This is a genomic window from Pseudomonas sp. NPDC089428, assembly GCF_044749325.1.
GTDB lineage: Bacteria > Pseudomonadota > Gammaproteobacteria > Pseudomonadales > Pseudomonadaceae > Aquipseudomonas.
In genome coordinates this window covers 260,463-315,316 of record NZ_JBIVHT010000006.1, presented here as the reverse complement: position 1 = coordinate 315,316, position 54,854 = coordinate 260,463, and the positions used below count along the sequence as shown (strand labels likewise).

Genomic DNA, 54,854 nt, shown 5'->3' with positions numbered 1-54,854 from the left:
TGATACAACTTCTGTGGCTTCCCCGGAAACACAGCGGTTGCCGATTACCAAGCAGTTTTTTGCTGGGCTGATTCTGGAAATGACGAGCGAGCTCCATGCCGGGGATACCCCTGGTCTGTACAGACGCGGCAGTTTTTCGAGATGCACTGTGATTGACGCAGGTGATCGGGGGCTTCGGCCTTCCTTCGCTTTCTCCGGCGGCGCTGGCCGCCTTAACGCAGACTTCTAGGGTTTTTCATGACGCGCTACATATTCGTCACGGGCGGTGTTGTTTCTTCATTGGGGAAAGGCATTGCCTCGGCTTCCCTGGCGGCCATCCTGGAAGCGCGGGGCCTGAAGGTCACCATGCTCAAGCTGGATCCGTACATCAACGTCGATCCGGGCACCATGAGCCCGTTCCAGCATGGTGAAGTGTTCGTCACCCACGATGGCGCCGAAACCGACCTCGACCTGGGCCACTACGAGCGGTTCATCCGCACCACCATGACCCAGAACAACAACTTCACCACCGGCCGTATCTACGAGCACGTGCTGCGTAAGGAACGCCGTGGTGACTACCTGGGTGCGACCATCCAGGTCATCCCGCACATCACCGACGAGATCAAGCGTCGCATCATCAAGGGCGCTGGCGATGCCGACGTGGCCCTGGTGGAAATCGGCGGTACCGTGGGTGACATCGAGTCGCAGCCGTTCCTCGAGGCCATCCGCCAGCTGCGCGTCGAAGTCGGCTCCAAGCGCGCCATGCTGATGCACCTGACTCTGGTGCCGTACATCGCTACCGCTGGCGAGACCAAGACCAAGCCGACCCAGCACTCGGTCAAGGAGCTGCGCTCCATCGGCCTGCAGCCTGACGTGCTGATCTGCCGTTCCGACCACCCGGTCGACGCCTCGTCGCGCCGCAAGATCGCGCTGTTCACCAACGTCGAAGAGCGTGCGGTGATTTCGCTGGAAGACGTCGACACCATCTACAAGATCCCAGGCGTGCTGCACGCCCAGGGCCTGGACGACTTCGTCGTCGAGCGCTTCGGCCTGCAGTGCAACAGCGCTGACCTGTCCGAGTGGGACAAGGTGGTCGATGCCAAGCTCAACCCTGAGCAGGAAGTGACCATCGCCATGGTCGGCAAGTACATGGAACTGCTGGACGCGTACAAGTCGCTGATCGAAGCGATGAGCCACGCCGGCATCACCAACCGTACCAAGGTCAACCTGCGTTACATCGATTCCGAAGACATCGAGAACCAGGGCACCAGCCTGCTCGAAGGCGCCGACGCCATTCTGGTGCCGGGCGGTTTCGGCCTGCGTGGCGTGGAAGGCAAGATCACTGCGGTGCAGTACGCCCGTGAGAACAAGGTCCCGTACCTGGGCATCTGCCTGGGGATGCAAGTGGCCGTGATCGAGTTCGCTCGTAACGTGATGGGCTGGAAAGACGCCAACTCCACCGAGTTCGACCGCAACAGCGGCCACCCGGTAGTCGGCCTGATCACCGAGTGGGCAGATGCCACCGGTGCCGTCGAGACCCGTACCGAAGCGTCCGACCTGGGTGGCACCATGCGCCTGGGCGCGCAGGACTGCCAGCTGGCTGCTGGTTCCAAGGTGCACGACTGCTACGGCAAGGACGTGATCACCGAGCGTCACCGTCACCGTTACGAAGTCAACAACAACCTGCTGCCGCAGCTGGTTGAAGCTGGCCTGGTGGTTTCCGGTCGTTCCGAAGACGGCGCGCTGGTCGAAGTCGTCGAGTCCAAGGACCACCCATGGTTCGTGGCCTGCCAGTTCCACCCGGAGTTCACCTCCACCCCGCGTGACGGTCACCCGCTGTTCAGCGGCTTCGTCAAGGCGGCCCTGGCCCAGAAGAACAAGGCCTGATTTTTTCAGGTCTTTGATGAGTTTTCCGACGGTTAAAGCCGCGCAAGGCTCATTTCTCGGGTAAAGTACGCCCCGATCTACCCCTGACCGCTCGGTCAGGGGTTGCTTCTGCCAGGCCTGCCTGCTGCGTCCCCGCCTGGTGCAAGGCAAGAATTCCCTAAAGTTGCGTTGTTTTCGTCAATTCTGGAGTGCTTACAACAATGGCAAAAATCGTCGACATCAAAGGTCGTGAAGTTCTCGATTCGCGTGGCAACCCCACCGTAGAAGCCGATGTACTGCTCGACAACGGCATCATCGGCAGCGCTTGCGCGCCGTCCGGTGCTTCCACCGGCTCGCGCGAAGCGCTGGAGCTGCGTGATGGCGACAAGAGCCGTTACCTGGGCAAGGGCGTGCTGAAGGCCGTCGCCAACATCAACGGCCCGATCCGTGACCTGCTGCTGGGCAAGGATCCTTCTGACCAGAAGGCCCTGGACCGCGCCATGATCGAACTGGACGGTACCGAGAACAAGGCCAAGCTGGGCGCCAACGCCATCCTGGCCGTGTCGCTGGCTGCCGCCAAGGCCGCCGCACAGGATCAGGACCTGCCGCTGTACGCGCACATCGCCAACCTGAACGGCACCCCAGGCCAGTACTCGATGCCGGTTCCGATGATGAACATCATCAACGGTGGCGAGCACGCCGACAACAACGTCGACATCCAGGAGTTCATGGTTCAGCCGGTTGGCGCCAAGACCTTCTCCGACGGCCTGCGCATGGGCACCGAGATCTTCCACCACCTCAAAGCCGTGCTGAAGGCCCGTGGCCTGAACACTGCCGTGGGTGACGAAGGTGGTTTCGCCCCGAACCTGGCTTCCAACGAAGACGCTCTGGGCGCTATCGCCGAAGCGGTCGAAAAAGCCGGCTACAAGCTGGGCACCGACGTGACCCTGGCCCTGGATTGCGCGGCTTCCGAATTCTACGAAGACGGCAAGTACAACCTGTCCGGTGAAGGCAAGTCGTTCGACGCCGAAGGTTTCGCCGAGTACCTCAAAGGCCTGACCGAGCGCTTCCCGATCATCTCGATCGAAGATGGCCTGGACGAGTCCGACTGGGCTGGCTGGAAGATCCTGACCGACAAGATCGGTGCCAAGGTACAGCTGGTCGGCGACGACCTGTTCGTGACCAACACCAAGATCCTCAAGGAAGGCATCGAGAAGGGCATCGGTAACTCGATCCTGATCAAGTTCAACCAGATCGGCTCGCTGACCGAGACCCTGGAAGCCATCCAGATGGCCAAGGCCGCCGGCTACACCGCGGTGATCTCGCACCGTTCCGGTGAAACCGAAGACTCGACCATCGCCGACCTGGCCGTGGGTACCGCTGCTGGCCAGATCAAGACTGGCTCGCTGTGCCGCTCCGACCGCGTCTCGAAGTACAACCAGCTGCTGCGCATCGAAGAGCAACTGGGCGCCAAAGCGGTTTACCGTGGTCGTGCCGAGTTTCGCGGCTAAGCAAGAGATGGTAAAAAGACAGCAGCCGAGGCTGTCGGAAGTTTCATACTGAAATTTCTGACGCTTCATGCGGGTTTCTGTCAACGAAGCCTGGCCTCGGCCAGGCTTCGTGCTATATGACGCCCGTGTGCGGCGGTCTTTAACCTGGATACCTTGATGCGCAGTCCCTATTGGTTGTTCCTTGTCCTGCTCCTGCTGCTTGGTGGCCTGCAGTACCGCCTTTGGGTGGGTAACGGCAGCCTGGCGCAAGTGGCCGAGCTCAAGCAGCAGATCGACGAACAGCATGCCGAGAACGAGCGGCTGCTGGAGCGTAACCGCGTGCTCGATGCCGAGGTGCTGGAGTTGAAGAAAGGTATGGAGACCGTCGAAGAACGGGCTCGTCATGAACTGGGAATGGTCAAAGAGGGCGAAACCCTCTTCCAGCTGCCGCAAAAATGATTGAACCACTACCGGCCTTCTGGGCCGTGATTCCTGCTGCGGGCGTCGGTGCCCGCATGGCTGCCGACCGCCCCAAGCAATACCTGGAGCTGGCCGGGCAGACCATCCTCGAGCACAGCCTCGACTGTTTTCTCGATCACCCCGCGCTCAAGGGCGTGGTGGTCAGTATTGCCGAAGACGATCCGTACTGGCCGGTCTTGCGCTGCGCCAGTGATGCGCGCATCCAGCGCGCGGCCGGTGGGCGCGAGCGTGCCGACTCGGTGCTCAATGCCTTGTTGCTGCTGCATGCCCAAGGGGCTGCGGACGACGACTGGGTGCTGGTGCACGATGCCGCGCGGCCGAACCTGGCGCGTAGTGACCTGGACAAGCTGCTGTCGGAGCTGGCTGAAGATCCGGTCGGCGGGCTGCTGGCGGTGCCGGCACGTGACACCCTCAAGCGGGCCGATGCCAATGGCCGGGTGAGTGCGACGGTGGACCGCAGCACCATCTGGCAGGCCTATACGCCGCAGATGTTCCGCCTGGGCGCGCTGCATCGGGCCCTGGCCGAGAGCCTGGTTTCCGATGTGGTGGTGACCGATGAGGCGTCGGCCATCGAATGGTCGGGGCAGGCGCCGCGGCTGGTCGAAGGGCGCAGCGACAACATCAAGGTGACCCGGCCGGAAGACCTGGAGTGGCTGCGCCAGCGTTGGGCCGGCAGGCGCTGATCGTCTTACTCCTGCTCCGGCCTCTTCGCGGGACAAGCCCGCTCCCACAGGAATGGCACCGGCTTCAGGTGCGATGACTATCCTGTGGGAGCGGCGGTTCGGCGCCCCGACTTGCCCCGCGAAGAGGCCAGTAAGGCCAATGCATCAGCTCTGCCGATACTCCGGCAGACCGGCCAACCCTTCCTTCAAGTAATCCACCAGCCGCCTTACCTTCGGCGACAGGTGCCGTTGCTGCGGATACAACGCCCACACCGCCGTATTCGGCGGCTGATGCCCCTCCAGCAATGACACCAGCGCGCCACTGTTCAAGTGTTCGAGCACGTAATAGTCCGGCAACTGGCACAATCCCATCCCCAGCAACGCCGCATCCAGCACCGCCTGGCCGCTGTTGCAGCGCCAGTTGCCCTGCACCCGCTGGCTGATCTCGCGGCCATCCTGCTGCAACGCCCACAGGTCCGAGCTGCCGATCAGGCAATTGTGCCGGGCCAGTTCCGACAGGCTGTGGGGCCGCCCGTAGCGCTCAAGGTATGCAGGTGAGGCGCACAGGTACATGCGCCGCGGCGCCAGCCGCGTGGCCACAAGCCGCGAGTCGGCCAGCCGGCCCAGGCGGATCGCCAGGTCCATGCCTTCGTGCAGCAGGTCGAGGGTACGGTTGCTCAGTTCCACCTCGACCCGCAATTGCGGATACAGCGCCATGAAGCGCGTCACCAGCGGCACGATGAAGCGCTCGCCATAGGCCACCGCACAGGTCATGCGCAGCAGGCCTTTGGGCTCGCTGGCCAGGTCACCCATGGCGCGCAGTGCTTCCTCGCGGCCGTCCTGCAAGCGCTGGCAGTGCTGCAGGAAGGTCTGCCCGGCTTCACTCAAGGTTACCCGGCGGGTGCTGCGGTACAGCAAGCGGGTCTGCAGGCGTTCTTCCAGGCGGGCGATCTGCCGGCTGATGTGTGAAGAAGATACGCCCAGGCGCTCGGCCGCAGCCGTGAACTGGCCAGACTCGGCCACGGCGACGAATTCGTCGATGCCTTCCCAGCGGCTGCTCATGGATTATCCCTGTATGGCAATAATGTTTTGGCTTTGGCCGGATTATTCCTCAAAAGCAACTGGATTACACTGTTGGACTGAATCGATCCACTGTCTGGAGACCCTGTGATGATCAAGTCCCGTGCTGCCGTTGCCTTCGAGGCCAAGAAACCCCTGGAAATCGTCGAAGTCGACGTGGCCATGCCCAAGGCTGGCGAGGTGCTGCTGCGGGTGGTCGCCAGCGGCGTCTGCCACACCGACGCCTACACCCTGTCCGGCGCCGACCCGGAAGGCATCTTCCCGTCGATCCTCGGCCATGAAGGTGGTGCGATCGTCGAAGCCGTGGGCGAGGGCGTGACCTCGGTGGCGGTGGGCGATCACGTGATCCCGCTGTATACCCCCGAATGCGGCAAGTGCAAGTTCTGCCTCTCGGGCAAGACCAACCTGTGCCAGGCCATCCGCGCCACCCAGGGCAAGGGCCTGATGCCCGACGGCACCACCCGCTTCTCGTACAAGGGCCAGCAGCTGTTCCACTACATGGGCACTTCGACGTTCTCGGAGTACACCGTGTTGCCGGAAATCTCTGTGGCCAAGATCCAGAAGGAAGCACCGCTGGAGAAGGTCTGCCTGCTCGGTTGCGGCGTCACCACCGGTATCGGCGCGGTGCTCAACACCGCCAAGGTCAAGTCGGGTGACACCGTGGCCATCTTCGGCCTCGGCGGCATCGGCCTGTCGGCAGTCATCGGTGCAGTCAAGGCCAAGGCCTCGCGCATCATTGCCATCGACATCAACCCGGCCAAGTTCGAGATCGCCCGCCAACTGGGCGCCACCGACTGCATCAACCCGAAAGACTACGACCGCCCGATCCAGGAAGTGATCGTCGACCTCACCGACGGTGGCGTGGACTTCTCCTTCGAGTGCATCGGCAACGTGCAACTGATGCGCGCGGCCCTGGAATGCTGCCACAAAGGTTGGGGCGAGTCGGTGATCATCGGTGTCGCCGGTGCCGGCCAGGAAATCGCCACCCGCCCGTTCCAGCTGGTAACCGGCCGCGTCTGGCGCGGTTCGGCGTTCGGCGGCGTGCGTGGCCGCAGCGAGCTGCCAAGCTACGTGGACATGGCCGAGAAGGGCGAGATCCCGCTGGATACCTTCATCACCCACACCATGGGCCTGGAGGACATCAACAAGGCCTTCGATCTGATGCACGAAGGCAAGAGCATTCGCAGCGTGATCCACTTCTGAGGTCAGCCATGAGCCTGGATAACATCTCCTGCCAGAAGAGCTTCGGCGGCTGGCACAAGCGTTACCGGCATCACTCGAAGGTGCTGGGCTGCGACATGGTGTTTGCTGTCTACCTGCCACCGCAGGCCGAGCAGGGTGAGAAGCTGCCAGTGCTGTACTGGCTCAGCGGCCTCACCTGCACCGACGAGAACTTCATGCAGAAGGCAGGCGCCCAGCGCCTGGCCGCCGAGCTTGGGCTGATCATTGTCGCCCCCGACACCAGCCCGCGTGGCGAGCAGGTGCCGGGCGACCCTGACGGCGCCTGGGACTTCGGCCTTGGCGCCGGGTTCTACCTCAACGCCACCCAGCAGCCTTGGGCGCAGCACTACCGTATGCACGACTATGTGGTGCACGAGCTGCCGGCACTGATCGAGGCGCACTTCCCGGCGTCCGGCCAGCGCAGCATCAGCGGCCACTCCATGGGCGGGCACGGCGCGCTGGTGTGCGCCTTGCGCAACCCGGGGCGCTACCGCTCGGTGTCGGCGTTCTCGCCGATCAGCAACCCGATGGATTGCCCGTGGGGTGAGAAGGCCTTCAGCCGCTACCTGGGTGAGGACCGCGCGCGCTGGCGCGAATGGGATGCCAGTGTGCTGCTGGCGGAAACGCCAGCAGGCGAGTGCCCGCCGCTGCTGGTGGATCAGGGCGATCGTGATGACTTCCTCGAGAAGCAGCTCAAGCCTGAAGCACTGGAACAGGCCGCACGCAAAGGCGGGCATCAACTGACCCTGCGCCTGCAGCCCGGCTATGACCACAGCTACTACTTCATCGCCAGCTTCATCGACGAGCACCTGCGCCATCATGCGATGGCATTGGGGCGGGTGTAACAGCCTGGTCCAAAAGCCGCCCAACCTCCTGCAAAGCAGGTAGAATCACGCCCTGACTCAATCAGGGCGTTTTTCTATGCGTATTGGCCACGGCTACGATGTGCACCGTTTCTGCGACGGTGATTTCATTACCCTGGGTGGGGTGCGTATCCCCCACAAATACGGCCTCCTGGCCCATTCCGACGGTGACGTGCTGCTGCACGCCCTGAGCGATGCCTTGCTCGGCGCTGCGGCGCTGGGGGACATCGGCAAGCATTTCCCCGACACCGACCCGCAGTTCAAGGGCGCCGACAGCCGCGTGCTGCTGCGTCATGTGGTCGCTATCGTCAAGGCCAAGGGCTGGCAGGTCGGCAATGTCGACGCCACTATCGTTGCCCAGGCCCCGAAAATGGCCCCGCATATCGAAACCATGCGCCAACTGATTGCCCAAGACCTGCAGGTCGAACTCGACCAGGTCAACGTCAAGGCCACCACCACCGAGAAGCTCGGCTTCACAGGCCGCGAGGAGGGCATTGCCGTGCATGCGGTTGCCCTGCTGCTGCCAGCATGACCGAACTGGACCTGCTGGGCCCGCGCGCGTCGGGTGAGTCGTTGGGCAGCGCAGTGCTCAAGGCCGTGGCTGAAGACTTCCAGGTCGACGAGGTGCTGGACATTCCGTTGTCCGGCCAGGGCGAGCACCTGTGGCTGTGGGTCGAGAAGCGTGACCTCAACACCGAAGAAGCCGCCCGCCGCCTGGCCCGTGCTGCGGGTGTGCCGGTGCGCGCCATCAGCTACGCCGGCCTCAAGGATCGCCAGGCCCTGACCCGCCAGTGGTTCAGCCTGCACTTGCCGGGCAAGGCCGACCCTGACCTGTCGCGTGCCGAAGACGGCACCCTGCGCGTGCTGAAGCAGGTGCGCCACCAGCGCAAGCTGCAACGCGGCGCCCATTCGGCGAACGGCTTCACCCTGCGCCTGACCGCCCTCGCGGCCGACCGCCAAGCCCTAGATGCGCGCCTGGAGCAGCTCAAGCAGCAGGGCGTGCCGAACTATTTCGGTAGCCAGCGGTTCGGCCACGGCGGTGGCAACGTCCACGACGCTCAGGACTGGGCCGCGCGCAAGGCCCTGCCGGAACAGCGCAACGTACGTTCGCGCCTGCTTTCGGCGGCGCGCAGCTATGTGTTCAACCAGGTGCTGGCGGCGCGTGTCGCCGATGGCAGCTGGCAGCGCGCCCAGGTCGGGGATCTGCTGGCGTTCACCGACAGCCGTAGTTTCTTTCCAGCGGGCGAGCAGGAATGTTCTGATCCTCGCCTGGGAATTCTTGACCTGCATCCGACCGGCCCGATGTGGGGAGAAGGCCCTTCTCCCGCGGCCGGCGCTACCTTCGAACTGGAGACGGCGGTCGGCGAGCGGCACCTGGCACTTTGCCAATGGCTCGCGTATGCGGGCATGAGTCACGAACGGCGCATCCTGCGGCTCCCTATTGGCGGCCTGACGTGGCATTATCCCGAGCCTGATATCCTGCAACTGGAATTCGTCCTTCCGGCCGGATGCTTCGCCACCGTGGTGGTGCGCGAACTCGTCGATCTGGTGCCGGCAGGGCAGACGGACAGCCCATGCGTATTCTGATTTCGAATGACGACGGTGTTACGGCACCGGGCCTCGCCGCGCTACACGGTGCGCTGGCGGATTATGCCGAGTGCGTGGTGATCGCCCCGGACCAAGACAAGAGCGGCGCCGGCAGTTCGCTGACGCTGGACCGGCCGCTGCACCCGCAAACCCTGGCCAACGGCTTCATCAGCCTCAACGGCACGCCTACCGATTGCGTGCACCTGGGGCTCAACGGCCTGTTGCCAGAGCCTGTGGATCTGGTCGTCTCGGGCATCAACCTGGGGGCTAACCTGGGTGATGACGTGATCTATTCCGGCACGGTCGCCGCTGCGCTGGAGGGCCGCTTCCTGGGCGGCACCTCGCTGGCGTTTTCGCTGTTGTCGCGGATGCCCGACAACCTGCCGACCGCCGCCCACATCGCACGCCGTCTGGTGGAGGCGCTGCCGCGCCTGCAACTGCCACCGCGGACCGTGCTCAACGTCAATATCCCCAACCTGCCGCTGGAGCACATCCGTGGCATCCAGCTCACCCGCCTCGGTCACCGGGCGCGGGCGGCGGCGCCAACCAAGGTGGTCAACCCGCGCGGCAAGGAAGGCTACTGGATCGCCGTAGCCGGCGATGCCGAGGATGGCGGGCCGGGCACCGACTTCCATGCCGTCATGCAAGGCTACGTGTCGATCACCCCGTTGCAGCTGGACCGTACGTTCAACGATGCCTTCGAACAGCTCGACGGCTGGCTGGAGGGCCTGCTCTGATGCGTGAACAGGACGATCTGCAGCGCCGGGGCGGTATCGGCATGACTTCGCAGCGGACCCGCGAGCGGCTGATCCAGCGTCTCTATGAGGAAGGCGTGTCGAACGCCAAGGTGCTTGACGTGATTCGCCGTACCCCGCGCCACCTGTTCGTCGATGAGGCGCTGGCGCACCGGGCATACGAAGACACGGCACTGCCGATCGGGCACAACCAGACCATCTCCCAGCCGTTCATGGTGGCGCACATGAGCGAGCTGCTGCTGGAGGCGGGGCCGCTGGACAAGGTACTGGAGATCGGCACCGGTTCCGGCTACCAGACCGCGATCCTGGCACAGCTGGTCGAGCGGGTGTTTTCGGTGGAACGGATCAAGGTGCTGCAGGATCGGGCCAAGGAGCGCCTGGTCGAGCTCAACCTGCGCAATGTAGTGTTCCGCTGGGGCGACGGCTGTGACGGCTGGCAGGCGCTGGCGCCCTACAACGGCATCATCGTCACCGCGGTGGCCCCTGAAGTGCCGCAAGCGCTGCTCGACCAGCTGGCACCGGGAGGGCGGATGGTGATACCGGTGGGCCCGGCCGGCGAGGTGCAACAGCTGATGCTGATCGTGCGCGAAGAGCACGGCTTCTCTCGTCGGGTACTGGGGGCAGTGCGTTTCGTGCCGCTGCTCAACGGTCCGCTGGCCTGAGCAGCCAGGAATATTTGCAGCAGCAACGAATTCTTGCGGCACGGCCCTGTCTATCTGGCGGGGCCTGGGCTCTGCCAATGCCGTCTGGCTTGGTTATAATTGCAACAATATTGCATTTCATATCGTATTATCGTTTTTCGGCACCATGAGGGGAGCGCGGGTGGGGCACACAGTCATTCGGCAGCGCAAGGATCGGTCGGGTTTCAAGCTTCTGGTGATTGCACTGGCCATGGGCACCCTGCTGACAGGTTGCTCCAGCACAGGCTCCAGCGGTGCGCGCGTGGTCGACCGCAACACGGCTGCGCCCAAGCGACCTGCAGTGACCTCCGGGCAGTACGTCGTCAAGCCTGGCGATACGCTCTTCTCCATCGCATTCCGCTACGGTTGGGACTACAAGGAACTGGCCGCGCGTAACGGCATTGCCGCCCCGTACACCATCCGCCCGGGCCAGGCGATCCGTTTCAACAGCGGGTCCAGCAGCAGCACCACGGTGGTCTCCAGCCCTTCTTCCTCGAGCAGGACAACGGTCATTCGTCGCCCTGCTGGAACGCCTATAACCCCGCCTCAAAATGGCGGAAAATCGACGCCAACAACGCCCGCAACGCCTGCCACGGTGGTTACCACGGTGCCCGCTGCAGAGCGGGCGGTGGGCGGCTGGACGTGGCCAGCCAATGGCGTGCTGATTGGTAAATTTGCTTCAAACGGTAGTTTGAATAAAGGCATTGATATCGCCGGTGATTTGGGACAGCCTGTTTTTGCTGCGTCTGATGGTGCGGTGGTCTACGCCGGGAGTGGCTTGAGGGGCTACGGCGAACTGATCATCATCAAGCACAGCGACACCTACGTCAGTGCCTACGGTCACAACCGCAGGCTGTTGGTTCGGGAGGGGCAGCAGGTCAAGGCAGGGCAGTCGATTGCTGAAATGGGGTCCACGGGCACTGATCGGGTGAAGCTGCATTTCGAGATTCGCCGCCAGGGCAAACCCGTCGATCCGCTCCAGTTCCTGCCACGTCGTTGATCGTTGTACCCGGCCTGTTCCTGTGATGTAGAGGGGACAGGCTCCTGCGTTGCCAAGGAGACAGGCGCCGCACGAGTCTGAGTTCGAACTCAGCAAAGGACTATAACAATGGCTCTCAGTAAAGAAGCGCCGGAGTTTGACATCGACGATGACGTCCTCCTCATGGAGACGGGCATCGTTTTGGAAACGGATGTGGTGTCAGACGAACCTGCTGTACCTTCGGTTCGGACCAGGGCCAAATCAGGCTCTTCGCTCAAGCAGCACAAGTACATCGATTACAGCCGGGCGCTCGATGCTACCCAGCTGTATCTCAACGAGATCGGATTCTCGCCTCTGCTTTCGCCGGAAGAGGAAGTCCATTTTGCGCGCCTGTCGCAAAAGGGTGATCCTGCCGGCCGCAAACGCATGATCGAAAGCAACCTGCGCCTGGTTGTGAAAATTGCCCGTCGTTACGTCAACCGTGGCCTTTCGCTGCTCGACCTGATCGAGGAGGGCAACCTGGGGTTGATCCGCGCGGTGGAAAAATTCGACCCGGAGCGCGGTTTCCGCTTCTCTACTTACGCGACCTGGTGGATCCGCCAGACCATCGAGCGGGCGATCATGAATCAGACCCGCACCATTCGCCTGCCGATCCACGTGGTCAAGGAGCTCAACGTCTACCTGCGGGCTGCGCGGGAACTGACCCAGAAGCTCGACCACGAACCGTCGCCGGAGGAAATCGCCACGCTGCTGGAAAAACCGGTCGCCGAGGTCAAGCGCATGCTGGGCCTGAACGAGCGTGTATCTTCGGTGGACGTGTCGCTCGGCCCGGATTCGGACAAGACCCTGCTCGACACGCTGACCGATGATCGCCCGACCGATCCGTGCGAACTGCTGCAGGATGACGACCTCTCGCAGAGCATCGACCAGTGGCTGGGTGAACTGACCGACAAGCAGCGCGAGGTGGTGGTGCGCCGCTTTGGCCTGCGCGGGCACGAAAGCAGCACGCTGGAAGATGTTGGCCTGGAGATCGGCCTGACCCGTGAACGCGTGCGGCAGATCCAGGTGGAGGGCCTCAAGCGCCTGCGCGAAATCCTCGAGAAGAACGGGCTTTCCAGCGAGTCGCTGTTCCAGTAAACCTTGCTTCACGGTATCCAAAGCGCCCCGATGACCTCGGGGCGTTTTTGTTTCCAGGATTTCGGTGAACGGGCCTCTTCGCGGGCAAGCCCGCTCCCACAAGGGAAGTGCAAGACTTAAAACTGTCCAGACCCTGGGGGAGTGGGCTTGCCCGCGAAGAGGCCGGTACAGGTGGTTGGAAATCAGAAGTCGACAACTGTGTAAGGCGCTACCCCTGATGCATGACGTGTAAGCCTTTGCTTACTCTTTATGTAAGCCATCTGTGTAGCTACCAGTAAATCAAAGCCGTTTTCAGATCTGGTTTATTCGTAAGCATCTGAAATGTATGTATTTTTTGGCTGTGTGGAAATGTGTCCCCAGTAACATTCTGAGAGATCTCGCAGTTGCCTGGCTCAGGGAACTCGCTAGTATTCGAACTGTGCACACGGACATGCACAGGCTTTCAGGGAGAAGGCCAAGGACATCGCAAGAAGCGATTTCATCAGGACGATGTTTGGGACAAGCAGGGACTACGGAAAAAATGTGGGCGGGTCATACCGCCCCTTTTTTTTGCCCGTAGAAAATGAAAAAGGCCCGTTGCGGGCCTTTTTCGTGTCTGGGCGCTTAGCGCTCCAGGTCGGCGATCTTGCCGGTCTTGCCGTCCCACTCTTCAGCGTCGGGCAGGGCGTCTTTACGCTCGGTGATGTTCGGCCAGATTTCCGCCAGCTCGGCGTTGAGCTCGATGAAGTTTTCCATGCCTGCGGGGATCTCGTCTTCCGAGAAGATCGCCTGGGCCGGGCACTCAGGCTCGCACAGTGCACAGTCGATGCACTCGTCCGGGTGAATCACCAGGAAGTTCGGGCCTTCGTAGAAGCAGTCCACCGGACAGACTTCCACGCAGTCGGTGTATTTGCATTTGATGCAGTTGTCGGTGACGACGAAGGTCATTTCTAGTTCTCTCCTCAGGCGACGGCGGCGGCCCTTCCTCTCAGGGCCGCGCGGTTTACGGGCATGTGGCTGCAGGCCAGGCTAATAACCTGCAGCACCAGCAAACCGCGGCGGATTCTACCAGCTTGTAGTGGGCGCCGTTATAACAGGTTCTTTAGTTGATATAGCGTTTCGATAGCTTGACGCGGGGTCATCTCATCCAGGTCCAGCTTGCCCAGCTTCTCGATGGCCGGGTGTGGCAGGCTGGCGAACAGGTCGCTCTGGTGCGGGACGTGTGGCTCGTCCTTGGCCTTCTTCGTGACCGGTGTTTCATGGGGCAGGCTGGTGGTTTCCAGCCGGCCCAGGTGCTCGCGCGCGCGCAGGATCACTGGCGCCGGCACGCCCGCCAGTTGCGCCACGGCCAGGCCGTAGCTCTGGCTGGCCGGGCCTGGCAGCACATGGTGCAGGAAGACAATACGCTCGTTGTGCTCGGTAGCGTTCAGGTGCACGTTGGCCACCAGCGGTTCACTCTCCGGCAGCACGGTCAGCTCGAAGTAGTGGGTGGCGAACAGGGTGTAGGCTCGTAGCTGGGCCAGGCGCTCGGCGGCGGCCCAGGCCAGCGACAGGCCGTCGAAGGTGCTGGTGCCGCGGCCAACTTCGTCCATCAGCACCAGGCTGCGGTCGGTGGCGTTGTGCAGGATATTGGCGGTTTCGCTCATCTCGACCATGAAGGTCGAGCGCCCGCCGGCCAGGTCGTCGCTGGAGCCGATACGGGTGAAGATGCGGTCGACCAGCGACAGCTCGCAACTGGCTGCCGGAACGAAGCTGCCGATGTGTGCCATCAGCACGATCAGGGCGGTCTGGCGCATGTAGGTGGACTTACCGCCCATGTTCGGGCCGGTGATGATCAGCATGCGCGTGCTGTTGTCCAGGCCCAGGTCGTTGGCCACGAACGGCGTGGTCAGTACCTGCTCGACCACCGGGTGGCGGCCTTGCTCGATGCGCAGGCATGGCTCGTCAGTGAAGCGCGGGCAGTTCAGGTCGAGGTTCAGCGCACGCTCGGCAAGGTTGCTCAGCACGTCGATCTCGGCCAGCGCGGCGGCGCTGTCCTGCAGCGGTGCCAGGTGGCTGATGAGGGTTTCCAGCAGTGCGTCGTAGAGCATCTTCTCGCGTGCCAGGGCGCGGCTCTTGGCCGACAGCGCCTTGTCCTCGAAGGCCTTGAGCTCGGGCGTGATGAAACGCTCGGCGCCCTTGAGGGTCTGGCGGCGGATGTAGTCGCCCGGCGCCTGCTCGGCCTGCTTGGTTGGCAACTCGATGAAGTAGCCATGCACACGGTTGTAGCCGACCTTGAGGTTGGCAAGGCCCGTGCGGGCCTTTTCGCGGGTTTCGAGGTCGATCAGGAACTGGCCGGCGTTCTCGCTGATTGCCAGCAGCTCGTCCAGCTCGCTGTCGTAGCCGGCCTTGAGCACACCGCCATCTCGAATCACCGCTGGCGGGTTGTCGATGATTGCACGCTCCAGCAGGCTGGCCAGCTCCGGGTAGGTCCCGGTGATGGCAGCCAGGCGCGCCAGGTGCGGAGCCTCCAGCTCGCTCATGGCGTTCTGCAGCTCGGGCAGGGCGCCGAGGGCATCGCGCAGGCGCGCCAGGTCGCGCGGGCGGGCATTGCGCAGGCCGATACGGGCGAGTATCCGCTCGATATCACCGATTTCCTTGAGTTGTGGCTGCAGCTTTTCGAAGCGGTAGCCGTCCAGCAGGCAGCGGATCGAATCCTGGCGCGCCTGCAGCACCTTCAGGTCGCGCAGCGGGCGGTTCAGCCAGCGGGTCAGCAGGCGGCTGGCCATCGCGGTCTGACAGCGGTCGATCACCGATTGCAGGGTGTTGTCGCGCCCGCCGGCCAGGTTGACGTCCAGTTCCAGGTTGCGGCGGCTGGCGCCATCCAGAATGACCGTGTCGTCGAGGCGCTCGTGGCGCAGGCTGCGCAGGTGCGGCAGGGCCGTGCGCTGGGTTTCCTTGGCGTAGGTCAGCAGGCAGCCGGCGGCGCCGATGGCCAGGGTCAGCTTGTCACAGCCAAAGCCTTTCAGGTCTTTGGTCGCGAATTGCTGGCACAGGGCCTTGCGCGCCGAATCGCGGTCAAAGTCCCACGGCGCGCGGCGACGGGCGCCCGGGCGCTTTTCGGCGGGCAGGTCGCGTGGCCAGTCGTCGGGGATCAGCAGCTCTACCGGGTTCAGGCGTTCGAGTTCGGCCAGCAGGTTTTCCCAGCCCTTGATTTCCTGCACGCTGAAGTTGCCGCTGGTGATGTCCAGCACCGCCAGGCCGAACAGGCGTTCGTCACCGAGCAGGGCGGCGATCAGGTTGTCGCGGCGCTCGTCGAGCAGGGCCTCGTCACTGACCGTGCCGGGGGTGATGATGCGCACCACCTGGCGTTCCACCGGGCCCTTGCTGGTGGCCGGGTCGCCGATCTGCTCGCAGATCACCACCGATTCGCCAAGCTTGACCAGCTTGGCCAGGTAGCCCTCCAGCGAATGGAACGGAATCCCGCACATGGGGATCGACTGGCCGGCCGACTGACCGCGCGCGGTCAGAGTGATGTCCAGCAGTTTCGCGGCTTTCTTCGCATCTTCGTAGAAGATTTCGTAGAAGTCGCCCATGCGGTAGAACATCAGCTGGTCCGGGTGCTGGTTTTTCAGCTTCCAGTACTGCTGCATCATTGGTGTGTGTGCGGAAAGATCAGACATTCAGGGCCTTACAGCGGGTGATCTGGTTGGCGATTGTGAAACCGGCAATGGTACAGGCTTTTTCAAGCAGATGCAGGCGCGGGCCATGGGGCATGCGCGCGCACCAAGGTGCATTGCATTTGCCGGCGCATGCCTGCATTATGCACGCTATGCAAAAACGCAACGTAGCCACCGTACTCAGAGAACTGCTCGACCGCCACGGCCTGTCCCCGACGGAGCTGTACCGGCGCACGGGCGTCCCTCAATCCACCTTGTCGCGAATTCTCGGCGGCAAGATCGTCGATCCTTCCGACAAGCACGTGTCGAAAATCGCCGACTACTTCGGCGTGAGCACCGAGCAGTTGCGCGGCCGCGCCGAGCTCGGCGAGCCGCGCGAAACTGCGCTGCCGGCCCACGGCCATGCGGACCTCAGCGACATCAGCCTGTGGGACGATGAAACCCCCGTCGAGGATGACGAGGTGTCGGTACCTTTCCTTCGCGAGGTCGAATTGGCAGCAGGATCAGGAAGATTCGTCATCGAAGAGAGCGAGCGTGCGCGGCTGCGTTTCGGCAAGCGCAGCCTGCGGCACAACGGTGTGCAGTTCGACCAGGCCAAGTGCGTGACCGTGCGTGGCAACAGCATGCTGCCGGTATTGCGCGATGGCGCGACGGTTGGCGTGAACACCGGCAAATGCTCGATCGGCGATATCATCGATGGCGACCTCTACGCCATCAACCATAACGGCCAGCTGCGGGTGAAGCAGGTCTACCGCCTGCCTACCGGCATCCGCCTGCGCAGCTTCAACCGTGACGAACACCCCGACGAGGACTACAGCTTCCAGCAGATGCAGGACGAGCAGATCAGCCTGCTCGGGCATGTGTTCTGGTGGGGTATGTACGCGCGCTGACGGCCCCGCTTCCAAGAAACCCGCTTCGGCGGGTTTTTTTTCGCCTGCAGAAAATCCCTACACGCCAGGCCGTGCATGGCCTGCATGCACATCAGCAAAATTTAGTGCATGGAAATGTGAAGAAATGCATTGACTGCATATGCACGAATGCATAGCCTGTATCTCAAGCCGGACGGAAACCGGTTGTTACACAGGCAGCGATGGACAGGCCTCAACTGTCCAGAGGGTTGGCAACTGGCCCGGGTGTGCAGCGTAAAGCACCACGAACAGTTATCCGGCGGGCAGGTGGCCGCGGTCGGAGTCACCAATTTGTAGCGGAACCGTGCGGCGTCACCAGTCGTGGTCGGCGGTTCGCCAACGCATTACTGAAAAGCCCGGCGAGCCGGGCTTTTTGGAATGCCGAGGTTTTTGAAATACGCAGAGTACCCACAACCCGCCTGTTGGCTCCCGTCGACAGGCATTACACAGGAGACAGGACAGTGACGAACGAGCAACAAGCGTTACTGGAGATGCCGCTCTGGCTGGTAATCGTCCTGGCATTGCTGGGCGGCCTGAGCGGCGAAATGTGGCGGGCCGACAAGGCCGGTGCCACCGGCTGGTCACTGCTGCGACGGCTGGCGCTGCGCTCTGGGGCCTGCATGGTCTGCGGCGTGTCGACGGTAATGCTGCTGTATGCCGGCGGCCTGTCGATCTGGGCGGCCAGTGCATTTGGCTGCATGACCGCGGTCGGCGGCGCCGATGTCGCCATGCGGCTGTATGAACGCTGGGCGATCCGGCGCCTGGGCCTGCGCGACAGCACGCAAGCCGACGAGCGATAAGGAGAATATGCATGAGTGAACTGGCCACTTTGCACGCGGCAGTGACCGCAACCATTCGAGAGGCGATGCCGGAGTTGGCGTCGGTCGATGCCTATACCTCTGTAGGAAATGCCCCTGAGCGACCGGCGCTACGCCACGGCATCGTGCAAATGACGGCAGATGCAGCACCGCGTGATGGCCGCTCGGTGCTGATCGCCACCTTCGAGGCGGACATCACCGCCGACAGCGCCAACCCCGAAGCGCGGCTGCAGGGCAGCTTGTTGGCCGCACAGTTGATGGATCTGCTGCGCCAGCAGCATTGGGCACTGGACTTCGTCGAGGCCAGCCGCAACGTGCAGGCGCAGTTCGAGGGCAGCGCCTGGACCGTGCGCTGGGACCAGCCGGTATTGCTTGGCGAAGCACGCTGGAGCTGGCCAGACCAGCCTCCCGGCAGCCTGCTGCTGGGTTTTGCGCCAGATATCGGTTTGGCCAACGAGGCGCATTACAGCGCGCCAGAGGACCTGTCATGAGTTACGTCAGCGCCATGCATGACCGCATGCTGGCGTGCATGGTCATTCCTTGCCGGGTGGTCGCGGTGGACCTTGCTGCCGCTCGGGTGCGGGTGTCCGACGGCAGTGGCTGGACCAGCGCCTGGCTGCGCTGGCACGCCCAGGCAGCCGGCCAGGCCCGGCATTGGCGGGCGCCGAGCCTGGGCGAGCAAGGTGTACTGCTCAGCCCTAGCGGCGAGCCGGCCCAAGGCACGTTCCTGCCCGGCCTTTATGGCAATGCCGGCAGTGCGGCGGATAACCGCGCGCATGCCGAGGTCTGGCGTTTCGCCGATGGTGGTTCACTCAGCTACGACTGGCAGGCCAGCCACTACGACATCCAGTTGCCTGGCGGCAGCGTGACCATCCAGGTCGGCGCCAGCACCGTGCAAGTCAACGACGGGGCGATCAGCCTTCAGGCGCCAGCGATCAACCTCTCTGGCACTGTCACCGTCAACGGCGCGCTGCAGGTCAGCGGCGATATCAAGGGCGGTGGGCGGATCATCGATACCGCCGGCAACACGGCCAATCACAAACACTGACTCAAGCCCGCCCATGCGGGCTTTTTCATACCAGGAGAGTGCCATGCATACCCATGAACAGGGCGGTGCACCATGATCGGCATGGACCGCCGCAGCGGCCAGCCACTGGCCGGCATCGATCATGTGCGCCAGTCGATCGAGGACATCCTCACCACGCCGCTGGGCAGCCGCCGCATGCGCCCGGAGTACGGCAGCCAGTTGCGGCGCTTCGTCGACCTGCCGGTCAACGAGGGCTGGAAAAGCGCCGTGCAAGCCGAAGTGGCCCGCGCATTGGGGCGTTGGGAGCCACGCCTGCAGTTGCAGCGGGTCAAGGTCGTTGCGGTGCTCGACGGCCAGGTCAGCCTGGCGTTGAGTGGCCGCTATCTGGGCGACGAAGCGTTGCTGGAGGTGAGTGTATGAGCCAGGTCGATCTGTCGAAACTGCCTGCCCCGCAGCTGTTGGAAGACCTCGACTACGAAGCCCTCTATCAGGCCGATCTGGAAACCTTCCGCGAATACCTGGGCGACGCCTGGACCGCCAACCTGGAGAGTGACCCGGTCACCAAGCTGCTTGAGGTCGGCGCCTACCGCAAGCTGCTCAACCGGGCGCGCATCAACGATGCCGCCAAGGCGCTGCTGCTGGCCTACGCCCAGGGCACCGACCTGGACCAGCTGGCCGCCAATGTTGGCCTGCAGCGGCTGGTGATCGAGGCCGAGGACCTGGCCAGCGTGCCGCCCGTCGAAGCCTTGCTGGAGTCGGATGATGCCCTGCGTGAGCGGGTGCAGCTGGTCTATGAAGGCCTGACAACCGCAGGCCCTCGCAACAGTTACATCCTGCATGCCCGCAACGCTTCGGGGCAGGTGGCTGACGCCACCGCCGAAAGCCCGTCGCCGGCGGTGGTGGATGTGACCGTGCTGGGCCTGGAAGGCAACGGCGAGGCCAGTGCCGAGCTGCTGGCGCAGGTGGCGGCATATCTCAACGATGACGACATACGGCCGGTCGCCGACCGGGTCAATGTGCGCAGTGCCGAGATCTTGCCCTATCGCATCGATGCCGTGCTTTACCTGGCCGACAGCGGCCCTGAGTACGAAGCGATCCTCGCCGAGTGCCAGCGCCGCCTTGAGGCCTGGATCAACCCGCGGCGGCGGCTGGGCGTGGAGGTGGCCCGTTCGGGCATCGATGCGCAGTTGCACATCGACGGCGTCAGTCGGGTCGAGCTCAATGGCTGGGCCGACGTTCGCCCGAGCAAGGCCCAGGCAGCCTGGTGCAGCGGCTTCACCTTGAAGCGGGGTGGCTGACATGCAGAGCCTGTTGCCCCTCAACCGATCTGCGCTGGAGCGGGCCATCGAAGTGGCGGCCGATGAGGACCTCAAGGTCAGCCTGCGCCTGCTCTACAACCCCGAAAGTTGCCCCGCGCATCTGCTTTATCACTTGGCCTGGGCCTGGTCGGTGGACCGCTGGGAAGACAGCTGGAGCGATGAGATCAAGCGTTCGGTGATCCGCGCCGCGTTTTTCGTCCATGCCCACAAAGGCACCCTCGGAGCGCTCCGGCGCGTGGTCGAGCCATTCGGCTACCTGATCGAGGTGCAGGAGTGGTGGCAGGCCACACCTCCCGCGCAGGCGGGCACCTTCGCACTGAAGATCGGGGTTTCCGACGCGGGCATCAGCGAGAGCACCTATCAGGAACTGTCATCGCTGATCGACGACGCCCGACCGGTCAGCCGCCACCTGACCGGCCTGGTCATCAGCCTCGAAAGCCGTGGCGCCATTCATGTCGGCTGCGCGATCCAGGACGGCGACGAACTGGACATCTACCCGCTGGCGCCCCGTGACATCGAAGTCATCGGCGCCATCGGGCGTGGCGGCCGCGAACATACAATCGATACCTTGGACATTGCACATGGTTGACCAGACTTCTCAGTTCTACGCCATCCTCACCAATGTGGGCGCGGCGAAACAGGCCAATGCCGATGCCTTGGGCATTGCCTGGAAAATCACCCAGATGGGTGTCGGCGACGCCAACGGCACCGACCCCACCCCCAACGCCACCCAGACCAGCCTGATCAACGAGTGGCGCCGCGCGCCGTTGAACCAGCTGAAGGTGGACGACAACAACAGCGCGATCATCATCGCCGAGCAGGTCATCCCGGCTGATGTCGGCGGCAAGTGGATCCGCGAGATTGCGCTTTACGATGCCGATGGCGACATGGTTGCCGTGGCCAACTGCGCGCCGACCTACAAACCGTTGCTCAGCCAAGGGTCTGGACGTACCCAGGTGGTGCGGATGAATCTGGTGGTGAGCAGTGCCAGTAATGTGCAGCTCAAGATTGATCCGGCGGTGGTGCTGGCTACCCGGGAGTGGGTAACCGAGGAATTGGCTCGGCAGGATTTCAAACATTCGGTGCTGGTGGCGACCACGGCGAACATCGCCTTGAGCGGGTTGCAGACGGTTGATGGTGTAGCGCTTGCTGCTGGCGCACGGGTGCTGGTCAAGAATCAGACGGCGGCCAAGGACAATGGGTTGTATCAAGTGGCGGCGGGCGGCGCATGGACCCGCTGCACTGATGCGGATACCAGTTCCAAAGTGACACCGGGCATGCTGGTACTGGTTGAGCGAGGGACCGTCAACGGGGATAGCGCATGGCAACTTGTGACCGATTCACCCATCAGTCTGGGCGTCACTACTCTGGCATACGAAATGGCTTTTGGGCGAACTGGCGTAGTTACTGGAACCTATCGTAGCGTCTCGGTGGATGCATATGGTCGGGTCGCTGCTGCGACCAACCCGTCCACAGTGGCGGGCTATGGGCTCACCGATGTCTATACCAAAACTCAGGTTGACTCTGCGCTGACTCTTAGGGCGCCTTTGGCGAGCCCTGCATTCACTGGGAACCCAACAGCGCCCACTCAGTTAACTGGTAACAACACTACTCGTTTAGCGACTACAGAATTCGTACAGGCCGCAATCGCTGCACTGGTAGCCTCTTCACCGAGTGCGCTGGACACCTTAAAGGAGCTGGCAGACGCGCTGGGCAACGACCCGAATTTTGCGTCCACCATGTCCACCCAGCTCGGTCTCAAGGCGCCACTGGCGAGTCCTGACTTCACGGGTACTCCGACTGCACCTAACGGAGCGGATGGTGACAGCACCACCCGGATCGCCACCACGTCATTTGTGCAGAAGACGCAGGGCATGGCAGGTTGGGGTCAAGATGGCCAAGTGCGAGCCAACCTCGGTGCCGGTGTCGACCTCAATGCCATCCGCGTGCCAGGATCGTATGGGCAGCCGTTGAGCGCCAACGCCACACTGGCGCTCAACTATCCAGTTGCCACAGCCGGAACGCTTTTAGTTCAGGCAGCGAGCACCACTATTACTACACAGACTTTCACCCAGTACAATACGGGTAAAACTTGGGTGCGGGCGTTCTACAATACTTGGTCGCCCTGGATAGAAAGTGCCGCAATCAATTCTCCAACTTTTACCGGTATCCCCAAGGGGCCAACCCCGGGACGGTTCGATAACACCACCCAGCTTGCTACTACTGCATTTGTTCTCAGTAGAGGCAATCAATTCGGCAATATATACAAATTTACTGGTAACGGTACTGTTGCTGGCGTCTTGGCCCACGTAGGTTCGATTGTCCACTTCTGGGGGGCGTACGTTATGGGCTATACATTGCCCGATGCCAACTCCTTGGGGCTCCCGCTGGGCGCGGTTGTTCGAGTGCACAACTGGAGTACGAATTCGATAACTTTGGGAGTTCAAGGTACAAATGTCATGCAGGCCAGTGCCTCAGCCGGGACTGTCACCACCCTATCTATCCCACCAGATACCTATGTGGATGCTTACTGGTATGGTGAAAGCACTTGGGCACTCGATGGTACTGGTATCGATCGTCTAAAGTTACAGTGGAATAGATACGATTCTACGGCTAACGGATATGCGCGCACCCCTGGTGGAATAATTATTCAATGGGGCGTTGTGGAGGTTCCACAAGCATCAAATGCTGTCGGTTCGGTCGGCCCTACAGCGCTGGTAACGATGCCGCTCACGTTCCCAGGTGCGCCATTACGGGCATTTGCCACAATGAATTTTGTCACCATGTCTACAAATGACGCTCAAGCTCCGGGGACAATCATCGTCTCGAACTCTCAAATTAGGGTTCAAAACAACTACACAGCGTCCGCAGGTTCCGTTTGCTGGTTCTGCATCGGTTATTAAAGGTACAGAGTATGATCAGATACTATTCATCCGCTTCACGCCAAGGTTTCTTTCCATCCGACGTTTTTCAGGCAAAAGATTTACCGGAAGACGCTGAAGAGATCACCTTTGAACAGTATCAGGAGATTCTGGATAAACAATCTAAAGGTAAAATGATCGACTGGACCACTAACCCGCCTTGCTTGCGAGATCGGGAGGTAGTGTGGCCAACAACCAAAGAGTTGGCAGCAAAGATCGACGCTCGTGTAGCGGAAGTCTACGCCACATGGGCACGCTTTGAGCCTGAATACACTTTGCGCGAGAAGGCTGCGCAAGCCTACAAAAATTCAGGTTACGAAGGTGATCCTGGCAACTGGGTTTCGTCGTTCGCGCAGGCGGCTGATTTGAGCAGTAAGGTCGCCGCCAACCGAATTCTCGAACAGGCGGCCACTCTGCGCCAGGCGCAAGAGGACATTGGCGCTCTACGCATGCGTAAGTTTCAGCTGGCTGACCTTGATGATGAGCCACGGTCCGAACTGTATATGCAGCTCGTTGCCGAGATTGATGCCATTGCCGCTTACGCGGATGAGGGTGAGCAAGGCGTGCTGGTTTGACTTTGAGCACGGCCCGACTCACTGACCAATGACGCCCCGCACCGACGGGGCGTTTTCTTTCCTGCTGTACCACCTTGGCCCTGCACTGCAGGGCCTTTGTATATATGGAGTAAACATGACTGGATTCTTCCACGGCGTCACCGTGACCAACGTCGACACCGGTGCCCGCAGCATCGCGCTGCCTTCTTCCTCGATCATCGGCCTGGTCGACACCTTCACCGAAGGCGCTGGCGCCACGGCCAAGGCCAACGACCTGGTGCTGATCACCAGCGAGCGTGAAGCGGTCGCGGCCTTCGGCGAAAACGCCGCCATCACCAAGGCCTGCCGGGCCATCTACAGCCGCGCCAAGGCAGTGATCGTCGCCTGTGGCGTAGCCAAGCTGGACGATGCCGCCGAGCAGACCGCAGCGATCATCGGCAGCGTGCAGGCCGACGGCAAGCGCACCGGCCTGCAGGCGCTGCTCGACGGCAAGAGCCGTTTCAATGCCCAGCCGCGCCTGCTGGCCGCGCCACGCCACAGCGCCACCCAGGCGGTCGGCACCGCATTGGTAGCCCTGGCCGACAAGCTGCGCGGCATCGCCATCATCGACGGCCCCAACACCACCGACGAAGCGGCCATCGACTATGCCGAGAACTTCGGCGCCAAGCGCGCCTTCCTGGTCGACCCGGGCGTGCAGTACTGGGACAACGGCGCGCAAGCCACCGTCGATGCGCCGGGATCGGCCTGGGTCGCCGGCCTGTTCGCCTGGACCGACAGCGAATACGGCTTCTGGGCCTCGCCGTCGAACAAGGAATTCGTCGGCATCACCGGTACCAGCCGCCCGGTGGAGTTCCTCGATGGCGACGACAGCTGCCGTGCCAACCTGCTGAACAACGCCAACATCGCCACCATCATCCGCGATGACGGCTTCCGCCTGTGGGGCAACCGCACCCTGTCCAGCGACCCGAAATGGGCGTTCGTCACCCGCGTGCGGACCATGGACATCGTCATGGACGCGATTCTCTATGGCCACAAGTGGGCGGTCGACCGCGCCATCACCGCCACCTACGTCAAGGACGTCACCGAAGGCCTGCAGGCCTTCATGCGCGACCTGAAGAACCAGGGCGCGATCATCAACTTCGAAGTCTTCGCCGACCCGGAGCTGAACACTGCCAGCCAGCTGGAGCAGGGCAAGGTGTACTGGAACATCCGCTTCACCGACGTGCCGCCTGCCGAAAACCCCAATTTCCGCGTTGAAGTCACTAACCAGTGGCTGACCGAAGTTCTCGATTCCGCCGCTTGAGGAGCGCATCTACATGGCAATGATTCCCGAAACCCTGGCCAACCTGAACCTGTTCGTCGATGGCGTCAGCTTCCAGGGCGATGTACCCAGTCTGACCCTGCCCAAACTCACCCTGAAGATGGAAGAGCACCGCCCCGGCGGCATGGACATGCCGGTCGAGATGGACCTGGGCATGGAGAAGCAGGAAGCGGCCTTCACCACCACTGGCGTGCGCCGTGAAGCGCTGAAGTTCTTCGGCCTGACCGATGGCAGTGGTTTCAACGGCACCTTCCGCGGCGCCTTCAAAGGCCTCAAGGGCAAGATCAATCCGGTGGTGGTGACCCTGCGTGGCACCCTGAAGGAAATCGACATGGGTGACTGGAAGTCCGGCGACAAGGCCGAGATCAAGCACAGCGTCGGCCTGACCTACTACAAGCTCGAAGTCGATGGCCGCCTGATCTACGAGATCGACGCGCTGGGCATGAAGCGCGTGATCGATGGTGTCGACCAGCTGGCCGCACAGCGCGCTGCGCTTGGCCTGTAAGGAGGCGATCATGGCTCACGCGAAAAAGCAGCCGCAATGGCTGACCCTGAGCGACGACCGCGTCACCGTGCGCCTGTCGCGCCCTTGCGAAGCCAACGGCGTGCAGGTCGACAGCCTGTCGCTGCGAGCACCGACCGTGCGCGATATCCGCAACGCGCAGGCCGGTGGTGCGGCCGATGACGAGCAGCGCGAGCTGAACCTGTTCGCGTCGCTGGCCGAGGTCGGCATCAAGGATCTCGAAGGCCTTGCCCTGAAGGATTATGGCCGCCTGCAAAGCGGCTATTTTCGCCTGGTGCAGGACGACGAACTTTGACCCGGTCCGGCAGAAGGCCGCAGCAAAGCGGCTGGCCAAGGAGCTGAACTTTTCCGCGAGCGAAATCATGACCATGTCGTACGGCGACATGGTCTGGTGGCTCGCGCCGTGACTAGGAGGAACCTATGGCGAACACACAGGTGTTCCCCCTCGGGCTCAGCGTCACCGTCGTCAACCCCCTGGGCCTTGCCATAGAGCATCTGCACCGGGATGTCGAACGCCTGCGCAGGCAGGCGGACGGCACCCGGCTTGGCCGCCTCATCGGCGAGGTGATTCGCCTGGGGTTGGAGCTCGGCAAAGTACGCCAGGCCGAACGCCAGCTGGCGTTGGATCAGGAGCAGCAACATGAAGACCAGATTGCCCGGCTGGGCGATGAGGTCGAAGCCGTCGAGCGTTTGCGTCAGCACTACCTGATGCTGGACCGGATAATCGCCGGGTTGGCCCGCTTGAAACCATTCAGGGCGAGCTTGCTCACCAGTACGTTCCGCTCTTCGTTCTCTGTGACACGAGAGGCGATGAGCACTTCAACTGGCCAGCTTTCAGAGGCTGCAGTGCCGGCTAAAGTGGCTTCCCCTGAGTTCAAGGTGGTCCTGGCCAGAGGTGCGTTGGTCGCTGCGGGGCTTGGAATGACTGCGCTGGCTAGCCGTCGTGGTGCTCGCGCAGTCATGCGGCGCCACCCCCGAAACACACAGCAAAGGGTCGCCAGAGTTGCCGGCCAGGAATGGCAAGAGCACCGAGTGGATGCCATTGGCAAGGTCGGCAAGGCGTTTGTAGAGGGCGAGAGTGGCGAGGAAAAGGCGCAGGGTGTTGGTGCTGCGGTTGGCGAGGTGGGCGGCCGTGTGCTGGGGGCTGTGCTTGCCAGGCTGACCACAAGTCGGTTGGCCAGAAAGCATGGCGGCGAAGCGGGTGCCTATCTGGGCGAAGCGTTTGGCAAACGGGTCGCTGGAACGCTGTATGCCTGGGCTACCGAGGATGTCAACGCTCAGCCGGAAACGGACGCAACGCCTGCCGGTACTGCTGCGCAAGCGGCAGATGCGTCGCCTGAGACGTTGCAGCAGGAGCCATCGCAAATGGCCGTGGTCAGAGCTGCGGTGGTCGCTGCAGGGCTTGGGTTGACTGCGCTGGCTGGCCGTCGTGGTGCTCGCGCAGTCTTGCAGCGCCAACCCCGTAACACCCGGCGCAGGATCGCCAGGGTTGCCGGCCAGGAATGGCAAGAGCACCGAGTGGATGCCATTGGCAAGGTCGGCAAGGCGTTGGTAGAGGGCGAGAGTGGCGAGGAAAAGGCGCTGGGTGTTGGTGCTGCGGTCGGCGAGGTGGGCGGCCGTGTGCTGGGGGCTGTGCTTGCCAGGCTGACCACAAGTCGGTTGGCCAGAAAGCACGGCGCCGATGCCGGTGCCTATCTGGGCGACGCTTTCGGCAAGCTGGTCGGAGGCAAGCTGTATGACTGGGTAACTCAGGATGCCAAGGCCGAACCGAGTGCGAGCGTAACGCCCGGCCCTGCTGGCGAACGGGCTGCAAGCGGCTTGCTTGAGCCGAAAGCGCAGGCACAGCCGCAGTCTCAGGAGGCGCCAGCAGTCTTGAAGCAAGGGGATGAAGCGGCAACGCCAGAATCCATTGGGCAGGGGGCTGAAACAGGGGCGCCTGGGGCCTGGAGCTCGCTCCCGCTGCTGAAGAAAGGCACAGGTTTTGGGCTGCCTGGGATTGGCACTCTGTTCAAGAAGGTACCCGGTGCCGCGCTGCTGGATGCGTCCTTGCAGATGGTGGAAACCTATAACAGCGATGACGCGCCCGCCCAGAAGCTGGAGGGCTACGGCAGCGCTGCCGGAGGCCTGGGCGGCACGCTGGCAGGCGCGGCAGCGGGCGCTGCGCTCGGCTCGGTGGTGCCGGTCATCGGCACTGCGATCGGTGGTTTGATCGGCGGTGTGCTGGGCGGTATGGGCGGTGAATCTGCGGGGGGCTGGTTGGGACGTACGGTGGCATCCATCACTGGAAACGATGAGCCTGGCTCAAGCAGTCGGCCTGCGACTCCACTGAACGTGCCGCAGGCGCGCGCAGACCTGCCTTCGCTGCTGCCTTCTGCCCCTGAGCAATCATGGCAGTCTGCCCCTCCTTCCACCATCAACCAGCAATTTACCTTCACCGCCAACATGCCGGTGACCTTCAACAACAGCTTCGACGACCCGACCACCCTGCAACAACTGGAAACCATCGCCCGCCGCGTGCTCGACGACCTGATGCGCCAGGCGCGTTCGGTGCAGATGGCCGATCAACCACAGCCATGAGGAGGACCCATGACTTACCTGGAGCAGTTGCAAGGTGGCCTGCATGCACTGGTCAAGGCGGGCGAGGAGGGGCGTCGGCGTGCCGACGCCATGCTCGACCCGATGAACCAGGCGGTCGGCCATGCCAGGGAGGCGGCCAGCGAACTAGAAGCCCTGCCCTGGATCGGCCCGGAGATCGGCAGGCGCCTGCAGCGCACGATGCGCGCCATCGACTCGGCCAAGCAGCGTGTCGACAAGGTGATCGCCAAGTACGACCAGACCCTCGATGTGGTGCGCAAGGTGCGAGACCGTGTCGATGCCTTTGCTGAGCACCTGGGCAAGGCCGGGGCGGCCATTCGCCGGGTGATCGGGGATGTGCGCTCGGTCGCCAACGGTGTGCTTTCGACCTTCGGCTTCGCGCCGCAGGTTACCCCGGCGGCAGAGGCGATCAAGCCATTCCCGCACCTGCTGGTACTGCAGCCACTCAAGGCCAACGCTGCGCCGTACTACTTCAACCTCGACACCGCCGCCTTCGACCAGTTGCGCCGGCAAACGCGTTTCCGCTGGGCCGGGCAGGATCGCCTGAGCCGCGAGAACGCCCAGCAGGCGGTGAGCCTGGGCGAAGAAAGCATCAGCATTCGTGGTGCGATCTTCCCTGGCTTCAAGGGCGGATTGGGCCAGTTGCAGGCGCTACGAGGCATTGGTCGCCAGTTGCTGCCGCTGTCGCTGACCACCGGTTATGGCGAAGTGCTCGGCACCTGGTGCCTGACCAGCATCGAGGAAGAGCAGGGCGCCTTGCTGGCCGGTGGTATTCCCCGCAAACAAGGTTTTTCACTGGAGTTCGTCAGCTATGGACAAGACCTGCAAAACGTCTGAGGGCGACCTGCTCGATACCCTCTGCCACCACTATTACGGGCACCTCGACGGCAGCGTCGAGGCGGTGTTGCAAGCCAACCAGGGGCTGGCCGAGGAGGCCCAGCCGTTTCGCAGTGGTGTGACCATCCGCCTTCCGACGCTGGCGCTGGCGGCGGTCAGCGTCGTGCAGCTGTGGGACTGATGCCATGCAACCCGTATTTCGCATACAGGCCGATGGCCAGGATATTACTGCGCTGATCAATGACCGCCTGTTGCTGCTGCGCACTACCGACAAACCAGGCATGGAGTCGGATGATTTCGAGCTGCGCATCGACGCCCGCGACGGCGTTGTGGCGTTGCCGGCGCGCGGTGCGCTGATCGAGGTGCATCTGGGATACGCCGGCCAGCCGCTGACCCGGCTGGGGCGTTATACCGTCGATGAGGTCGAACTGTCCGGTCCGCCCGATACCTTGGTAATTCGCGGCAAGGCCAGTGACCTGCGCGGCAGTGGCAGGACCATTCGCAGTGGCAGCTGGGAGGCTGTGCCGCTGCAGCGCATCGTCGCCGAAATCGGCGCGCGTAATGGCTGGCAGATGGCCTGCCCGGTGCTTGTGCAGGTGCCGCGGGTCGATCAGTACAACGAATCGGATTTCAATTTCATCACGCGCCTGGCCCGCCAGTACGACTGCACCGCCAAGCTCGCCGATGGGCAATTGCTGGTGCTGCCGCGCCAGGCCGGGCAGAGCGCCAGCGGCAAACCCCTGGGCATGGTCGGCATCGCCCGCAACGAGGTCAGCCAGTGGCATTTCCGCCTGGATGACAAAGCGGCGCGCAAAGCCGTGCGCACCCGTTATCAAGACGCTGCCGGTGGTGAGTCGAAGACCGTCGAGTTGGTCAACGATGAGGCTGTTGAAGGCCAGCGGCCAGTGCATACCGACCGTCACCTCTACCCCAACCGCGCAGCTGCCGAGCAGGCGGCCAAGGCGCGCCTGGCCAGTTTCAACCGCGATACTGCCCAAGTGCGCCTGGACCTGCCGGGGCGTACCGACCTGTTCGCCGAACGCAGCATCGACCTGCAGGGCTTTGTCGATGGCCTCGACGGGCAGTACCAGATCGATTCGGTGGAGCAGGTGTTCACCGCCTCGGGCTGGCGCACCACGGTGCAGGGTAATGGCGGCAAGGCGGGCAAGGTACAGGCCAAGGGGGCAGCGCCCCGTCGACAGGCCGCGATCAAGGCTTGAAGGACGATACAGGGAAGGAGTGCAGACATGCTCACTGAAACGCAATTGCTACAAATTCTGCCGAACGCCCGCCCCGTTGCGGGCGTTTTTCTTTCGGCACTGAATGCCACCCTGCCGCGCTGGGAAATCGACAACCCCAAGCGGGTGGCGGCGTTCATCGCCCAGGTCGGCCATGAGTCCGGCCAGTTCCGCTACGTGAAGGAGCTGGGCAATGAGCGCTACCTGGCGCGCTACGACACCGGCAGCCTGGCCTTGCGCCTGGGCAATACACCGCAGGCCGATGGCGATGGCCAGTTGTACTGCGGGCGCGGCCTGATCCAGGTGACCGGGCGCAACAACTACCAGGCCTGTAGCCGCGCACTGTTCGGCGACGAGCGCCTGCTGGCGCAGCCACAGCTGCTCGAGCAGCCGCGCTGGGCCTGCGAATCGGCGGCGTGGTTCTGGCATTCGCGTGGGCTTAACGCCCTGGCGGACCGCGGCGAGTTCAACCGCATCACGCGCCATATCAATGGGGGGCTCAATGGCTTGGAGGACCGTCTCAAACTCTGGGCGCGGGCGCGTGAGGTGTTGTGTTGAGCCGATTGCAACTTGGTATTGGCGCATTGTTGTTGATGCTGTCCGTAGTGCTGGCCTGGCAGGTGCAGGGCTGGCGCTACGGGCGGCAACTGGCGCAGCAGGCGCAAGCCCAGGCCGATGCCGAGGCTGCCCGGCTGCTTGCCGAGCGTGGGCAGCGCCAGGCGCTCGAACAGCAGCTGGAAGAAAGTGAAACCCGTCATTTCAAGGAACTTGCCGATGTCCAACAATCTCAGGCTCGCCTGCGTGATCGTCTTGCTACTGCCGATCTGCGCCTGTCGGTCCTGGTCGAGCGCGACGCCGTCTGCAGCGCAATGCCAGCCACCGCCGCTGCCGGCGGCGTGGATCATGCAACCGTACACGCCAGACTTGAGCCGGCGCATGCTCGACGAATTATCGCCATTACCGATGAAGGGGACCGAGGGCTGATAGCGCTGCGTGCGTGCCAGGATTATGTGCGCGCGTCACGGCCTTGATCCCTTGCCTGGTGGAATCAGGGTGGTAGGGTACTGTGCAATCTTCAAGGAGCTCGCCATGGACCCGATCACCATTCTCTCCACCCGTCTAGGCGAACACCTGCGCCGCTTGAACGCCCAGGTGACCACCGCAGAATCGTGCACCGGCGGTGGCATCGCCGAGGCTATTACCCGTGTGCCCGGTAGCTCGGCCTGGTTCGAGGCCGGTTACGTCACCTATTCCAATGCCCAGAAAACTCGCCAGCTGAACGTCCCCGAGGCGCTGTTCGCCGAGGTTGGCGCGGTCAGCCAGGAGGTGGTCGAAGCCATGGTCCGTGGTGCCCAGGCCGCCAGTGGTGCACGCTTTGCCGTGGCCGTCAGTGGCGTGGCCGGGCCGGACGGCGGTTCGCCGGCCAAACCGGTGGGGACCGTGTGGCTGGCCTGGGCCGATGGCCGCCACGTCAGCAGTGAGCGCCGGCACTTCGACGGTGACCGCGAAGCGGTGCGCCGACAGACGGTGATCGCCGCGTTAGACGGCTTGTTACAGCTTGGTGCCGAGTAAATCGACGACAGGGGTTTGCTCGGGCGCTTGCCTGTGGAATAATACTGGCTACTTATACAGGTATTCCGGCCGTCAGGGCCAAGTCGAACACGTGAGGATTTCAATGGACGACAACAAGAAGCGCGCCTTGGCTGCGGCCCTGGGTCAAATCGAACGCCAATTCGGCAAAGGCGCGGTCATGCGCATGGGCGACCACGAGCGCCAAGGTATCCCGGCTATTTCCACCGGCTCCCTGGGCCTGGACATCGCGCTCGGCATCGGCGGTCTGCCAAAAGGCCGTATCGTCGAAATCTACGGCCCGGAATCCTCGGGTAAAACCACGCTGACCCTGTCGGTCATCGCCGAAGCCCAGAAAAACGGCGCAACCTGCGCCTTCGTCGACGCCGAACACGCCCTCGATCCTGAATACGCCGGCAAGCTGGGCGTCAACGTCGACGACCTGCTGGTCTCGCAGCCGGACACCGGCGAACAGGCCCTGGAAATCACCGATATGCTGGTGCGCTCCAACGCCGTCGACGTGATCATTGTCGACTCCGTGGCGGCACTGGTGCCAAAGGCTGAGATCGAAGGCGAAATGGGCGACATGCACGTCGGCCTGCAGGCCCGTCTGATGTCCCAGGCGCTGCGCAAGATCACCGGTAACATCAAGAACGCCAACTGCCTGGTCATCTTCATCAACCAGATCCGTATGAAGATCGGCGTGATGTTCGGCAGCCCGGAAACCACCACTGGTGGTAACGCCCTGAAGTTCTACGCCTCGGTGCGCCTGGACATCCGCCGTACCGGCGCGGTCAAGGAGGGCGACGAAGTGGTCGGCAGCGAAACCCGCGTCAAGATCGTCAAGAACAAGGTCTCGCCTCCGTTCCGTCAGGCCGAGTTCCAGATCCTTTACGGCAAGGGTATCTACCGTAACGGCGAAATCATTGACCTGGGTGTTTCCCAAGGCCTGGTGGAGAAGTCCGGCGCCTGGTACGCCTACCAAGGCAACAAGATCGGCCAAGGCAAGGCCAACGCAGCCAAGTACCTGCAAGAGAATCCGGCTATTGGTGCCGAGATCGAGAAGCAGATTCGCGAGAAGCTGCTCAAGGCCGGTGCCGTTGCCGAAGCTGGCAAGGCTGCTGCCGCTGAAGCCGATGCCGACGACATGGCTGACGCCGACGCCGGTTATTGATAGCTGTTGGTATGTCCGCCGTACTCGACACCCCCGTCGCCGTCAGGCGGACAGCCATGGACCTGCTCGCACGACGCGAGCATGGTCGCGTCGAGCTGACGCGCAAGTTGCGTCAGCGCGGTGCCCCGGATGAACTGATCGAGCCTGCGCTCGATCGGCTCGCCGAAGAAGGGCTGCTTAGCGAAGCCCGTTATCTCGAGAGTTTCATCCGATATCGTTCCGGTGCCGGCTATGGTCCTGCGCGTATTCGCGAGGAACTTGGCCAGCGCGGGCTGAACCGAAGTGACATCGAGCAGGCCCTGCGTGAAAGCGACGTGGATTGGGCAGCACTGCTACGGGATACCTGGCAGCGTAAATTCGCTGGGCAACGCCCCCAGGATCCACGTAGTCGAGCCCAGCAGACACGGTTCCTTGCCTACCGCGGTTTCCCCATGGACATGATCGGCCGGCTGCTCAGTGGCCGGGATCTGGATGATTACTAGTCAAATGGCCTCATCGCCGGCACGCCGGCGATGAGGCCATTTGCGTTACTGCGAAATTTGCCATTCAGCTGACCTTCAGCGCCTCCCGCGCCCGCTGGGTGGTATGCATAGGCTCCGGCTTGGCCCAGTTTTCTGGCAAGTTGATGAAATCGACCAGTTCCCGCAGGCGCCCCTGGTCACGGCCATTGAAGGCAAACGTCAGCCGCGTCAGGTGGCTGAAGTTGCCCACCTCATGTTCGGCGCCGCTATCGGCGTGTTGGTGATACCGGCCACTCAGGCGCAAGTCGGCAAACCCCTCCTGAATGTCATGCAGTGCGGCCTCGCTGAGCCGATGGTGCATGCGGATCACGAACTGGTTCTTCAGCCAGCGGCTGGAGTGGTAATTGCTGTAGAACTGGTTGATTTCCTCCACGGCCTCATCGGCGCTGTAAACCAGCCGTAGCAGCTTCAGGTCACTGGGCAGGATGTAGCGGTTTTCTTCGAGCTGGCGGCTGATGAACGCCAGGCAATCACGCCAGAACGTGCCACCGGGTGAGTCCAGCAGTACCACCGGCACCAGTGGACTCTTGCCGGTCTGGATCAGCGTCAGTACTTCAAGCGCCTCATCCAGGGTGCCGAAGCCGCCGGGGCAGAGCACCAGTGCATCGGCTTCCTTGACGAAGAACAGCTTGCGAATGAAGAAGAAGTGGAAGGGCAGCAGCTTGTCGGTGCCATCCACCGTGGCATTGGCATGCTGCTCGAAGGGCAGGGTGATGTTGAAACCCAGGCTATGGTCACTGCCGGCGCCTTCATGGGCCGCCGCCATGATGCCGCCGCCGGCCCCGGTAATGACCATCAGTTCGGAGCGGGCGAGGGTCGCCCCCAGCTCGCGAGCCAGGGCGTACATCGGGTGTTCCACGGGGGTGCGTGCCGAGCCGAACACCGTGACTTTGCGCCGCCCTCGGTAGCGCTGGAGCATGCGGAACGAGTGGTCCAGTTCGCGCAAGGCTTGCAAGGTGATCTTGGCGCTCCAGCGGTCGCTGTCGTCATGGGCCATGCGCAAGACCGTGAGCATCATGTCGCGGTAAAGCGGCAGGTTGGGGCTGTTCGGTGCGACCAGTTGCAACTGCTGGTCGATCTTGCTCAGGTCGATGCCGTGGTCCTTGAAATGATTGAACAGGTGTTCATTCGATTGGTAAGGCATTCAACGTCTCCTTCTGCAGCAAATCCTCTGACCGGGCCGATGGTGTGGCTCGGCCGCGACACTACGTGTGTCGCTGGCTGCCGTGACTCGAGTGTGCATCCCGAGCATTGCAGTAGGCCTTTAAGGCCGTGGTGCAGGGGTGTCAGTCCAGTGTGTCGTTTTTTGGGTCTTCGCTATCAATCTAGACCGTTGCGCCGGATAGTGCAGGCGCGATTTCCGTGGCCACTCGTCGGCCTGCGAACAGCCCTGGCGAGGGTTTGGTTAACTGGAGAAGCGAAACGTGTCGATGCAGGAGGTGGCGTATGCATCGCTTGGTCATCGAGGTAGACCGGCAGCTCTATCAACTGCTGGAAAATGCGGCCCAGGATCACCATGTGAGCCTGGAAGCGGAGTGCCGTCGCAGGCTGGCAGCACTTGAGTGCCAGTCACGCTACCTGCAGGCGCTGCTGGCGGAGATGCGCGCCGACGAAGAGCCGCGGCGCGCCGAGGGAGAGCGGGTTATCTAGTCACTTCTTTTTGTTGCCAGCGGTGCAACTGGCAGCATCGAAGGCCTGGTCCATGACCGGCTGGTTGGTCTTGTACACGGTGAAGCGATAGACCATCACCGCACCTTTTGACATCAGGTTACGGTAACCACTGTTGCGGCATACGCTGTCACCCAGTTGGCTGCGGACTTGCGCCGGGTTCTGCTGCATGCGTGCAGCATGCTCGGCGCGTACGCTGAGGTGGTTGACCAGTGCCTTGCCTTCAACGGTATAGCCCTGATCGAGGATGTCTTCGTTGATGGCGCGTGGGGTGCCGACACTGCTTTCCGTGGCGACCTTCTGCAGCAGCTTGTTCAGCTCGAACTCCTGCTTGGAGGCAGCCTGGGCTGCCAGTGGCAGGGTGAGCAACAGGCTCAGGGTCGGGACGATAAGACGCAGCATGGATCTCTCCTGGTTCGATAACTGGCGCTTTGACATGCGCCGGCGGCGGGCGTTCCATGAAAGCCGCTGCATAGCAGACAAATTCACGGTGGCCAATGTCGCCGATTATAAGGGACCGGCTGGCTTCGCTGCACGGCCAAATGGCGCTTGCTCTGGTAGACTGGCGCTTTGTTTCTTTCGAGTCCCTGCAGTGTCCAGTCACAACCCGTCCACAGGCTTGCCAGCATGAGCCACGCGGTAGCACGCCTGCGTGCCGAGCGCCTGGCGCGTAGCAACAAACCTTTTATTGCCCGTGGTTCACGCGCCGAGCGTTGCCCCGATTGCCGGGTGATCGCCACCCACTGCCTGTGTGCGTGGAAGCCCAAGGTGCAGGCCGACTCCGGCGTGTGTCTGATCATGCATGACACTGAGCCATTGAAACCGACCAACACCGGCTGGCTGATCGCCGACCTGATCGAAGACACCTGCGCCTTTGGCTGGCTGCGTACCTCGGTGGACGAGCGCCTGCTGGCGTTGCTCGACGACCCGCAGTGGCAGCCTTATATCGTCTTCCCCGGCGAATTCGTCGCCCAGGAGCGGGTGGTCAGCGAGGTCGTGCGCGAACCTGGCAAGCGCCCGTTGTTCATCCTGCTCGATGCCACCTGGACCGAAGCCCGCAAGATGTTTCGCAAGAGCCCGTATCTTGATCGCTTTCCGGTGCTGAGCCTGCAAGCTGAGCAGATGTCGCGCTATCGCCTTCGCCGGTCCAAGCGCGACGACCATTTCTGCACAGCCGAAGTGGCTGCCATGTGCCTGGACCTGGCAGGTGACAATCAAGCGTCCCAGGCGCTGGATGCCTATCTGGACGTGTTCAGCCTGCATTATCTGAGCGGCAAGCGTCGCCTGCCGCTGGATGATCAGGATGACATCCACCAGCGTTTGCATACCTTCCTATAGTCCAAGGGGCAGACGTCTCACTTTGGTTCATAATGACGGGGCTGGCAGCCAGGGTGGGCGAGACGGCAGGGTAGTTGGCTTGACCACCTGCGGCCGTGCTCGGCATCCTTGGCGCCGATTCCCCGCCAGGCGCTTCACCCCCCCGCATGCGCCTGGCACTGAACAGGATCCATAGATCGATGGCCACATACGAAATCCTGATTGCCGATGACCACCCGCTGTTTCGTAGCGCTCTGCGCCAGGCCGTTACCCTCGGCCTGGGTGCCGACGTGCGCCTGGTTGAAGTGGCGAGCATCGCTGAACTGGAAACCCGCCTGAGCGAAAAAGCCGACTGGGACCTGGTCCTCCTGGACTTGAACATGCCGGGCGCCTATGGCTTCTCCGGTCTGGTCCTGCTCCGCGGCCAGTACCCGCAGATTCCAGTGGTGATGGTCTCGGCGCAGGAGGAGGCCGCAGTGGTGGTCAAGTCCCGCGAGTTCGGTGCCAGCGGCTTCATTCCGAAGTCCAGCGGCCTTGAAGTCATTCAGGATGCGGTGAGGAAAGTGCTCGATGGCGACGTCTGGTGGCCACCGCAAGCCTTCGAAAAGGTCGATGTCTCGGCCGAAGCCAAGGCCGCTAGCGAAGGGCTTGCCAGCCTCACCCCACAGCAGTTCCGCGTGCTGACCATGGTCTGTGAGGGTTTGCTGAACAAGCAGATCGCCTATGAGCTGAGTGTGTCTGAAGCGACCATCAAGGCCCACGTAACGGCTATCTTCCGTAAGCTGGGCGTACGCACCCGCACCCAGGCCGCGCTGTTGCTGCAACAACTTGAATCGGTTGCCAGTAGCTGACGGCGTCTGGATTCACGCTTTTTTGACCCGTGCCGCACTAGTCTGCTGGCCTTTCTGTTGTGAAGTGACTCACATGACTCCATCGCCATTCAAAGGCCAGACCGGCCTGAAACGCATCTTTAACGCTGCCGGCTACTCGCTGGACGGTCTGCGCGCCGCCTTCAAGGGGGAGGCTGCCTTCCGCCAGCTGGTACTGCTCAACGTGTTGCTGATCCCGATCTCTTTCTGGCTGCCGGTCAGCCGTGCGGAGCGGGCAATCATGATCGCCGTGTGCTTGCTTGGCCTGATCGTCGAGCTCTTCAACTCGGCAGTGGAAGCGGCCATCGATCGTATCTCGCTGGAGCGCCACCCGTTGTCGAAGAACGCCAAGGACATGGGCAGCGCCGCGCAGCTGGTGGCGCTGACCATGGTTGCGCTGGTGTGGGGTGTGATTCTGCTTTAAGCGATCGGCGGCAAGACGATCTCATCACTGCGGGTAAAGCCCGCAGTGAAGTTGCGGCACAACTCCAGGAACTCACGCATCGCCGAGGTCTGGTATTTCTGCTTGTGCCAGATGAAGTAGAACTGGCGCATCAGGTCCAGCTCCGGTGTCTCGACCGGTACCAGGCTGCCGCGGCGGAAGGCATCGCGCAGGGCCAGGCGTGAAATGCAGCCGATACCCAGGCCTGACTCCACGGCACGCTTGATTGCCTCGGTGTGTTCCAGCTCCAGGCGGATGTTCAGGCTGGTGCGGTGATGACGCATGGACTGGTCAAAGGTCAGGCGTGTGCCAGAACCCTGCTCGCGCAGGATCCAGGCTTCCTGCGACAGGGCTTCGATATCGGCGCGACCGGCCTTGGCCAGTGGATGTTGCGGGGCGCAGAACACCACCAGTTCGTCTTCGACCCACGGCTGCACTTCCAGGTCCGGGTGGTTGCAGTCACCTTCGATCAGACCTAGATCAATTTCGTATTGCGCGACCTGGTGCACGATATGCGCAGTGTTCTGCACATGCAGTTTCACCTGGCTCTCCGGGTGGACCTGCATGAAGCTGCCGATCAGCAGGGTGGCGAGGTAGTTACCGATGGTCAGCGTTGCGCCGACCGCCAGCGAGCCGAAACCGGACTTGCCATTGAGCAGGTCTTCGATTTCCTTGGCCTGGTCAAGCAGGGCAACGGCCTGGGGCAGCAACTGATGGCCCAAGGCATTGAGGGCCAGGCGTTTGCCGGCGCGGTCGAACAGCTGGCAGCTCGATTGCCGCTCAAGTTCGGTTATGGAGGTGCTCGCCGCCGATTGAGAAAGCGCGAGCACGCTGGCCGCCCGCGACACACTCTGGTGCTGGGCCACGGCGACGAATACCTGCAGCTGACGAAGTGTAAATCGCATATCTATATAACCGATAACACATATCTTGATAATTCAGTTAACAGATATTGTGGCTGCCCCTAAACTATCGCGCAACTGCGCGTCTTGCGCGCTGCGTTTTTCTTCAGGAGCCCCTTAGATGAGCAACATGAACCACGAACGTGTCCTCAGTGTGCACCACTGGAACGACACCCTGTTCAGCTTCAAGTGCACCCGCGACCCGGGCCTGCGCTTCGAGAACGGTCAGTTCGTGATGATCGGCCTGCAACAGGAAAACGGCCGTCCGCTCATGCGCGCCTATTCCATCGCTTCGCCGAACTGGGAAGAGCACCTGGAGTTCTTCAGCATCAAGGTCCCGGACGGCCCGCTGACCTCGCAGCTGCAGCACCTGAAGGAAGGCGACGAGATCATCATCAGCAAGAAGCCAACCGGTACCCTGGTCCTCGACGACCTGAAGCCGGGCAAGCACCTGTACCTGCTGAGCACCGGCACCGGCCTGGCGCCGTTCATGAGCGTCATCCAGGACCCGGAAACCTACGAGCGCTTTGAAAAAGTGATCCTGGTTCACGGTGTGCGTTACGTCAACGAAGTGGCCTACCGCGAGTTCATCACCGAGCACCTGCCGCAGAACGAGTTTTTCGGTGAGTCGGTCCGCGACAAGCTGATCTACTACCCGACCGTGACCCGCGAGCCGTTCGAAAACCAGGGCCGCCTGACCGACCTGATGCGCAGTGGCAAGCTGTTCAGCGATATCGGCTTGCCACCGATCAACCCAGAGGACGACCGCGCGATGATCTGCGGCAGCCCGAGCATGCTCGACGAGACCAGCGAAGTACTCGACAGCTTCGGCCTGAAGGTCTCCCCACGTATGCGCGAACCGGGTGACTACCTGATCGAGCGTGCCTTCGTCGAGAAGTAAGACGAACACGGCAACGAAAAAACGCAGACCTGGGTCTGCGTTTTTTTATGCCTGCAAGGTGGCAATGTTCAATTTTCCCGAACGACTTCCAGTACCTGGATCTGATCCGGTTGCGGGTAGTGCCAGCGGACCTGCACGTCCCAGAACTTCACCCCGTACACCCGCTCCGGCGGTGGCACCTGATAGGCCGGGCGCGGATCCTGTGCCAGGCATTGCTCGATCAGCTCCACCAACGGTTCGCCAAGCCGCAGCCCATGCTCATGGGCCTGGGGCAGGGCAGTGTCGCTCCAGCCAACGGCAATCGCGACCGGTGCATCACTGGCCATCAGGTTGCTCGCCCCGGCCACGCTGTCGGCGTAAGGCACATAGGGTTTGATATCCAGCACCGGCGTACCGTCCAGCAGGTCGATCCCTGACAGCAACAGGCGCCCCGGCTCCACGCCCTCCAGCCGCACCACCGACTGGCCGATGCCGTTGGGGCGGTGGGTGGCGCGGGTGGCGAACACGCCCATGCTCTTGTTGCCACCCAGGCGCGGCGGGCGCACTTTCAGGCGTGGCTTGTCTTCCAGTGCCTGGTGGAACAGGAACAGCAGCCAGACATGGCTGACCTGCTCCAGCCCGGCTACCGCATCGCCCTGATCGAACGGCGGCAGCAGCTCCAGCACCCCGCGGGCGGCGGGCGCCAGCTGGGGCTGGCGCGGGATGGCGAACTTTTCCTTGAAGCAGGAGCGGACGATGCCGACCGGTGCAACTGTATGCTGCATGGCCACTCAGCCGCGCACGCGCAGGGTCAGGCCCTTGAGGAAATTGCGCAGCAGCTGGTCGCCGCACGGGCGGTAGTTGTCATGCCCGACCTTGCGGAACAGCGCGCTGAGCTCGGGCTTGGACACCGGGAAATTGACCGCCTTGAGGATGGCGTGCAGGTCTTCCTCCTTGAGTTCGAAGGCTACCCGCAGCTTTTTCAGGATGGTGTTGTTGGTTACCGGCAACTCCACCGGCTGCGGTGGGCGGCTGTCGTCCTTGCCACGGCGATGGATTACCAAGCCGTCCAGGAAGTGCGCCATGACCCGCTCCGGGCAGCGCACGAAACCGGCTTCGTCTTCCTTCTTCAAGTAGGTAGCGAGCACGATCGGGTTAACCTCGAGGCCGGACAGCGCGATGATTTCGGCCATCTTGGCGTCGTTCACCTTGAGCATGTAGCGCAGGCTGCGCAGGACATCGTTGTGGTTCATTGCTGCAAAATCCTGTTCAGTAGCCACGACGGTGCGTGGCGCATTGCTTAGAAACGTTCGGTGGCTGCCAGGTAACGCCACTGCCCCACGGGCAGCTTGCCCATCGACACCCCCCCCAGGCGAATGCGGCGCATGCCCAGCACTTCCAGGCGCAGGTAGGCGCACAGCTCGGCGATCTGCCCGGGTTGCGGGTTTTTAACGACCAGGCGCAGGTGGGTCTCGTTCTGCCAGCTGGCCTTGGCCTTTGGCAGCTCCCGGTCGTTGCGCGTGGCACCGCGCGCCAGGCGCTCCAAGGCCTGGGGCGTGGTTTCACCGCGCACTTCAATGATGTATTCCTGCTCCATGCGGCGCAGGTCGGCGTCGATCTTGCGGGTAACCCGCCAGTCCTGGGTGTACACCTGCAGGCCGCTGGCACCACGCTCCAGCGGAGCCAGGCAGGACAACCGGGCAAAATGCCCGTGCAACGGCCGTACGCCTTCGCGGTGAGCCTCGCTGAGGTTGCCCATGTTGATAGTGGTGCGGGCGGTTTCGCTGTCGACACCAGCCGCTTGATGCATCAGCAGGGTGACCGGGTCCAATGCCTCGGCGCGTGCCCCCGGCAGCAGTTCGACTCGCTGGCCGTCGACCTTGAACTGGGGTTGCTCGACCACCACGCCATCGACCGTGACCCAGCCTCCTTCGATATACAGCTCGGCCTCACGGCGGGAGCAACCAAGCTGCTCGATGAGGCGTTTGGACAGGCGCACGGGTTCAGACATGGGGTAATTCGCAAGGCAGGGAAAGACCTACATTGTACCTGCCTGTAGGCGGTTGATGATGGGAATCTGTGTCAGATGCGCCATTTTGGACGCAGACCACGGCATATTCAGACGTCCCCTTAAGACGCTGTAGGAATCAGCCTCATGTGCAGCAGGGGGTAGGGCTGCCCCAAGCCGTCCGTTTCCGAGCGGCCGAACACTTCGAAGCCCTCATGCAAGTAGAAGCCGAGGGCTTGCGGATTCTGCTCGTTGACGTCCAGGCGTTCGGCATTCAGTTCGTCGATCGCATAGCGCAGCAGGCGCTTGCCAACCCCCTTGCCGCGGTAGCCCGGTGCGACGAACAGCATGTGCACGTAGCCGTTGGCGACACCGGCGAAGCCGCAGATGCGTTGGCGATCCCGGCAGCAGATCAGCATCACCGCGTCGAGGTAGCGGCGCAGTACCTGCTCGCGCAACAACAGGATGTAGGCATCGGGAAGGAAGTCATGGGTCGCTCGCACTGAGTCTTCCCAAAGCTGCACCAGTTCACCGTAGTCGCTGTAGCGCGGGGTATGCAGCGTCAGAGCCGAATGCATGCAGGTGTTCCTCCTGGACGATAGAGAAAACATAGCAGGCCAACCACTGGTCGGCTTTTGCGTGCGTCGCTTGAAGCCTGGCTCGCAGAGGTCTATTAATTTGATGTGGGAAAAATTCCCACGCAAAGAAGAAGTAAAACTGACAACAGATTCCCGGCTTGATTTGGCGTTCTCGTGGCGAAGACCTGGAGACGGAAAATGCAAATCCACATGCTGTTCAAGAGGGCTTTACTGGCAGTCGCTGTTGCAGGCGTGCTGTCGACGGCCATCGTATTGGTTCCTGACTCGATTTCTCATGGCTCTAGCGCCTATGCCAAGGATGGCGGTGGCGGTGGCGGTGGCGGTGGCGGCGGTGGTCACGGTGGCGGTGGCGGCGGCGGCGGAAGTGGCGGCGGTGGCGGTGGTCATGGTGGCGGCGGCGGCGGAAGTGGCGGCGGCGGCGGTGGACACGGTGGCGGCGGCGGAAGTGGCGGCGGCGGCGGTGGTCACGGTGGCGGCGGCGGAAGTGGCGGCGGCAGCGGCAGCGGTGGCGGCCACGGTGGAAGTGGCAGTGGTAGTGGCGGCCATGCCGGAAACAGTGGTAGCGGCCATGGTGAAGCAGGCCAGGGTCACGATGGCAATTCAAACTCCGGTCGCAGCAGCAATCATGCTGAAGCGGGTGATGATCATGGCAATCACGTTGGCGGTGAGCCCGGTGACGATCATGGCAATCACGTTGGCGGTGAACCCGGTGACGATCATGGCAATCATGTTGGCGGTGAGCCCGGTGACGATCATGGCAATCATGTTGGCGGTGAACCTGGCGACGATCATGGCAATCACGTTGGTGGTGAACCTGGTGACGATCATGGCAACCATGTGGGTCGCGAACAGGGTGATGACCGCGGTGCTCATGCCGCCGGCGAAGTCGGGGATGACAACAGCAGGAGCTGATTGGCAGTGAACAGCCCATACAAGACCCAGCGGACGGGTTTTGTATGAGCGGGTCAGGGCAGTGCAGCCCTATCACGCGTTTGCAGTGAGCGCTGACAGCTTTTTCTCATTCTCGGTGGGAAGTAGTTACAGTTCGTGTGGGATGTTTTCCCGCGTCGTATACTGGGTTCAACCGTCAAGGAATGCGCTCCATGCAACCGCCCTCTATCCCCCCGTCCATGTTGAGTGCACTGCGCAGGGTCATGCGCCCTCTGGTGCGCCTGATGTTGCGCAAAGGGGTGACTTACACGATGTTCACCGATGTGCTCAAGGAGGTGTTCGTCGATGTGGCCCATCGAGAGTTTCGCCTTGACGGCAAGGTGCCGACCGACAGCCGCATCAGCCTGCTTACAGGCGTGCATCGCAAGGATGTCCGGCGGCTGCGAAGTGAAAATGACACGTCTCTCGCTGAGCTTCCGGAAAACATCACCTTAGGTGCGCAACTGGTGAATGTATGGACCAGTAGCCCGCCATTCTGCTCCGAGGCCGGCCAGGCATTGGCGTTGCCACGGCTCGCCAGCGTTGGCGGCGATTGCTCGTTCGATGCCCTGGTGGCGAAGATCAGCACGGACATCCGTGGGCGGGTGGTGCTGGATGAGTGGCTGCGCCTTGGCATCGTTCGCCTCGATGATCAGGATTGCGTCCACCTCGAGGCCCAGGCATTCGTGCCGCAGAAGGGCTTCGAAGAGAAAGCCGCGTACTTTGGCCATAACCTGCATGATCACGCGTGCGCAGCGGTGCATAACCTCAGCGGCGAAGGCCTGCCGTTCTTTGAGCGCAGCGTGCACTACGATGCCCTGTCCTCGGCCAGCGTCGACACGCTGCGCGAAGCGGTTGCCAAGGATGGCATGCAAACCCTGCTGGCTTTCAGCCGGCTGGCCGCTGAGCTGGAAAACACCGACGTGCCAGGCCATGAGCAACGCCAGCGGATCACTGTCGGGCTTTATTTCTACACTGAAGCCACTGATCCCGACTCGTCGAAGACAGCCGACTCATGACTCTCCTCCCGCGCTGCCTCAGTATCGTCGCACTCGTCCTGGGTTTCGGGCTGAACCTGGTGGCGCCTGTCGAGGTGGCAGCGGCGCCGGTGTGTGTCAGCCGTGATGAAGTGGGTATGGCCGGCGCGGCGGGCATGCAGTTCCCAGGAGGTGTCGGAGGTACCGGCGCCAGAACCGGCGGTGTTGGCGGCACTGGCGTGCGCAGCGAGAACGGCGGCGTGGGCGGCACGGGTGCGCCGATCCAGCAGCGGCCAGGCGGTACTGGCGGTACCGGCGCGGTGGCGGAGGGAGTCGACGGCACCTTTATCGATCGCGGTCACGGTGGCGTGGGCGGTAGTGGCGCCCCGATCCAGCGTCCAGGTGGTACCGGTGGCACGGGGATCGTCGGCACCATCACCGGGTTCGCTTCGATCTGCGTCAATGGCCAGGAGGTGCACTACGGCAAGGATGTGCCTGTGAGTGAGAACGGTGTCCCTGCCAGCAGTGCTCATCTGGCGATCGGCCAGGTTGTCGCGGTGGAGGCCTATGGCACGCAGCGCGGCCTGCAAGCCGGCCGTATTGCGATCCTCAACGTTTACGAAGGGCCGTTGACGGCGCTGCCCACTGCTTCGGGGCCACTGCGGGTCATGGGGCAACCCGTGCGCCTTGCTGCCGGGGCGCGCGTGGCTGAAGGGCTGCGGCCGGGCGAGCCGGTCAGGGTCAGCGGCCTGCGCGATGCTGCGGGGGAAGTGGTGGCTAGCCGAATCGAGCGGGCGCCTGGGCTCAGAGAGGCCAGTGCCATCGGTGCGGTTGATCGTCCCGGTAGCCTTCAGGGTCTGCAGTTGGGGAACCGTGTGGCACCGGCGCGGGAAGTGCTGGTGCGTGGTCAATGGACCGGGCGCCAGTTGGAAGTGGCGCAGACCCGCCCAGACCCGAGCCTGCCGTTTGCCGGCCGCGTGCAGACCGCAGTGATCGAGGGGCTGGTACAGCGCACCCAGGCGCACCAGCTGGTGGTGGCTGGCATCAATGTGACGCTGGGGCAGGACACCGTGATTGTTGGCAGGCAGCCTGCGGCGATTGCGCTTGACCAACGGGTGCGGGTAAGCGGGGTGTTCAGTGCTACGCACGCGTTGCGCGCATCCCGCATAGAGTTCCACGACGACCGCCTCGACAACTCGGACAGGGGGCATTCGGGGCGCAATGGCGAGCACGGTCCAAGCGGCTCGGGAAACTCGGACAACAGTGGCCAGGGCGAGCGTGGTACCTCCAGCACCCGCAGCGAAGCCAGTGATGATCACAGTGGACGGAGTTCGGGTAGTGGTTCCGCTGACCATGGCGGCGTTGAAACTGAGGGCAGGTCAGGAAAGTCCGGGCATGTCGACAGCGTGGAGCAGCGCGAGACCAGCAACAGTGGCAGCTCCGTTCGGGTGGAGAAGGTCGAAGAGGTTGAAAAAGTAGAGTTCGAAAAAGTTGAGAAGGTGGAAAAGGTCGAAAAAGTAGAGAAGGTCGAAAAACCCGAGAAAGTCGAGAAGGTGGAAAAAGCCGAAAGGCCTGAAAAGGTCGAGAAGGTTGAAAAAGTAGAGAAGGTCGAAAAGCCTGAAAAAGTCGAGAAAGTGGAAAAAGTTGAAAGGGTTGAAAAACCTGAAACGGTAGAAAAAGTCGAAAAGGTCGAGAGGCCTGAAACGGTAGAGAAGGTCGAAAAAGTCGAGCATCCAGAGCGTTCCGGGCATTAGGCAACTAGGCTGGGTAAGTCTGATCACACTTCCCGTCGAATACTGAGGTGCAGATGCGACCCACGCTCCCTCTTTTCGCTTGTTTGTTGTCCTGTGCCAGTGCATCGGCTCTGGCCGATACCTTTAGCGCCTCGATTGGCATGGACTATTCGAGTGGCGACTACGGCACGGGAACCACTTCGGAGATCTGGTACGTCCCCGTGGTCGGCAAGTATGAAACAGGCCCCATGACTTACAAAGTCACCGTGCCCTGGCTACGCATCACCAACCCTGAAGTGGGCCCGAATGGGGACCCCTTGCCCGGTGGCTGCCATGCGGTGGAGAGCGGGCTGGGCGACACGGTAGCCAGCGCCGCCTATGCACTGCTCGATGGCAGTGACGGTGGCCTGATGCTGGACCTCATCGGCAAGGTCAAATTTCCCACTGCTGATGAAAAGCAGTGCCTGGGCACGGGTGAGTACGACTATACCGGCCAGGTTGATATCGCCCAGGCGTTCGGCCCGCTGACCGGCTTCGCAACCTTGGGCTGGAAGAAGTTCGGCGACCCACCCGGCAGCGATTTCAGAGATCCGATCTTTACCAGCCTGGGTTTTGCCATACCTGTGGCGCAAGGTACCTCGGCGGGTGCCTCGTACGACTGGCGGCAAAAGGTCGTCTCGACGGGCTCGCAGATCCAGGAACTGACGCTGTTCCTGACCCACAAGCTCAACCGGGAATGGAAAGTTCAACTATATGCGGTGAAGGGCTTTTCCGATGCCAGCCCCGATGGAGAAGCTGGATTGATGGTTTTTCACACCTTCTGACAAAAAAGCCCCTGCCGGGTATTTCCACATGGGGAATACCCGGCAGGGGGTTTTTCATGTGCTGGCGGCTTTAAACCGGTTCGGCCCACATGTCGTATTCGTCGGCATCCACCACGCGGCAACGCACTTTGTCGCCCGGTTTGAAGCCATGGTCACCGTCGATGAACACGCTGCCGTCGATTTCCGGAGCATCGAAGAAGCTGCGGCCAACCGAACCCTGCTCCTCGACTTCGTCGATCAGCACTTCGATTTCCTTGCCGATGCGCAGTTGCAGGCGGGCAGCGCTGATGGCCTGCTGGTGCGCCATGAAGCGGTCCCAGCGGTCCTGCTTGACGTCGTCCGGCACTTCTTCCAGGCCCAGGTCATTGGCCGGGGCGCCTTCGACCGGCGAGTACTGGAAGCAGCCGACGCGGTCGAGCTGGGCTTCGGTGAGCCAGTCCAGCAGGTACTGGAAGTCTTCCTCGGTCTCGCCAGGGAAGCCGACGATGAAGGTCGAGCGGATCACCAGCTCAGGGCATTGCTCGCGCCAGTTCTTGATGCGTGCCAGGGTACGGTCTTCGAAGGCCGGGCGCTTCATCGACTTGAGCACCTTGGGGCTGGCGTGCTGGAACGGGATGTCCAGGTACGGCAGGATCTTGCCGGCGGCCATCAACGGGATCACGTCGTCGACGTTCGGGTATGGGTAGACGTAGTGCAGGCGTACCCAGGCACCCAGGCTGCTCAGCGCTTCGCACAGTTCGAGCATGCGGGTCTTGACCGGGCGGCCGTTCCAGAAGTCGGTCTTGTACTTGACGTCTACCCCGTAGGCGCTGGTGTCCTGGGAGATCACCAGGATTTCCTTGACGCCGGCCTTGACCAGGCGCTCGGCTTCGCTCAGCACTTCACCGACCGGGCGGCTGACCAGCTTGCCGCGCATCGATGGGATGATGCAGAAGCTGCAGCTGTGGTTGCAGCCTTCCGAAATCTTCAGGTAGGCGTAGTGGCGCGGGGTCAGTTTGACACCCTGCGGCGGCACCAGGTCGATCAGCGGGTTGTGGTCCTGGCGTGGCGGCACCACTTCGTGCACGGCATTGACCACCTGCTCGTACTGCTGCGGGCCGGTCACCGACAGCACGCTTGGGTGCACGTCACGGATAGTGCCTTCTTCGACACCCATGCAGCCGGTGACGATGACCTTGCCGTTTTCCTTGATCGCTTCACCGATCACTTCCAGCGACTCGGCCTTGGCACTGTCGATGAAGCCGCAGGTGTTGACCACCACCACATCGGCATCCTCGTAGGTGGGCACGACTTCATAGCCTTCCATGCGCAGCTGGGTCAGGATGCGCTCGGAATCGACCAGGGCCTTGGGGCAACCCAGGCTGACGAAACCAACCTTGGGGGTGGCGGGAGTGGTGGACATGACTAACCTCGGTATTGAATGCAGTTCGCCCTGCCGCAGCCGGGGCGATCTTGACGGGCGCTTTTGGCGCCTCTGATCAAAAAGTGCGCAATTCTAGCGAGCGCAAGGTCGCTTGACCAGCAGAAAAGCGACGAACGCTGCGCTATGCTTCGCGCCATTGCGCCGGGGGCATTGCATGCCTCTGACGCAGGAGTGAATTCTACCGGCCTTCAAGGCCATCTGCGGGAGTGTTCGATGGTTCAGGCAAGCAGTCACGCCGAAGGCGGGCACGCGGGGAAGCAGGGCGCGACACGGTCGCTGGGCCTGCTCGTGGCAGCGGTCGGGGTGGTCTATGGCGATATCGGTACCAGCCCCTTGTATACCCTGAAAGAAGTCTTTACCGGCGGTTACGGGGTGCCGGTCAACCATGATGGCGTGCTGGGGATCCTCTCGCTGATCCTCTGGTCACTGCTGTGGGTGGTGTCGTTCAAGTATGTGATGTTCATCCTGCGTGCCGACAACCAGGGCGAGGGCGGCACCATGGCATTGACTGCGCTGGCGCGACGGGCCACGGCGGCCTATCCGCGCCTGCGCACGCTGATGGTGGTCTGTGGCCTGATCGGCGCCTCGCTGTTCTACGGTGACAGCATGATCACCCCGGCGGTGTCGGTGTTGTCCGCCGTGGAGGGCATGGGCCTGGCCTTCGAAGGTATCGATCACTGGGTAGTGCCCATTTCGCTGGTGGTGCTGGTGGCCTTGTTCCTGGTGCAGAAGCACGGTACCGACAAGATCGGCAAGCTGTTCGGCCCGATCATGGTGGTCTGGTTCCTCGCGCTTGCCGCGTTGGGCGCGCATGGCATTTCCCAGAGCCCGGAAGTGCTCAAGGCGGTCAACCCTGGCTGGGCGGTTAACTTCTTCATCGTCCACCCGGGCATGGGCGTGGCCATTCTCGGCGCCGTGGTGCTGGCGCTGACCGGTGCCGAGGCGCTGTATGCCGACATGGGCCACTTCGGGCGCAAACCGATCGCCCGCGCCTGGTTCGCCCTGGTGCTGCCGGCACTGGTGCTCAATTATTTCGGCCAGGGGGCGATATTGCTGCAAGACCCCGAAGCTGCCCGCAACCCGTTCTACCTGCTGGCGCCAGGTTGGGCGCTGCTGCCAATGGTCGGGCTGGCGACCATGGCCACGGTGATCGCCTCCCAGGCGGTGATTTCCGGGGCCTTCTCCCTGACCCGCCAGGCCATCCAGCTGGGTTACATCCCGCGCATGCAGATCCAGCACACCTCCAGCGACGAGCAGGGGCAGATCTACATCGGTGCGGTGAACTGGACATTGATGGTCGGCGTGGTGTTGCTGGTGATTGGCTTCGAATCCTCTGGTGCCCTGGCGGCGGCTTACGGTGTGGCCGTGACCGGGACCATGTTGATGACCACCATCCTGGTGTCGGCGGTGATGCTGCTGCTGTGGAAATGGCCACCGGTATTGGCGGTACCGATCCTGGTCGGTTTTCTCTTCGTCGATGGGCTGTTCTTCGCCGCCAACGTGCCGAAGATCGTCCAGGGCGGTGCCTTCCCGGTGCTGGCAGGCGGCGTGCTGTACCTGCTGATGAGCACCTGGAAGCGCGGCAAGCAGATCCTGGTGGAACGTATCGATGAAGGCGGGCTTCCGCTGCCGGTGTTCATCAGCAGCATCCGCGTGCAACCGCCGCATCGGGTCGAAGGCACGGCGGTGTTCCTGACCGCGCGGGCAGATGCGGTGCCCCATGCGCTGTTGCACAACATGCTGCATAACCAGGTGCTGCACAGCCAGGTGGTGCTGCTGACAGTGGTCAGTGAGGACCGCCCACGGGTGCCGGAACAAGAGCGTTTCGAGGTCGAAGCCTATGGTGATGGCTTCTTCCGGGTGCTGTTGCACTTTGGCTTCATGGACGAGCCGGACGTGCCGGCGGCATTGAAGCTGTGCCACCTGGATGAGTTGGATTTCAGCCCGATGCGTACCACCTACTTCCTTAGCCGGGAAACGGTGATCGCGTCGCGTCTGGAGGGGATGTCGCGTTGGCGGGGTAACCTGTTCGCCTTCCTGCTGAAGAATGCCAACGGTAACCTGCGCTTCTTCAACCTGCCGTTGAACCGGGTGATCGAGCTAGGGACCCAGGTCGAAATTTGAATTGACGGGGCCGCAAAGCGGCCCCCGTCATGTTCAGTTCTGTGCTGCGACGCTGGATTTGCCCTGGCGGGTCTCGATCTCGTCGATCAGGCGCTTGGCCAGCGCCGGGTAGTTCTCGTCGAAGTGGTGGCCACCTGGCAGCTTCATGCGCTCACCCACCGCAGTCTTGTCGGTGCAGCCGCTCTCGTCGGTCTCTTCCACACCGTACACGCAGACCACCTTGGACGCCGGCAGCCTGGCCATTTCCGGCCCGGTAGGTGCTTCCTGGCCTTCCTTGCCCAACCAGCCCTCAACCTCGATCTCGAAGCTGCCGCTGCGGGCGAACGCCAGCAGCACGACCGCGTCGATACGCTGCTGGTCTTCGGCCGGCAGGCGGTTGTAGATGGCCGGCAGCACGTCGGCGCCGAACGAATAACCGGTCAGCACGAAGCGCTTGGTGCCCCACTTCTGACGGTAGTGCTGCATCAGCTCCGACAGGTCGGCGGCACTTTGTTCCGGTGTCTTGTGCTGCCAGTAGTAGCGCAGGGTGTCGATACCGACCACCGGGTAGCCGAGCTTGGCCATTTCACCGGCGACGTCGCGGTCCAGGTCGCGCCAGCCGCCATCACCGGACAGGAACAGGGTGACGGTGTCGGTGGTCTGACCGGCCGGTACTTCCACCACCGGAATGGCCAGGGCGTTGCCATCGCGACCGACCAGGGCCTGGGTCAGCTGGGCCTTGAGTACCTGTGGCAGGTGGATGTCATAGTCGCTGATGCTGGTCTCGGCGTTGGCCTGGTCGCGCACGAAGGCGGCACTGGCGTCGTCCGGGTTGTCGTTCCAGGCGACGTTCCAGTGGCCGTGGGCGGCCGATTTCGGCAATTCGACCTTGCAACCTGGTTGCTCCAGGGTGAAGTCGACGGAGATGGCCCGTGCCTTGTCGTCAGTCTGGGTGGCCAGCCAGCGCCATGCCTGGGCTGCACCTGGGCCGATGCCAGCGACAAGGGTCGGTTTGCCGGACAACTGGGTCAGCGCCTGATCCATGGCCTGTTGCTGCTTGGTGCAGTCGTTCGGCGGCAGGATCACCTGGACCAGTTGTGCCTCGGCGGCTTGGCTGAGGTCCAGCAGCTGCTTGTCGGTCAGAGCCTGGTCCTGGGGCACGCCGATGGCGACCTGGGCCTTGGCGTGCACGCCCGGGGTGACGCGGATGATGCTGGTCTCATTGAGGGTCAGTTGTTCCAGCCGGGCCTCGGGGGCAGGGCGGGTCCACAGCCAAAAGCCCGCGGCGCCGGCCAGGGCGGCCAGCAACAGGGGAATCAGTACGTACAGCCAATAGCGTCGGATCATCAGCGTTTCACCAATCCAGTCAGGCCGCCAGCAATCAGGGCGGCAGTATCGGCCAGTGCTACCAGCGGGTCGAGCCCGGCCGGCACGGCCATGTAACGAGGTTCCCAGTCCGGCTGGAACTTGTCCTTGAAGCGCCGCAGGCCCTGGAAGTTGTAGAGCTGCTCGCCACGGCGGAACACCATCGAACCCAGGCGCTGGGTCAAGGGGGCGCCGCGCCGTGGCTGCAGGCCGGAAAGCGGGACCATGCCCAGGCTGAAGCGGCCGTAGTCATGGCTTTTGTAATGCAGGATCAAGCCGATCATCATGAATTCCATGGTCAGCTTCGGCGCCTCGGGGTGAGCGCGCATCAGGTCGAGGCTGGCCAGTTCGTTGCTGTGGGTTTCCAGCAGGTTGGCGAAGGCCACCGGCCGACCCTGGAAACGAATCAGGGCGATACGGAAGTGCTGCAGGTACTCGGGGCTGAAGCGCCCCAGCGAGAAGCCTTTCTCGCGCACGTTCTTGCCGCCGAGCCAGGCGTCGGAGATTTCCTTGAGCTCGGCCAGCGGAGCCTGGCCGGGTTCGTGGATCTCCAGGCTCAGGCCATCCCGGCCGCCGCGGTTCCAGGTGTAGCGCAGGTCCTTCATTTCCTTGCCTTTGGCTTCGAGGTCGAAGCGGCGCAGGTCGACCCGCGCTTCCTCGCCCAGCTTCAGGGCAGTCAGGCCGATATCCATGTAGAACGGCAGGTTCTCCGCGCGTACCTGGTAGAACACCGGGCGGGCGTGGTGCAGGTCGCACAGGTCGCGGAACTGCCAGATCATCTCGGCGCGTTCCTGGGCCGGCCCGATCGGGTCGTACAGGGCTACCAGGCTGCGGCCACGGCGGGCATACATGAGAAAGGCATTGTCGCTGGGGTGGAACAGCAAGGCCTTGTCGCCGGTCAGTGCCAGGCCACCGTCGGGCTGGTCGGAAGCCAGCAGGATGTGGTTGGCGCGTTGCAGTTCGGTGTCGTCAGGCAGGTGAATGACCGGACGGGCGGTGCGCAGCAGCCAGGTCAGGGCGACGATCACCAGCAGCACCGCGCTGCCCAGGGCGGCGCGCAGGCCGCGCGGGGCGTCGGCGTCCAGGGTGAACTGCCACCACAGCTTGTGGGTATAGGGTACGTCCTGATAGGCGAACAGCAGCAGCCACACCGAAGCGCCGACCACGCAGGCACTGGCCACCAGGTATACCGGCGAAAACGGCAGTTCGAGCAGTCGGCTCGGCCGATAGAACGAGCGACGGAAGATCGCCAGCAGGGCTGCGGTCAGGGTCAGCAGGCTGGCTTCTTCCCAGTCGAAGCCTTTGAGAATCGACAGCAGCGCGCCGACCAGCAGCAACACGGTGGTCAGCAGCCAGGCCGCCGAAAGGCGTCGGCGCAGGCCCTGGGCCAGCAGCAGGCAGAGCACGCCAATCAGGCTGGCGCCGAAGTGCGAGGCATCGATCAGCCGGTGTGGCACGAGAAAGCCCATGTGCTCCAGGCGCGTGTCGATTTCGGGGGTGACGCCTGAGAACAGCAGCACCACGCCCGACAGGAACACCAGAATCGCCAGGATCGGCGCGCCCAGGCCCGAGGCCGCCTTGATGGCTTGCTGGGCGAACAGCAGGCGGCGTGCTTCGTTGGCCAGCAGCAGCACGCAGGCCAGCAGCAGTGGCAGCACCACATAGATCAGCCGGTACAGCAACAGAGCGGCGGCCAGTGGCGCAGCGCCCAGCTTGTCGGCGAAGGCAGCCAGCAGGATCGCTTCGAACACCCCGACGCCACCCGGTACATGGCTGAGCACACCTGCGGCCAGGGCCAGCAGGTAGACCAGCACGAAGGCGCCGAAAGGTGGTGCCTCTGGCAGTAGCAGGTAGAGCACGGTGGCGGCTGCGGCCACGTCCAGTGCGGTGATCAGCAATTGCAGGGCCGCCAGGCGGCCTCCGGGCAGGCGCAGGGTGCGACGGCCCAGCTGCACCAGCAGATTGTCGGCCAGTGGTTGCTCCGGCAGGCGGCGGCGATACAGCCCGATCACCAGTGCGGCAGTGATGACCAGCACGGCGACGGCAATACCGGCCAGCACCGTCGCAGGCAAGCGCAAGGCTGCTGCCGCTGCCGGCAGGTTGCTCAAGGTGGCCAATGCTGCCAGCGGTGGCAGCGCACACCCCAACGACAGGCTGGCAAACACGGTCATGCGCGCGACTTCGGCGGCGCCCAGGCCCTGGCGCGCATACAGGCGGTAGCGCACCGAGCCCCCCGAGAGCATCGACAGGCCGATCGCGTTGCCAATGGCGAAGGCGCTGAAGCCGCCCATCACCAAGGTTCGTGGCGGCAGCTTGACGGCCGCGTAACGGCTGGCCGACCACTCGTAGCCCAGCAGGATCACGAACCCTGCCACGGTCGCCAGCAGGGCGCCGATCAGTGACTGTGCCGGCACGTCGAGCATGGCATCGTGCAGGGCGTAGATGTCCAGTTCGCTCAACAGATGCCGGCAGGCAATCAGCGCCATGGCAAACAGCAGTAAGGTCACGGCCAGGCCAATCGGCTGACGGTAACGGCTCAACCGCTCCAGCCAAGGCAGGCGCTGGGCAGCAGTCGGCAGTGCCGAGGCTAGTGGCACCTGGGGTTCAGGGGGGTGCGATGTCATGAGATGCCTCGTGCTTGTTGCGCGAGGAGGGGAAGAGCTGCGGCCAAGTGAAAGTCCCTTTGGTAAACGTATCCAGATATTACTCCGGGCAACGTTACTTTCAGTCGTCCGGCAGCGTTAAAGATAGTTCATCCTCAAGGCAACACCTCAAATGGGCGGGTTTGGCTGAGGCTGAAGGATTTTTCATGCGACGAAATGCAACAAACCCCGCGCTGCTGTTACACAGGCGGGGTTTGTTCTGACGAATATGGTTGCGGGAGCCGGATTTGAACCGACGACCTTCGGGTTATGAGCCCGACGAGCTACCAGGCTGCTCCATCCCGCGTCAGAGGGGCGCATTCTATAGACTTGAGTGTTCAAGTCAAGCGTTAACTGCAAAACAACGCGCAATTGCTTCAAGTCTGGATTTTCGGGCAAAAGAAAAAGGCCACTGTGTAAACAATGGCCT

General features: G+C 62.7%; 55 protein-coding genes, 1 tRNA gene and 1 pseudogene. 43 read left to right on the top strand and 14 right to left on the bottom strand.

The window, feature by feature from the left end:
* Nucleotides 1-237 precede the first annotated feature (237 nt).
* The 4 genes from ACIPZ5_RS14720 (at nt 238) to ispD (ending at nt 4,498) form a co-directional block, all read left to right on the top strand.
* On the top strand, nt 238-1,866 hold the full coding sequence (locus ACIPZ5_RS14720; RefSeq protein WP_400809354.1) for a CTP synthase: 1,629 nt from the start codon (nt 238-240) through the stop codon (nt 1,864-1,866).
* Nucleotides 1,867-2,066: 200 nt separating this feature from the next.
* On the top strand, nt 2,067-3,356 hold the full coding sequence (gene eno / locus ACIPZ5_RS14715) for a phosphopyruvate hydratase (RefSeq protein WP_176506548.1): 1,290 nt from the start codon (nt 2,067-2,069) through the stop codon (nt 3,354-3,356).
* A gap of 156 nt (nt 3,357-3,512) precedes the next feature.
* Nucleotides 3,513-3,794 carry a cell division protein FtsB gene (gene ftsB / locus ACIPZ5_RS14710; RefSeq protein ID WP_023534037.1) on the top strand — a complete coding sequence of 94 codons (282 nt, stop codon included), beginning with the start codon at nt 3,513-3,515 and terminating at the stop codon, nt 3,792-3,794.
* Nucleotides 3,791-4,498, top strand: a complete 708-nt coding sequence (ispD, locus tag ACIPZ5_RS14705; protein ID WP_261942969.1) for a 2-C-methyl-D-erythritol 4-phosphate cytidylyltransferase — start codon at nt 3,791-3,793, stop codon at nt 4,496-4,498. The genes ftsB and ispD overlap by 4 nt, the downstream gene beginning before the upstream one ends.
* 144 nt (nt 4,499-4,642) lie before the next feature.
* Here the strand turns inward: ispD and ACIPZ5_RS14700 are convergent, their stop codons facing one another.
* Nucleotides 4,643-5,539, bottom strand: a complete 897-nt coding sequence (locus tag ACIPZ5_RS14700) for a LysR substrate-binding domain-containing protein (RefSeq protein WP_261942970.1) — start codon at nt 5,537-5,539, stop codon at nt 4,643-4,645.
* Between the two features lie 108 nt (nt 5,540-5,647).
* Here ACIPZ5_RS14700 and ACIPZ5_RS14695 point away from each other — a divergent pair, with 108 nt between their 5' ends.
* From ACIPZ5_RS14695 to rpoS, 8 genes are all read left to right on the top strand, one after another.
* On the top strand, nt 5,648-6,760 hold the full coding sequence (locus ACIPZ5_RS14695; protein ID WP_400809351.1) for an S-(hydroxymethyl)glutathione dehydrogenase/class III alcohol dehydrogenase: 1,113 nt from the start codon (nt 5,648-5,650) through the stop codon (nt 6,758-6,760).
* An 8-nt stretch (nt 6,761-6,768) separates the two neighbouring features.
* Nucleotides 6,769-7,623, top strand: coding sequence for an S-formylglutathione hydrolase (gene fghA / locus ACIPZ5_RS14690; RefSeq protein ID WP_343598596.1), 855 nt, complete (start codon nt 6,769-6,771; stop codon nt 7,621-7,623).
* A gap of 76 nt (nt 7,624-7,699) precedes the next feature.
* Complete coding sequence (gene ispF / locus ACIPZ5_RS14685) at nt 7,700-8,173, top strand: 2-C-methyl-D-erythritol 2,4-cyclodiphosphate synthase (RefSeq protein WP_261942972.1); 474 nt, start codon at nt 7,700-7,702, stop codon at nt 8,171-8,173.
* Complete coding sequence (truD, locus tag ACIPZ5_RS14680; RefSeq protein WP_400809348.1) at nt 8,170-9,228, top strand: tRNA pseudouridine(13) synthase TruD; 1,059 nt, start codon at nt 8,170-8,172, stop codon at nt 9,226-9,228. The genes ispF and truD overlap by 4 nt, the downstream gene beginning before the upstream one ends.
* Entirely contained in the window at nt 9,216-9,965 is a 750-nt protein-coding gene (gene surE, locus ACIPZ5_RS14675; protein WP_343598598.1) for a 5'/3'-nucleotidase SurE, read from the top strand. Before truD ends, surE begins: the two co-directional genes overlap by 13 nt.
* A gap of 41 nt (nt 9,966-10,006) precedes the next feature.
* A complete protein-coding gene (locus ACIPZ5_RS14670) occupies nt 10,007-10,645 on the top strand; it encodes a protein-L-isoaspartate(D-aspartate) O-methyltransferase (protein WP_177326721.1) in 639 nt (212 codons plus the stop codon).
* A gap of 160 nt (nt 10,646-10,805) precedes the next feature.
* Nucleotides 10,806-11,663 carry a peptidoglycan DD-metalloendopeptidase family protein gene (locus ACIPZ5_RS14665; RefSeq protein WP_343598599.1) on the top strand — a complete coding sequence of 286 codons (858 nt, stop codon included), beginning with the start codon at nt 10,806-10,808 and terminating at the stop codon, nt 11,661-11,663.
* A 108-nt stretch (nt 11,664-11,771) separates the two neighbouring features.
* Nucleotides 11,772-12,779: an RNA polymerase sigma factor RpoS gene (gene rpoS / locus ACIPZ5_RS14660; protein WP_016392283.1), complete on the top strand. Its 1,008-nt coding sequence runs from the start codon at nt 11,772-11,774 to the stop codon at nt 12,777-12,779.
* A 603-nt stretch (nt 12,780-13,382) separates the two neighbouring features.
* On the opposite strand, the gene fdxA is transcribed toward rpoS, so the two are convergent.
* Together fdxA and mutS are read right to left on the bottom strand one after the other, a co-directional pair.
* A complete protein-coding gene (gene fdxA / locus ACIPZ5_RS14655) occupies nt 13,383-13,706 on the bottom strand; it encodes a ferredoxin FdxA (RefSeq protein WP_051097441.1) in 324 nt (107 codons plus the stop codon).
* A 140-nt stretch (nt 13,707-13,846) separates the two neighbouring features.
* Entirely contained in the window at nt 13,847-16,420 is a 2,574-nt protein-coding gene (mutS, locus tag ACIPZ5_RS14650; RefSeq protein ID WP_343598600.1) for a DNA mismatch repair protein MutS, read from the bottom strand.
* Between the two features lie 149 nt (nt 16,421-16,569).
* On the opposite strand from mutS, the gene ACIPZ5_RS14645 reads away from it, so the two are divergent.
* From ACIPZ5_RS14645 to recX, 21 genes and pseudogenes are all read left to right on the top strand, one after another.
* Complete coding sequence (locus ACIPZ5_RS14645) at nt 16,570-17,307, top strand: S24 family peptidase (protein WP_261942976.1); 738 nt, start codon at nt 16,570-16,572, stop codon at nt 17,305-17,307.
* Between the two features lie 479 nt (nt 17,308-17,786).
* Nucleotides 17,787-18,125 carry a phage holin family protein gene (locus ACIPZ5_RS14640; protein WP_060479503.1) on the top strand — a complete coding sequence of 113 codons (339 nt, stop codon included), beginning with the start codon at nt 17,787-17,789 and terminating at the stop codon, nt 18,123-18,125.
* A gap of 11 nt (nt 18,126-18,136) precedes the next feature.
* Nucleotides 18,137-18,634: a hypothetical protein gene (locus tag ACIPZ5_RS14635; RefSeq protein WP_343598601.1), complete on the top strand. Its 498-nt coding sequence runs from the start codon at nt 18,137-18,139 to the stop codon at nt 18,632-18,634.
* Nucleotides 18,631-19,191, top strand: a complete 561-nt coding sequence (locus ACIPZ5_RS14630) for a phage baseplate assembly protein V (RefSeq protein WP_400809343.1) — start codon at nt 18,631-18,633, stop codon at nt 19,189-19,191. The genes ACIPZ5_RS14635 and ACIPZ5_RS14630 overlap by 4 nt, the downstream gene beginning before the upstream one ends.
* 72 nt (nt 19,192-19,263) lie before the next feature.
* Nucleotides 19,264-19,590: a GPW/gp25 family protein gene (locus ACIPZ5_RS14625; protein ID WP_085675630.1), complete on the top strand. Its 327-nt coding sequence runs from the start codon at nt 19,264-19,266 to the stop codon at nt 19,588-19,590.
* Nucleotides 19,587-20,468, top strand: coding sequence for a baseplate J/gp47 family protein (locus ACIPZ5_RS14620; protein ID WP_343598603.1), 882 nt, complete (start codon nt 19,587-19,589; stop codon nt 20,466-20,468). The genes ACIPZ5_RS14625 and ACIPZ5_RS14620 overlap by 4 nt, the downstream gene beginning before the upstream one ends.
* Before the next feature lies 1 nt (nt 20,469).
* Nucleotides 20,470-21,078 carry a phage tail protein I gene (locus ACIPZ5_RS14615; RefSeq protein WP_400809339.1) on the top strand — a complete coding sequence of 203 codons (609 nt, stop codon included), beginning with the start codon at nt 20,470-20,472 and terminating at the stop codon, nt 21,076-21,078.
* Nucleotides 21,071-22,144, top strand: a pseudogene (locus ACIPZ5_RS14610) (phage tail protein); the annotation flags it as partial. The gene ACIPZ5_RS14615 and the pseudogene ACIPZ5_RS14610, both read left to right, overlap by 8 nt.
* 1,259 nt (nt 22,145-23,403) lie before the next feature.
* Nucleotides 23,404-23,985, top strand: a complete 582-nt coding sequence (locus ACIPZ5_RS14605; RefSeq protein ID WP_400809337.1) for a hypothetical protein — start codon at nt 23,404-23,406, stop codon at nt 23,983-23,985.
* 115 nt (nt 23,986-24,100) lie between these two features.
* A complete protein-coding gene (locus ACIPZ5_RS14600; protein WP_400809335.1) occupies nt 24,101-25,267 on the top strand; it encodes a phage tail sheath subtilisin-like domain-containing protein in 1,167 nt (388 codons plus the stop codon).
* Nucleotides 25,268-25,280: 13 nt separating this feature from the next.
* Nucleotides 25,281-25,790, top strand: coding sequence for a phage major tail tube protein (locus ACIPZ5_RS14595; RefSeq protein ID WP_400809333.1), 510 nt, complete (start codon nt 25,281-25,283; stop codon nt 25,788-25,790).
* Between the two features lie 10 nt (nt 25,791-25,800).
* Nucleotides 25,801-26,103, top strand: a complete 303-nt coding sequence (locus tag ACIPZ5_RS14590) for a phage tail assembly protein (protein ID WP_400809331.1) — start codon at nt 25,801-25,803, stop codon at nt 26,101-26,103.
* 125 nt (nt 26,104-26,228) lie between these two features.
* A complete protein-coding gene (locus ACIPZ5_RS14585; RefSeq protein ID WP_400809329.1) occupies nt 26,229-28,385 on the top strand; it encodes a hypothetical protein in 2,157 nt (718 codons plus the stop codon).
* Between the two features lie 9 nt (nt 28,386-28,394).
* Complete coding sequence (locus ACIPZ5_RS14580) at nt 28,395-29,240, top strand: phage tail protein (RefSeq protein WP_400809327.1); 846 nt, start codon at nt 28,395-28,397, stop codon at nt 29,238-29,240.
* Nucleotides 29,215-29,421 carry a tail protein X gene (locus ACIPZ5_RS14575; protein ID WP_400809325.1) on the top strand — a complete coding sequence of 69 codons (207 nt, stop codon included), beginning with the start codon at nt 29,215-29,217 and terminating at the stop codon, nt 29,419-29,421. The genes ACIPZ5_RS14580 and ACIPZ5_RS14575 overlap by 26 nt, the downstream gene beginning before the upstream one ends.
* 4 nt (nt 29,422-29,425) lie before the next feature.
* Nucleotides 29,426-30,460 (top strand): phage late control D family protein, encoded by a 1,035-nt coding sequence (locus tag ACIPZ5_RS14570; RefSeq protein ID WP_400809322.1) that lies wholly within the window; start codon nt 29,426-29,428, stop codon nt 30,458-30,460.
* A 27-nt stretch (nt 30,461-30,487) separates the two neighbouring features.
* Nucleotides 30,488-31,036 carry a glycoside hydrolase family 19 protein gene (locus ACIPZ5_RS14565; protein ID WP_400809321.1) on the top strand — a complete coding sequence of 183 codons (549 nt, stop codon included), beginning with the start codon at nt 30,488-30,490 and terminating at the stop codon, nt 31,034-31,036.
* Between the two features lie 35 nt (nt 31,037-31,071).
* Nucleotides 31,072-31,509 (top strand): lysis system i-spanin subunit Rz, encoded by a 438-nt coding sequence (locus tag ACIPZ5_RS14560; protein WP_400809374.1) that lies wholly within the window; start codon nt 31,072-31,074, stop codon nt 31,507-31,509.
* Nucleotides 31,510-31,567: 58 nt separating this feature from the next.
* A complete protein-coding gene (locus tag ACIPZ5_RS14555) occupies nt 31,568-32,050 on the top strand; it encodes a CinA family protein (protein ID WP_400809319.1) in 483 nt (160 codons plus the stop codon).
* A gap of 103 nt (nt 32,051-32,153) precedes the next feature.
* A complete protein-coding gene (recA, locus tag ACIPZ5_RS14550; protein ID WP_261942980.1) occupies nt 32,154-33,221 on the top strand; it encodes a recombinase RecA in 1,068 nt (355 codons plus the stop codon).
* An 11-nt stretch (nt 33,222-33,232) separates the two neighbouring features.
* Nucleotides 33,233-33,703, top strand: coding sequence for a recombination regulator RecX (recX, locus tag ACIPZ5_RS14545; protein ID WP_261942981.1), 471 nt, complete (start codon nt 33,233-33,235; stop codon nt 33,701-33,703).
* Nucleotides 33,704-33,767: 64 nt separating this feature from the next.
* Here recX and ACIPZ5_RS14540 read toward each other — a convergent pair whose 3' ends face one another.
* A complete protein-coding gene (locus ACIPZ5_RS14540; protein ID WP_261942982.1) occupies nt 33,768-34,886 on the bottom strand; it encodes an LOG family protein in 1,119 nt (372 codons plus the stop codon).
* A 302-nt stretch (nt 34,887-35,188) separates the two neighbouring features.
* Between ACIPZ5_RS14540 and ACIPZ5_RS14535 the strand changes: the two genes are divergently transcribed.
* Entirely contained in the window at nt 35,189-35,392 is a 204-nt protein-coding gene (locus ACIPZ5_RS14535; RefSeq protein WP_261942983.1) for a hypothetical protein, read from the top strand.
* Here the strand turns inward: ACIPZ5_RS14535 and ACIPZ5_RS14530 are convergent, their stop codons facing one another.
* Nucleotides 35,393-35,812, bottom strand: a complete 420-nt coding sequence (locus ACIPZ5_RS14530) for a quorum-sensing-regulated virulence factor family protein (RefSeq protein ID WP_313713253.1) — start codon at nt 35,810-35,812, stop codon at nt 35,393-35,395.
* Between the two features lie 225 nt (nt 35,813-36,037).
* Between ACIPZ5_RS14530 and ACIPZ5_RS14525 the strand changes: the two genes are divergently transcribed.
* The 3 genes from ACIPZ5_RS14525 (at nt 36,038) to ACIPZ5_RS14515 (ending at nt 38,020) form a co-directional block, all read left to right on the top strand.
* The gene (locus ACIPZ5_RS14525) at nt 36,038-36,748 is read left to right on the top strand and encodes a tRNA-uridine aminocarboxypropyltransferase (RefSeq protein WP_343598616.1); all 711 of its coding nucleotides are present in this window, start codon (nt 36,038-36,040) and stop codon (nt 36,746-36,748) included.
* 179 nt (nt 36,749-36,927) lie between these two features.
* Nucleotides 36,928-37,578, top strand: a complete 651-nt coding sequence (gene erdR, locus ACIPZ5_RS14520) for a response regulator transcription factor ErdR (RefSeq protein ID WP_159411748.1) — start codon at nt 36,928-36,930, stop codon at nt 37,576-37,578.
* Nucleotides 37,579-37,651: 73 nt separating this feature from the next.
* Entirely contained in the window at nt 37,652-38,020 is a 369-nt protein-coding gene (locus ACIPZ5_RS14515; RefSeq protein WP_343598617.1) for a diacylglycerol kinase, read from the top strand.
* On the opposite strand, the gene finR is transcribed toward ACIPZ5_RS14515, so the two are convergent.
* On the bottom strand, nt 38,017-38,943 hold the full coding sequence (finR, locus tag ACIPZ5_RS14510; protein WP_400809313.1) for a LysR family transcriptional regulator FinR: 927 nt from the start codon (nt 38,941-38,943) through the stop codon (nt 38,017-38,019). The genes ACIPZ5_RS14515 and finR overlap by 4 nt on opposite strands.
* Before the next feature lie 118 nt (nt 38,944-39,061).
* Between finR and fpr the strand changes: the two genes are divergently transcribed.
* A complete protein-coding gene (gene fpr, locus ACIPZ5_RS14505; protein ID WP_027919982.1) occupies nt 39,062-39,841 on the top strand; it encodes a ferredoxin-NADP reductase in 780 nt (259 codons plus the stop codon).
* A gap of 68 nt (nt 39,842-39,909) precedes the next feature.
* Here the strand turns inward: fpr and tsaA are convergent, their stop codons facing one another.
* The 4 genes from tsaA to ACIPZ5_RS14485 form a co-directional block, all read right to left on the bottom strand.
* Complete coding sequence (gene tsaA / locus ACIPZ5_RS14500) at nt 39,910-40,605, bottom strand: tRNA (N6-threonylcarbamoyladenosine(37)-N6)-methyltransferase TrmO (protein ID WP_261942987.1); 696 nt, start codon at nt 40,603-40,605, stop codon at nt 39,910-39,912.
* A gap of 6 nt (nt 40,606-40,611) precedes the next feature.
* Entirely contained in the window at nt 40,612-41,073 is a 462-nt protein-coding gene (locus tag ACIPZ5_RS14495) for a DUF1456 family protein (RefSeq protein ID WP_085675653.1), read from the bottom strand.
* Nucleotides 41,074-41,120: 47 nt separating this feature from the next.
* Nucleotides 41,121-41,831 carry an rRNA pseudouridine synthase gene (locus tag ACIPZ5_RS14490; protein WP_343598618.1) on the bottom strand — a complete coding sequence of 237 codons (711 nt, stop codon included), beginning with the start codon at nt 41,829-41,831 and terminating at the stop codon, nt 41,121-41,123.
* A gap of 119 nt (nt 41,832-41,950) precedes the next feature.
* Nucleotides 41,951-42,406 carry a GNAT family N-acetyltransferase gene (locus ACIPZ5_RS14485; protein ID WP_400809309.1) on the bottom strand — a complete coding sequence of 152 codons (456 nt, stop codon included), beginning with the start codon at nt 42,404-42,406 and terminating at the stop codon, nt 41,951-41,953.
* 210 nt (nt 42,407-42,616) lie between these two features.
* Between ACIPZ5_RS14485 and ACIPZ5_RS14480 the strand changes: the two genes are divergently transcribed.
* From ACIPZ5_RS14480 to ACIPZ5_RS14465, 4 genes are all read left to right on the top strand, one after another.
* Nucleotides 42,617-43,339, top strand: coding sequence for a hypothetical protein (locus ACIPZ5_RS14480; RefSeq protein ID WP_400809371.1), 723 nt, complete (start codon nt 42,617-42,619; stop codon nt 43,337-43,339).
* Between the two features lie 191 nt (nt 43,340-43,530).
* Nucleotides 43,531-44,376 carry a DUF6502 family protein gene (locus ACIPZ5_RS14475; RefSeq protein WP_343598620.1) on the top strand — a complete coding sequence of 282 codons (846 nt, stop codon included), beginning with the start codon at nt 43,531-43,533 and terminating at the stop codon, nt 44,374-44,376.
* On the top strand, nt 44,373-46,088 hold the full coding sequence (locus tag ACIPZ5_RS14470) for a DUF5666 domain-containing protein (protein WP_400809306.1): 1,716 nt from the start codon (nt 44,373-44,375) through the stop codon (nt 46,086-46,088). The genes ACIPZ5_RS14475 and ACIPZ5_RS14470 overlap by 4 nt, the downstream gene beginning before the upstream one ends.
* A 53-nt stretch (nt 46,089-46,141) precedes the next feature.
* Nucleotides 46,142-46,891 carry a hypothetical protein gene (locus ACIPZ5_RS14465; protein WP_343598622.1) on the top strand — a complete coding sequence of 250 codons (750 nt, stop codon included), beginning with the start codon at nt 46,142-46,144 and terminating at the stop codon, nt 46,889-46,891.
* Between the two features lie 70 nt (nt 46,892-46,961).
* Here ACIPZ5_RS14465 and rimO read toward each other — a convergent pair whose 3' ends face one another.
* A complete protein-coding gene (gene rimO / locus ACIPZ5_RS14460; protein ID WP_261942995.1) occupies nt 46,962-48,293 on the bottom strand; it encodes a 30S ribosomal protein S12 methylthiotransferase RimO in 1,332 nt (443 codons plus the stop codon).
* Between the two features lie 234 nt (nt 48,294-48,527).
* Between rimO and ACIPZ5_RS14455 the strand changes: the two genes are divergently transcribed.
* Complete coding sequence (locus tag ACIPZ5_RS14455) at nt 48,528-50,438, top strand: potassium transporter Kup (protein ID WP_400809302.1); 1,911 nt, start codon at nt 48,528-48,530, stop codon at nt 50,436-50,438.
* 33 nt (nt 50,439-50,471) lie between these two features.
* On the opposite strand, the gene ACIPZ5_RS14450 is transcribed toward ACIPZ5_RS14455, so the two are convergent.
* The 3 genes from ACIPZ5_RS14450 to ACIPZ5_RS14440 all read right to left on the bottom strand — a co-directional run bounded on the left by ACIPZ5_RS14450 (nt 50,472) and on the right by ACIPZ5_RS14440 (nt 54,731).
* On the bottom strand, nt 50,472-51,764 hold the full coding sequence (locus tag ACIPZ5_RS14450) for a virulence factor family protein (RefSeq protein ID WP_400809299.1): 1,293 nt from the start codon (nt 51,762-51,764) through the stop codon (nt 50,472-50,474).
* On the bottom strand, nt 51,764-54,406 hold the full coding sequence (mprF, locus tag ACIPZ5_RS14445; protein WP_400809297.1) for a bifunctional lysylphosphatidylglycerol flippase/synthetase MprF: 2,643 nt from the start codon (nt 54,404-54,406) through the stop codon (nt 51,764-51,766). Before mprF ends, ACIPZ5_RS14450 begins: the two co-directional genes overlap by 1 nt.
* Before the next feature lie 248 nt (nt 54,407-54,654).
* Nucleotides 54,655-54,731 (bottom strand) — tRNA-Met (locus tag ACIPZ5_RS14440).
* Between the last annotated feature and the right edge of the window lie 123 nt (nt 54,732-54,854).

Excerpts from the sequence above, each read along its gene's own strand:
- rpoS (WP_016392283.1), top strand. The coding sequence starts at position 11,772 with ATGGCTCTCAGTAAAGAAGCGCCGGAGTTTGACATCGACGATGACGTC.
- truD (WP_400809348.1), top strand. The coding sequence starts at position 8,170 with ATGACCGAACTGGACCTGCTGGGCCCGCGCGCGTCGGGTGAGTCGTTG.
- mprF (WP_400809297.1), bottom strand. The coding sequence starts at position 54,406 with ATGACATCGCACCCCCCTGAACCCCAGGTGCCACTAGCCTCGGCACTG.
- ACIPZ5_RS14535 (WP_261942983.1), top strand. The coding sequence starts at position 35,189 with ATGCATCGCTTGGTCATCGAGGTAGACCGGCAGCTCTATCAACTGCTG.
- ACIPZ5_RS14625 (WP_085675630.1), top strand. The coding sequence starts at position 19,264 with ATGATCGGCATGGACCGCCGCAGCGGCCAGCCACTGGCCGGCATCGAT.
- ACIPZ5_RS14525 (WP_343598616.1), top strand. The coding sequence starts at position 36,038 with ATGAGCCACGCGGTAGCACGCCTGCGTGCCGAGCGCCTGGCGCGTAGC.
- ACIPZ5_RS14490 (WP_343598618.1), bottom strand. The coding sequence starts at position 41,831 with ATGTCTGAACCCGTGCGCCTGTCCAAACGCCTCATCGAGCAGCTTGGT.
- ACIPZ5_RS14485 (WP_400809309.1), bottom strand. The coding sequence starts at position 42,406 with ATGCATTCGGCTCTGACGCTGCATACCCCGCGCTACAGCGACTACGGT.
- erdR (WP_159411748.1), top strand. The coding sequence starts at position 36,928 with ATGGCCACATACGAAATCCTGATTGCCGATGACCACCCGCTGTTTCGT.
- ACIPZ5_RS14580 (WP_400809327.1), top strand. The coding sequence starts at position 28,395 with ATGACTTACCTGGAGCAGTTGCAAGGTGGCCTGCATGCACTGGTCAAG.
- ACIPZ5_RS14495 (WP_085675653.1), bottom strand. The coding sequence starts at position 41,073 with ATGAACCACAACGATGTCCTGCGCAGCCTGCGCTACATGCTCAAGGTG.
- ACIPZ5_RS14700 (WP_261942970.1), bottom strand. The coding sequence starts at position 5,539 with ATGAGCAGCCGCTGGGAAGGCATCGACGAATTCGTCGCCGTGGCCGAG.
- fghA (WP_343598596.1), top strand. The coding sequence starts at position 6,769 with ATGAGCCTGGATAACATCTCCTGCCAGAAGAGCTTCGGCGGCTGGCAC.
- ACIPZ5_RS14555 (WP_400809319.1), top strand. The coding sequence starts at position 31,568 with ATGGACCCGATCACCATTCTCTCCACCCGTCTAGGCGAACACCTGCGC.
- ACIPZ5_RS14695 (WP_400809351.1), top strand. The coding sequence starts at position 5,648 with ATGATCAAGTCCCGTGCTGCCGTTGCCTTCGAGGCCAAGAAACCCCTG.
- ACIPZ5_RS14530 (WP_313713253.1), bottom strand. The coding sequence starts at position 35,812 with ATGCTGCGTCTTATCGTCCCGACCCTGAGCCTGTTGCTCACCCTGCCA.
- ACIPZ5_RS14475 (WP_343598620.1), top strand. The coding sequence starts at position 43,531 with ATGCAACCGCCCTCTATCCCCCCGTCCATGTTGAGTGCACTGCGCAGG.
- tsaA (WP_261942987.1), bottom strand. The coding sequence starts at position 40,605 with ATGCAGCATACAGTTGCACCGGTCGGCATCGTCCGCTCCTGCTTCAAG.
- recA (WP_261942980.1), top strand. The coding sequence starts at position 32,154 with ATGGACGACAACAAGAAGCGCGCCTTGGCTGCGGCCCTGGGTCAAATC.
- recX (WP_261942981.1), top strand. The coding sequence starts at position 33,233 with ATGTCCGCCGTACTCGACACCCCCGTCGCCGTCAGGCGGACAGCCATG.
- ACIPZ5_RS14600 (WP_400809335.1), top strand. The coding sequence starts at position 24,101 with ATGACTGGATTCTTCCACGGCGTCACCGTGACCAACGTCGACACCGGT.
- ispD (WP_261942969.1), top strand. The coding sequence starts at position 3,791 with ATGATTGAACCACTACCGGCCTTCTGGGCCGTGATTCCTGCTGCGGGC.
- fpr (WP_027919982.1), top strand. The coding sequence starts at position 39,062 with ATGAGCAACATGAACCACGAACGTGTCCTCAGTGTGCACCACTGGAAC.
- ftsB (WP_023534037.1), top strand. The coding sequence starts at position 3,513 with ATGCGCAGTCCCTATTGGTTGTTCCTTGTCCTGCTCCTGCTGCTTGGT.
- ACIPZ5_RS14540 (WP_261942982.1), bottom strand. The coding sequence starts at position 34,886 with ATGCCTTACCAATCGAATGAACACCTGTTCAATCATTTCAAGGACCAC.
- ACIPZ5_RS14480 (WP_400809371.1), top strand. The coding sequence starts at position 42,617 with ATGCTGTTCAAGAGGGCTTTACTGGCAGTCGCTGTTGCAGGCGTGCTG.
- ACIPZ5_RS14450 (WP_400809299.1), bottom strand. The coding sequence starts at position 51,764 with ATGATCCGACGCTATTGGCTGTACGTACTGATTCCCCTGTTGCTGGCC.
- fdxA (WP_051097441.1), bottom strand. The coding sequence starts at position 13,706 with ATGACCTTCGTCGTCACCGACAACTGCATCAAATGCAAATACACCGAC.
- ACIPZ5_RS14720 (WP_400809354.1), top strand. The coding sequence starts at position 238 with ATGACGCGCTACATATTCGTCACGGGCGGTGTTGTTTCTTCATTGGGG.
- ACIPZ5_RS14455 (WP_400809302.1), top strand. The coding sequence starts at position 48,528 with ATGGTTCAGGCAAGCAGTCACGCCGAAGGCGGGCACGCGGGGAAGCAG.
- ACIPZ5_RS14570 (WP_400809322.1), top strand. The coding sequence starts at position 29,426 with ATGCAACCCGTATTTCGCATACAGGCCGATGGCCAGGATATTACTGCG.
- ACIPZ5_RS14670 (WP_177326721.1), top strand. The coding sequence starts at position 10,007 with ATGACTTCGCAGCGGACCCGCGAGCGGCTGATCCAGCGTCTCTATGAG.
- eno (WP_176506548.1), top strand. The coding sequence starts at position 2,067 with ATGGCAAAAATCGTCGACATCAAAGGTCGTGAAGTTCTCGATTCGCGT.
- ACIPZ5_RS14620 (WP_343598603.1), top strand. The coding sequence starts at position 19,587 with ATGAGCCAGGTCGATCTGTCGAAACTGCCTGCCCCGCAGCTGTTGGAA.
- ACIPZ5_RS14605 (WP_400809337.1), top strand. The coding sequence starts at position 23,404 with ATGATCAGATACTATTCATCCGCTTCACGCCAAGGTTTCTTTCCATCC.
- rimO (WP_261942995.1), bottom strand. The coding sequence starts at position 48,293 with ATGTCCACCACTCCCGCCACCCCCAAGGTTGGTTTCGTCAGCCTGGGT.
- surE (WP_343598598.1), top strand. The coding sequence starts at position 9,216 with ATGCGTATTCTGATTTCGAATGACGACGGTGTTACGGCACCGGGCCTC.
- ACIPZ5_RS14635 (WP_343598601.1), top strand. The coding sequence starts at position 18,137 with ATGAGTGAACTGGCCACTTTGCACGCGGCAGTGACCGCAACCATTCGA.
- finR (WP_400809313.1), bottom strand. The coding sequence starts at position 38,943 with ATGCGATTTACACTTCGTCAGCTGCAGGTATTCGTCGCCGTGGCCCAG.
- ACIPZ5_RS14515 (WP_343598617.1), top strand. The coding sequence starts at position 37,652 with ATGACTCCATCGCCATTCAAAGGCCAGACCGGCCTGAAACGCATCTTT.
- ispF (WP_261942972.1), top strand. The coding sequence starts at position 7,700 with ATGCGTATTGGCCACGGCTACGATGTGCACCGTTTCTGCGACGGTGAT.
- ACIPZ5_RS14585 (WP_400809329.1), top strand. The coding sequence starts at position 26,229 with ATGGCGAACACACAGGTGTTCCCCCTCGGGCTCAGCGTCACCGTCGTC.
- mutS (WP_343598600.1), bottom strand. The coding sequence starts at position 16,420 with ATGTCTGATCTTTCCGCACACACACCAATGATGCAGCAGTACTGGAAG.
- ACIPZ5_RS14590 (WP_400809331.1), top strand. The coding sequence starts at position 25,801 with ATGGCTCACGCGAAAAAGCAGCCGCAATGGCTGACCCTGAGCGACGAC.
- ACIPZ5_RS14645 (WP_261942976.1), top strand. The coding sequence starts at position 16,570 with ATGCAAAAACGCAACGTAGCCACCGTACTCAGAGAACTGCTCGACCGC.
- ACIPZ5_RS14615 (WP_400809339.1), top strand. The coding sequence starts at position 20,470 with ATGCAGAGCCTGTTGCCCCTCAACCGATCTGCGCTGGAGCGGGCCATC.
- ACIPZ5_RS14465 (WP_343598622.1), top strand. The coding sequence starts at position 46,142 with ATGCGACCCACGCTCCCTCTTTTCGCTTGTTTGTTGTCCTGTGCCAGT.
- ACIPZ5_RS14470 (WP_400809306.1), top strand. The coding sequence starts at position 44,373 with ATGACTCTCCTCCCGCGCTGCCTCAGTATCGTCGCACTCGTCCTGGGT.
- ACIPZ5_RS14560 (WP_400809374.1), top strand. The coding sequence starts at position 31,072 with ATGCTGTCCGTAGTGCTGGCCTGGCAGGTGCAGGGCTGGCGCTACGGG.
- ACIPZ5_RS14595 (WP_400809333.1), top strand. The coding sequence starts at position 25,281 with ATGGCAATGATTCCCGAAACCCTGGCCAACCTGAACCTGTTCGTCGAT.
- ACIPZ5_RS14630 (WP_400809343.1), top strand. The coding sequence starts at position 18,631 with ATGAGTTACGTCAGCGCCATGCATGACCGCATGCTGGCGTGCATGGTC.
- ACIPZ5_RS14575 (WP_400809325.1), top strand. The coding sequence starts at position 29,215 with ATGGACAAGACCTGCAAAACGTCTGAGGGCGACCTGCTCGATACCCTC.
- ACIPZ5_RS14565 (WP_400809321.1), top strand. The coding sequence starts at position 30,488 with ATGCTCACTGAAACGCAATTGCTACAAATTCTGCCGAACGCCCGCCCC.